Source organism: Comamonas guangdongensis (assembly GCF_041079535.1).
GTDB lineage: Bacteria > Pseudomonadota > Gammaproteobacteria > Burkholderiales > Burkholderiaceae_C > Comamonas > Comamonas guangdongensis.
In genome coordinates, this window is the sequence record NZ_JBFYGN010000014.1 from 1 (window position 1) to 57671 (window position 57671).

Below are 57671 nucleotides of genomic sequence, written 5' to 3' on the forward strand. Positions count from 1 at the left end.
TCTCCCGACAGTCCTACATGTACGTTGGACTGGCGGGAAATATGGAGAGTTCAACACTGAACGCAGACAGAGCCTTTTTTTTTGCCCGCCGCATGGCGGCAGATCGCTGAGCCCATCCTCAGCCGGCCATGCGACCGAGCTGCGTGCCGATGCGGTGGCGCAGGTGCTCGCGCACCCGATTGGCGATCACATTGGCGATCTCCGGGCTCAGTCCCTCGCTGATATGCAGCACCTCGGTGTAGTGCAGATACAGCAGGCCGCGCAGCGTCCGGAATGCGGCCTCGTGCTCGGCGCCGCAGACGCCGGCATCGTTGGCCAGCACACGTTCGATGGCGCCGGGGTCGAGCAGTGCGACCTTGCAGATGGCGGCCTGGCGCACGATCTCCAGGTCGATCTCCTCGAGACGGCTTTCCCACTCATGAGGCAAGAAGCGGTTGGCTGGCATGTAGGCTGTTTCTCCTGTTCACTCCATGGGCATGCGGGCGCTGCATGTCCGACGCCGAGATACTGGCATGTGCGCGCATGCGGCTGCGGGTTTTGCTGGTGAGCTCTTGATGCTGGTCAAACTTCGGTGGTGCAAGAATCGGCGCGGAGACCGAGTCATGCGGCATTGCATCATGATGTCAGTCATGCGGCGCAGCCAGCAATGCCCGTGCAGGCTTCTTGGCTTTTGACCGGGGCCTGCTCCCGTCCTGGCGTCGCAGCGGCAAAGAAAAGGACTTACATGCTCGAGAAAATCGCCTCGCTGCTCCGCTACTTCAAATCGGCCGTGCCGTTCCGCCTGCTGCCCGCGCTGATCGCCACCCTGGTGCTGATCGGCCTGCTGCTGCTGCCCGTGCCCGAGGGCTTGGATGCCAAGGCCTGGCAGCTGGTGGCCATTTTTCTGACCACCATCGTGGCCATCATCCTCAAGGTCATGCCCATAGGCGTGATGGCCTTGATGGCCATCGTCATCGTCTCGCTGTCCCAGGTCACTTCCACCTCCTCCAAGGGGGCGATCACCGATGCGCTGAGCAGCTTCGCGAATCCGCTGATCTGGCTGATCGTGGTGGCCGTTCTCATCTCGCGCGGCCTCAAGAAGACGGGGCTGGGCAGCCGCATCGGCCTGATGTTTATCGCGTTGCTGGGCAAGCGCACCCTAGGCATAGGTTACGGTCTGGCGATCTGCGAGCTGGTGCTCGCGCCGTTCACGCCCAGCAATACGGCGCGCGGCGGCGGCATCGTGCATCCGATCATGAAGTCCATCGCCAATGCCTTCGAATCGGACCCGGCCAAGGGCACGCAGGGCAAGGTCGGCACCTATCTGGCGCTGGTCAACTACCATGCCAATCCCATCACCTCGGCCATGTTTCTGACCGCCACCGCACCCAACCCGCTGGTCGTGGATCTGGTGGCCAAGGCCACGGGCCAGTCCCTGCACCTGAGCTGGACCAGCTGGGCCCTGTACATGCTGCTGCCGGGTTTGCTGTGCCTGCTGCTGATGCCGCTGGCCGTCTATCTGCTGTCGCCACCCGAGCTCAAGGCCACGCCCAATGCCGTGGAATATGCGCGTGCCGAGATGGCCCGCATGGGGCCGTTGTCGGGCAAGGAGCGCGTGATGCTGGGTACCTTCGGCATGATGCTGCTGCTCTGGGCCAATGTGCCGCAGATGCTGTTCGGCCCGGCGTTCACGCTGGATCCGACCGTGGTGGCCTTTCTGGGGCTGTTCACCCTGATCATCACCGGCACCATCGACTGGGATGACGTGCTGTCCGAGAAAAGCGCCTGGGACACCCTGATCTGGTTCGGCGCCCTGGTCATGCTGGCCGAACAGCTCAACAAGCTGGGCGTGGTCGCCTGGTTTGCCGAGGGCATGAAGAACGCCATCGTCGCCAGCGGCCTGGGCTGGCTGTCCGTGGCGGCCATCCTGGTGGGTGTGTTTGTGTTCTCACACTATCTGTTCGCCAGCACCACGGCCCATATCAGCGCCATGATGCTGGCCTTTCTGACCGTGGGAGCGCAACTGATACCTGCCGACTATGTCGTGCCCTTCATGCTGATGATGACGGCGGGCTCGGCCATCATGATGACGCTGACGCACTACGCGACCGGCACCTCGCCCATCATCTTCGGCAGCGGCTATGTCACGCTGGGCGCCTGGTGGCGCGTGGGCGCGGCCATGTGCGTGCTCGAGTTGCTGATCTTCGCCGTGGTCGGCAGCGGCTGGTGGAAGCTGCTGGGCCTGTGGTGAGGGGATGCGCATGAAAACCGCCGTCTTCAGCGCGCGCCGCTACGACCAGTCCCTGCTCACCGAAGCCAATCGCGCGGCCGGCCATGAGCTGCTCTTCATCCAGGACCGGCTCACGGCCGAGACCGCGGCGCTGGCGCGCGGCTGCGCGGCCGTCTGCGTCTTCGTCAACGATTGCGTGGATGCCGAGGTGCTGCAGCGGCTGGCGAACCAGGGCTCACGCCTGGTGGCCACGCGCTCCACGGGCTACAACCATATCGATGCGGCGGCGGCCGGGCGACTGGGCATGGCTGTGGTGCGCGTGAGCGACTATTCGCCGCACTCGGTTGCCGAGTTTGCCGTGGGCCTGCTGCTGGCCGTCAACCGCAAGATCGCGCGCGCCAGCATGCGCACGCGCGAGGGCAATTTCGAGCTCGAAGGCCTGATGGGCTTCGATCTGCACGGCAAGACCGTGGGCGTGATAGGCACGGGCAAGATAGGCAGCCTCTTCGCGCGCATCATGCTTGGCTTCGGCTGCACGGTGCTGGGCCACGACAGGCATCCCGATCCGGCCTTCGAGCAGCTGGGCGGACGCTACGTGCCGGTGCGCGAGCTGCTGGCCGGCTCGGACGTGATCTCGCTGCACTGTCCCTTGACCGAGGAGACGCATCACATCGTCGATGCCGCCTCGCTGTCCCACATAAAGCGCGGCGCCATCCTCGTCAACACCAGCCGCGGCGGCCTGGTGGACACCGGGGCGGCGGTGCAGGCGCTCAAGAGCGGCCAGCTCGGCGGCCTGGCCATCGATGTCTACGAGCAGGAGGCCAGCCTGTTCTTCCAGGACCTGTCGTCCACCATCATCACGGACGACGTGATCCAGCGCCTGGTGTCCTTTCCCAATGTCATCGTCACCGGCCACCAGGCTTTCTTCACCGTGGAGGCCATAGGCCAGATCATGGCGACTACGGTGGACAGCATCACGGATTTCGAGCGCGGCGCGCCGCTGCTCAACCGTGTGCCCGGCAACTGAGCTGGGCGGCCCGGGACTGCAGCAAGGGCTTTTACCGCAGCCTGTGCATGGGTATTGGGCCGAATCATCGGGCGGGCACGGGCGGAATTCGGCAACGCTAGAATGGCGTCCCTTTGCCGATTTACAGCCCACAGCAGGTGGGCATTTTTGTTACCGCCGCCAGTGCTGTGCCACCTCCCATGACGACTGCTTTTTCCCCCGCCACACTGGGCATCGATTTCGGAACCTCCAACTCTGCTGCTGCCTATCGCCTGCCTGGCAAGGCCGCGCGTCTGCTGGCACTGGAAGGCACCGCCACCGGCATGCCCACGGCTCTGTTCTTCAATACCGAGGAGCACAGCACGCATTTCGGCCGCGATGCCATGCAGCAGTATCTGGCGGGTGAAGAGGGGCGTCTGATGCGTTCCCTCAAGAGCCTGCTGGGCAGCAGCCTTTTGCTGGAAAAGACTGCGGTGCATGATCAGTTGGTCAGCTACCAGGACATCATCGCGATCTTCCTCAAGCGGGTGGCCGATCAGGCCCGCCGGGCGCTGGACGGCGCCTTGCCCGAGCGCGTGGTGTTGGGGCGTCCTGTGCATTTCGTGGATGCGTATCCGGAGCGTGACCGCCAGGCGCAGGATGCGCTGGCCGCTGCGGCCAGGACCGCGGGCCTGGGTGAAGTCAGCTTCCAGCTGGAGCCGATTGCCGCGGCACTGGATTACGAACAGCGCCTGAGCGAGGAAAAGCTGGTGCTGGTCGTCGACATCGGCGGCGGCACTTCGGACTTCACGGTAGTGCGTCTGGGGCCGCAGCAGGCCGGCCATGCCGATCGCAGCCAGGATATTCTGGCCACCACGGGCGTGCATATCGGCGGCACGGACTTTGACCATCGCCTGAATGTGACGCAGGTCATGCCGTTGCTGGGCTACAAGCATATAGGCCCCAGCGGCCGCGAGGTGCCCAGCAGCGTGTTCTTCGATCTTTCCACCTGGCATCTGATCCAGTGGCTGTACACGGCCAAATCGCTGGCGTCAGCGCGCAATCTCAAGAACGACTACAGCGACCTGCAACTGCACCAGCGCCTGATGAAGGTGCTGGAATGGCGCGAAGGCCACCGTCTCGCCGATGCGGTGGAGCAGGCCAAGATCGCCGCCTCGCAAAGCCATGCGGCAGCCGGCATCGCCCTGGGCTGGCTAGAAGACGGCTTGCCCGCGGAAATTTCTCCGCAGGTCCTGGAGGAGCAGCTGCAGGCCCTGCTGCAGCAGGTGGTGGAATGCGCCCAGGATTGCGTTCACCAGGCCGGTGTGGATGCGCCGGATGCGATCTATCTGACCGGCGGCTCGTCGGCCCTGCGCACGCTGCGCGATGCCTTGCGCACGGCGTTCCCCGCCACGCCGCAGGTCGAAGGCGATCTGTTTGGCGGCGTGGCCACCGGCCTGGCTTACGCCTGACATCAAAAAGTGAGCTGATAGCGCTTTGTATATAAGCGCTATCGGTCATTTTGATGCTTATTCGTCTTCGGCGGCTCGCTTGAGTTCCAGCGCCCGGTCGTAGAGGGTATTTCGGCTGGCGCCCGTGATCTCGGCGGCCAGCTTCACGGCGGTCTTGGTCGGCAGCTCGGCCAGCAGCAGCTTGAGCACGCGCTCGGCTTTGCCCGATTCCTGCTGCACCGCCACGGGGTGCAGCACGATGGCGAACTCGCCCTTCACGCGCTGCGGCGAGGCCTGCAGCCAGGCGGCCAGCTCGCGGGCCGGCATGGTCGCGATGTCCTCGAACTGCTTGGTGATCTCGCGCGCCAGCGTCACCGGGCGCTCGCCCAGCAGGGCCAGGGCCTGGGCCAGTTCGATGATGCGGTGCGGCGCCTCCAGCAGCACCGTGCAGCGCGGCTCGCCGGCCAGCTTCTGCGCGGCGGCCAGGCGCTCGGCATTCTTGGTGGGCAGAAAACCCGCAAACAGAAAACCGCTTTCGCCCTGGGCCGGGGTGACGGCACCGGCCACACTGATGGCCGAGGTCACGCTGCTGGCGCCGGGCAGCGGAATGCTGCGCAGGCCCTGGGCCTGCAGTGCCGCGCACAGCCGGGCGCCGGGGTCGCTGACGCCGGGCGTGCCCGCGTCGCTGACATAGGCGATGCGCAGGCCCTGCTGCAGGCGTGCAATCACCTGCTGGGCGGCTTCGGCCTCGTTGTGCTGGTGCACGGCCAGTAACTGGCTGCCGGGGCGCTCCAGCCCGTAGCTGCGCAGCAGGCCCTGGGTGTGGCGCGTATCCTCGCAGGCAATGCAGTCCACGAGCTGCAGCACATGCAGGGCGCGCAGGCTGATGTCGGCCAGATTGCCGATGGGCGTGGCCACCACGTACAGGGCTCCCTGCGGATAATGCTGAGAAGCCGCCGCGTCATGCGCGGCAGTCAGTGCAGAGGCGAAAGAGGTAGTCAATGGATTTCCTTGGAAAGCGACCGCAAGGGTCTGCAGTCAGCACCACTGCGCGCGGCCAGCGGGCCGAAGACGCGGCACTGGCCTGTCTGCAGGCGCAGGGCTTGAAGCTTGTTGCGCGCAATTATCGGACCCCGGGCCGCGGCGGCGGCGAAATCGATCTGATCCTGCGCGACCGCGACGGGTCTTTGGTCTTCGTCGAGGTCAGAAGCCGCAATACCGAGCGCTTCGGCGGCGCCGCGGCCAGCATAGGCAGCATCAAGCAGCAGCGCATCGTGCTGGCCGCGCGTCACTATCTGATGCAATTTGCTGCGCCTCCGCCCTGCCGTCTCGATGTGGTGCTGGTGGATACTTCGGGGAGTCCGGCCGCCGTGGAATGGCTTAAGGCGGCCTTCGACGCCATGTAGCGCTCGCTTCGGCAAGGCCGATGCGCAAATAACGCTTAGCTACCAAAGAGATAACAGACGGCAGGTATCATCGGGCCTCCATGCTAGAGCAAAGAATTCAACAGCATTTCATCGACAGTGCCGACCTGAAGTACCAGGCCGCCCAGGCGCTGAGCCAACCCATTGCTTCCGCCGTCCAGGCCATGCTGGCCTGTGTGACCGGCGGCGGCAAGGTCCTGGCCTGCGGCGCCGGGGTGTCGGCCAGCGATGCACAATTGTTCGCCTCCCTGTGCGTGACGGGGTTCGAGCGCGACCGCCCCGAGCTGGCGGCGCTGGCTCTGACTTCCGACGGGGGGCTGCTGGGGACCGTGGGCGCCACGGGCTCGGGCGGCAACGCCACTCAGTATCTGGCGCGCCAGCTGCGCGCTCTGGGCCAGCCCGGCGACTTGCTGCTGCTCATGTCCGTGACCGGCAACGATGTGGCCGTGCAGGAGGCCCTGGAGGCCGCCCATGAGCGCGACATGATGGTCGTGGTGCTGACGGGGCGCACCGGTGGCAATCTGGCCGCCAGGGTGCGCGAGACCGACGTGCTGATTTGCGTGCCCCACGACCGTGCGGCGCGCGTGCGCGAAACCCATACCTTGATCCTGCACTGTCTGGCCGACGGAGTGGATTCCCAATTGCTTGGTGATCAGGAGATGCCTTTATGAAATTGCAGTGGACCCGTGTTGCATGTGCCGCCCTGACCGTGGCGGCCCTGGGTGGTGCTTTGAGTGGCTGCGTGGCCCTGGTGGGCGGCGGTGCCGCCGTGGCCGGCATGTCGGCCGCGGACCGGCGCACCACGGGCACCCAGGTGGAGGACCAGGGCATAGAGCTGCGTGCGGGCAACCGGATCGCTGAGGTCATGGGCGAAAAAGCCCGTGTGGAAGTCACCAGCTACAACCGTCAGGTGCTGCTGACCGGCCAGGCCGGCAACGAGACCGACAAGCAGACCATCGAGAAGCTGGTGCGCGAGCAGGCCACGGTGCGCAAGGTCTACAACGAGATCGAGGTCGTGCCCTTCACCGCCACGCTGGGCCAGCGTTCCAAGGACACCATGATCACCGGCCAGGTCAAGGCCAGCCTGGTGAATGCCAAGGATATTTCGTCCTCGGCGATCAAGGTGGTGACCGAGAGCAATGTGGTCTATCTGATGGGCGTCGTCACCCCGCGCGAATCCAAGCGTGCGGCCGAGATTGCGCGCGGCGTGAATGACGTGACCAAGGTGGTGCGGCTGTTCGAGGTCATCTCCGAAGACGAGCTGGCCGCGATGACGCCCAAGGCGGCGCCGGTGACGGAAGACCGGGCCGGCAGCAACTGAAGCGTGTTCCATGAAAAAAGCCGGACTCTGTCCGGCTTTTTTCATGGGGATGGCGCTCTCAGCGCAGGCGCTGGATCAGGCTGGAGGTATCCCAGCGATTGCCGCCCATGGCCTGCACATCGGCATAGAACTGGTCCACCAGCGCCGTCACGGGCAGGCGGGCACCGTTGCGCTGGGCCTCGGCCAGCACCAGTCCCAGGTCCTTGCGCATCCAGTCCACGGCAAAGCCGAAGTCGAACTTGCCCACGGCCATGGTCTTGCCGCGGTTGTCCATCTGCCAGCTCTGGGCAGCCCCTTTGCCGATCACATCAAGGACTTTTTCCACATCCAGGTCGGCGCGCAGGCCGAAGGCAATCGCTTCGGACAGGGCCTGCACCAGGCCGGCGATGCAGATCTGGTTGACCATCTTGGTCAGCTGGCCGCTGCCGCTTTCGCCCATATAGGTGAAGGCGCGCGAGAAAGCATGAGCCACGGGGGCGGCCTGATCGAAAGCCGCCTGGTCGCCGCCGCACATCACGGTCAGCTGGCCGTTGACGGCCCCGGCCTGGCCGCCCGAGACGGGGGCGTCGACGAAATGCAGGCCGCGCCTGTGCGCCTCGGCGTGCAGCTCGCGCGCCACCTGGGCCGAGGCCGTCGTGTGATCCACCAGAACGGCTCCCTCGTCCATGCCGGCAAATGCACCGTCCTCGCCCAGCACCACGGAGCGCAGATCATCGTCGTTGCCCACGCAGCAGAACACCAGGCTTGCGCCTTGGGCGGCTTCGCGCGGAGTCGCGGCGTGGCGCCCGCCGGGGAATTCCTCGCACCAGGCCTCGGCCTTGGCCGCCGTGCGGTTGTACACCGTGACCTGATGGCCGGCCCTGGCCAGATGCCCCGCCATGGGGTAGCCCATGACGCCCAGACCTAGAAAGGCTACAGGCATGGAAGTGCAGGGCTCGTAGCTGCGGGAGGCGATGGTGGCTGTGCTCATGAAATCCTCGAATGCTGGGTGCGGAACAAGTCAGCCATGTTAGCCCCGGCCACCAGTGACTGCCAGCAAGGGCCGCCCCGCGGCAAAGGCCGTCGTCCCCCTTGGGGGGAGGGCGCGCCAGCGCCTCAGGGGGTTAAACAATCGTCAGGTGCTCGGTGCCGGCCGCCAGGTCCTGCGAACGCGCGCGCTGGCTGTTGAGCTTGATCTGCAGGCGCAGGTCGTTGACCGAGTCGGCATTGCGCAGCGCATCCTCGTAGGTGATCAGATTGGACTCGAACAGATCGAACAGCGCCTGGTCAAAGGTCTGCATGCCGATGTTGCGGCTCTTCTTCATGATCTCCTTGATCTCGGCGACCTCGCCCTTGAAGATCAGGTCCGCGATCAGGGGCGAGTTGAGCATGACCTCGATGGCCGCCACGCGGCCCTTGCTGCCTTGCTTGGGGATCAGGCGCTGCGAAATGATGGCGCGCAGATTCAGCGACACATCCATCAGCAGCTGCGGACGGCGCTCTTCGGGGAAGAAGTTGACGATGCGGTCCAGCGCCTGGTTGGCGCTGTTGGCGTGCAGCGTGGCCAGGCACAGGTGGCCGGTTTCCGAGAAGGCGATCGCATGCTCCATGGTCTCGCGGTCGCGGATCTCGCCCATCAGGATCACGTCGGGCGCCTGGCGCAGAGTGTTCTTGAGCGCGGCTTCCCAGCTGTCGGTGTCCAGTCCCACCTCGCGCTGGGTGATCACGCAGTTCTTGTGCGGGTGCACGAATTCCACCGGGTCTTCCACGGTGATGATGTGACCGAAGGAGTTCTCGTTGCGCCAGTCCACCATGGCCGCCAGCGTGGTGGACTTGCCCGAGCCCGTCGCGCCGACCAGAATGCACAGACCGCGCTTGGTCATGGTGACCTCCTTGAGCACCTGTGGCACGCCCAGGCCGTCAATCGTGGGCAGGGTAGTGGGAATGGTCCGCAGCACCATGCCGACCTTGCCCTGCTGCATGAAGGCGTTGACGCGGAAGCGCCCCACGCCGGCCGGCGAGATGGCGAAGTTGCACTCCTTGGTGTGCTCGAAGTCCGCCACCTGCTTGTCGCTCATGATGGAGCGCGCCAGGGCCAGCGTGTGCAGCTGCGACAGCGGCTGGGGCGAGACCTTGGTGACCTTGCCGTCGATCTTGATGGCGGGCGGAAACTCTGCGGTGATGAACAGGTCGCTGCCGTTGCGGCTGACCATGAGCTTGAGCAGATCGTTGATGAATTTACTGGCCTGATCGCGTTCCATGATCACTCCTTGTCCAGTGGCCAACAGCAAGGGCCACTCTAAAAAACTGGCGCGGCCCGGACGAGAAACACCGAGCAAGGGCCGCCCCGCAGCGAAGGTGTTGTCCCCCTCAGGGGGAAGCGGCAACGCCGCTCAGGGGGAACCTTATCCAGGAAAGTTTTCGGGAATCTTGGCCTTGCTGCGCGCCTCGGCGGCGCTGATGAGGTTGCGGCGCACCAGATCGGTGAGGTTCTGGTCCAGGGTCTGCATGCCCACGTTCTGGCTGGTCTGGATGGTCGAATACATCTGGGCCACTTTGGCCTCGCGGATCAGATTGCGGATGGCGGGCGTGCCCAGCATGATTTCGTGGGCGGCCACGCGGCCCTGGCCGTCCTTGGTCTTGCACAGCGTCTGCGAGATCACGGCCTGCAGCGACTCCGAGAGCATGGCGCGCACCATCTCCTTTTCCTCGGCCGGGAACACGTCGATGATACGGTCTATGGTCTTGGCCGCCGACGAGGTGTGCAGCGTGCCGAACACCAGGTGGCCGGTTTCGGCCGCCGTCATGGCCAGGCGTATGGTTTCCAGGTCGCGCATTTCGCCGACCAGAATCGCGTCCGGGTCTTCGCGCAGCGCGGACTTCAGAGCCGCCGCAAACGACAGCGTCATGGGGCCGACTTCACGCTGGTTGATCAGGCATTTCTTGGATTCGTGCACGAATTCGATAGGGTCTTCCACGGTCAGAATATGGCCGTACTCGGTCTCGTTGAGGTAGTTGACCATGGCCGCCAGCGTGGTCGACTTGCCCGAGCCCGTGGGCCCGGTCACCAGCACCAGGCCGCGCGGCTTCAGGGCCAGCTCGCCGAAGATCTTGGGCGCGTTGAGCTGCTCCAGCGTCAGAATCTTGCTGGGAATGGTACGGAACACGGCGGCCGCGCCGCGGTTCTGGTTGAAGGCGTTGACACGGAAACGGGCCAGGCCCTCGATCTCGAACGAAAAGTCCACCTCCAGAAACTCTTCGTACTGCTTGCGCTGGGCATCGCTCATGATGTCGTAGACCATGGCGTGCACGGTCTTGTGGTCCAGCGGATCGATATTGATGCGGCGCACATCGCCGTGGACGCGAATCATGGGAGGCAGACCTGCCGACAAATGCAAGTCCGAAGCCTTGTTCTTGACACTGAATGCCAGCAATTGCGTGATATCCACGGAGATCCCTCTCTGGTTTGATACTCTGGCGCCAATTATGACGACGATTGAAAACAATCTGGGGCAGATTCATGCCCGCATGGCCGCAGCTTGCGGGCAAGCAAACCGGTCCGTGACATCGGTGCAACTGCTGGCCGTCTCCAAGACCTTTGGCGCCGACGCGGTGCGCGAGGCCGTGCTGGCCGGACAGCGCAGCTTCGGCGAGAACTATATCCAGGAGGCAGTGGAAAAGATCGCCGCCGTGCGCGCCATGGGCCTGCCCGGTGGCGAGGCGCTGCAATGGCATTGCATAGGTCCGATCCAGAGCAACAAGACGCGGCCGGTGGCCGAGAACTTCGACTGGGCCCAGACCGTGGACCGGCTCAAGATCGCCGAGCGGCTGTCGGCCCAGCGCCCGGCTGGCATGGCGCCGCTCAATGTCTGCATACAGGTCAATGTGGACGGCGGCGAGACCAAGTCCGGCGTGCTGCCCGGCGATGCGCTGGCGCTGGCCGAAGCCATTGTGAAGCTGCCCCGGCTGGTGCTGCGCGGCATCATGAGCATTCCCGATGATGCTCCTGGTTTTGAAGCGCAATGCGAAGTCCACAAGAAGGCGGCAGCGGTTTTTGCGCTTATCAAGAGCAGCGGCCTGCCGGGTCTGGCGCAGTTCGACACCCTGTCCATGGGCATGACCGGCGACCTGGAGGCCGCCGTGGTCGCGGGCAGCACCATGGTGCGGGTGGGCAGCGGAGTGTTTGGACGGCGTACTTACAGTACACCAACCCCCTGAGCCGCTACGCGGCTTCCCCCTCTCTCTACGCGCTGTGCGCTAGGGGAGGGGGACGACAGCTTCGCGGCGGGGCGGCCCTTGCTTGCTGTCTCTGGTGTGGGGCCACGCCCGCTGCAAGCCCAGTGACAGAGTCGAAGACCCGTTCTCATTTTTACGGCCGTTTCATCTGGCACTCCGTGGGCAGATCAAGCCGCTGGGCTGAATAGACGGCGTCGGTTCTGAAACCGTAGTTCGTGCCTTCCCAGCCGGTCTTGACCAGTTTGCCGTCCACGGGCGCAATGGTGTTGACCACCTGGGGCAGCAGCAGCTGGTGGTCCTTGCCGCGCATCTTGACGGGGCCGAAGATGGTGTCCATAGGCATGTCTTCCATGGCCTTGGCAATCTTCACGGGCTCGGTGGACTGGGCCTGGGCCATGGCTGCGGCCAGCATGCGCGGCACCAGGTCCATGCGCGGGGCCAGAAAGTCCTGGTTCATCCTGGCCTTGTACTCCCTGGCGCGGGCGTCGGCCTGGGCGCGGTCGGCCATGCCGGGATGCCATTCGGCCGCCCAGGTCACCTGACCGATCCTGGCCTGGGAAATGGAGGTCACGGTGCCTGGAAAGCCGCCGGCGCTGTGGTTGAAGTAGCGCAGGTTGTAGCCCGAGTCTCCGGCGGACTTGAGCAGCAGAGCCAGGTCCTGCCCCCAGTTGCCGGTGATGACCGAATCGGTTCCGACCTCCTTGATCTTGGCCACATAGGGCGCAAAGTCCTTGATGCGGCCCATGGGGTGCAGGGTTTCGCCGACAAACTGGATGTCGGGTCTGGCCTTGGCTACCATGCTGCGGCCATAGTTGGCCCATTGCTTGCCGTGCGCATAGTCCTGGTTGAGCAGAAAGACTTTCCGGATCTCGGGCTGGGTCTTGATGTAGTTGGCGATGGCCTGCATGCGCATGGCCGTGTTGGCGTCGAACATGAAATGCCAGAAGCTGCAGGACTTGCCGGTCAGCTCGGGGTCGATGGAGCTGTGGTTGAGGATCAGCACCTCCTTGCCCGGATTGCGCTGGTTGTAGCGCGCTGCGGCCTGCACCAGCGCCGTAACCACCGATGAGCCCGAGCCCCCCGTCACCACCACGCGCGCGCCCTGGTCGATGGCAGCCTGCAGCGCGCTCTGGCTCTCCTGGGCAGAGAGCTTGCTGTCGAACTGCAGCAGCTGAAACCTGGCGCCGTTATAGAGTCCGCCCTTGGCATTCACGTCATCGACGGCGTAGAGCACATGGTTGCGCATGACTTCGCCCACATTGGCAAACGGGCCGGAGAGCGGGTCTATGAATGCGATCTTGAACGGCTCTGCCGTCTGGGCGGATACGGCGCCGGCACACAGGCCGGCGGCCAGCGCAATGGCAGAGAAGCGAACGGACATGGTTTTGTCTCCAGAGGTGGAATCGCGCCTTGGCCTTTGAGGCTCTCAGCTGGCGCTGTGGCTGGTGGATGAAGCGCTCTTGCGGCGCTTTGGGGGCGAAGAGCTTTCGGGTGCCGGAGCCGTCCTGGCCGCGCGTTTGCGTGCCGGGACAGCCGCAGTGCGCAGGCCCAGCACACGCGAAGCCAGATCGGTGAGCTCCACCACCATCTCGGCCGGGCCCAGCTTGCCGCCAGGCTGATACCAGTTGTAGAGAAATCCGGGCAGGCTGCAGGCCGCCTGGGCGGTGATGCGGGTGTCGCGGAAATCAAAATGCCCGCTGGCACGGCCTTCGTCGAGCAGGGCGCAGAACTGCTTGTAGAACTGCTGGGCCACATTGCGCGAGGCCTTGAGATAGGCGGGGCTGAAGGCCTGCGGCTCGCGATAGGGGAAAAAGCCCGCCGGGTAGTGCGCAATGGTGGCCGCAATCAGGCGCTGCAGGCCGTCGATGGCTTTTTCATGCGCGGGGCGCGGGTCGTCGGCCGCGAAATCCAGCACCGTGAAGCAGGCCTCGGTCGGTGCCCAGCACAGGGTCTCGAAGATCTCCTGCTTGTTGCGGAAGTAGTAGTAGACAAAGGGCTTGGTCACGCCCAGCGCCTGCACGATCTGCTCGATGGTGGTGTTGGCATAGCCATAGCGGTCGAACAGGGCTTCGGCGGCCTTGAGAATGCGCTCGCGCTTTTCGTCGGAGCTGGCTGTGGGCAGGCGCTGGCGACCGCGCGGTGCCACGGGTGCAGCCGGCTTTTTCTCGGTCTTTCTGGACGTGGCGGGCATGAGGGTTTGCGTGTGTCGCATTCGTTATACCGATGGGTAGCATTGTTCTACCTGCAGGTATACATTGACAAGACACCGGGGCGGTCCAGGGCCTAAGGCAATCCCTGAGAAGGCGTGGGACAGCGCCTCGGGTCCCGGTTTTCAGAGACACACAGGAGACAAGCATGGCTGAATCCGCGTCCCTCATCCCCTTGCACGAGGCCTTGCGCCGCAATGCGCGCCAGCATCCCGAGCGCGATGCCTATATCTGGTACGGACAGCACATCAGCTGGCGCCAGATGGATGAGGCCAGCGATGCCGTGGCCGCGCATTTGCAGCAACTGGGCGTGAAGCAAGGCGAGCCGGTCGCGCTGTTCATGAACAACTGCCCGCAGTACATCGTTGCGCACTACGCGGTGCAGAAGATAGGCGCCATCGTCTGCCCCTGCGGGCCGCTGAACAAGGAGCATGAGCTTGAATACCAGCTCAATGACCTGCGGGCGCGCGTCATCATCGCCGCCGATGTGCTGCTGCCCATCGTGGACAAGGTGCGCGCCGACACGGCGCTGCAGCATGTGCTGGCCGTGCGCTACGGCGACTGGCTGCCCGCCAGAACCACGCTGGCGTTGCCACCTGAGCTGCAAGCGCCCGTGCAGCAGCTGCCCGCCAATGTGACGTCCTTCTGGGAGCTCATGCACAGCGGTGCCAGGCCTTCGCAGGTCGAGGTGGGCATGGACGAGGTGGCGCTGATGACCTACACCTCGGGCACCACCGGCCTGCCCAAGGGGGCGATGCTGAGCTTTGGCAACGCGGCCTACAAGACGGCAGGTGCCTCAGAAGCCACGGGCGTCACCGATAGCGATGTGCTGCTGGCCGTGGCGCCGCTCTATCACATCGCCGGCATGTCCATGGGGGTGAACATGCCCGTGCATTCGGGCGCGCCCTGCGTGCTGTTGCATCGCTTCGATCCGCTGGCCGTGGCGCAGGCGCTGGAGCGCTATCGCGTCAGCTGGTGGTACAGCATCGCGCCCATGAACGTGGCGCTGATGCAGGTCCCCGGCGTGGAGAAGATGGATTTCAGCGCGCTGCGCCGCAACACCGTCACCAGCTTCGGCATCACCTATACCGAGGACCTGGCGCAGCAATGGCGCCGGTTTGCACCCAACGCCATCTCCAGCGAGGCGGCCTACGGCCTGTCCGAAACCCACACCATGGATACCTTCATGCCCGGCGATGCCATCCGCTGGGGCACGCATGGCAAGCCCGCGCCGGGCAACGAGATCCGGGTGATAGACCCGGAAACCGGCGCGCCGCTGGCGGCAGGCGAGGTGGGCGAAATCATCATTCGCGGCCCGGGCAACTTCAAGGGCTACTGGAACAAGCCCGAGGCCACGGCCAAGACGCTCAAGGATGGCTGGGTGCATACCGGCGATATGGGCAAGTTCGATGCCGACGGCTATCTGACCTTCATCGGCCGCTTCAAGGAAATGATCAAGGTCTCGGGCTACAGCGTGTTCCCCGAAGAGGTGGAGACGATTCTGATCAAGCACCCGGCCATCGCCCAGGCGGCCGTGATCGGTGTGGCCGATGCCCAGAAAGGCGAGGTCGTGCGTGCCTTTATCGTGCGCAAGCCCGGACAGGCGCTGGAGGCCGATGAGCTGCTGGCCTGGTCCCGGGACAACATGGCCAGCTACAAGGCGCCGCGCGAGCTGCGCTTTATCGATGCCTTGCCGGCCACCGGGGCCGGCAAGGTGCTGCGCCGCCTGCTCAGAGATATCCCCTGAATATCAGGATTGATGGCCGTCCGGCACCGATGCAGCAAGCGCCATGCGCTCCTGAATAGAGAGTCCTATGTTTGACAAAGTACTGATTGCGAACCGCGGGGAGATTGCGCTGCGTATTGTTCGCGCCCTGCAGGAGCTGGGTGTTGCCAGCCTGGCCGTGTATGCGCAGGACGACGCCCAGGCGCCGCATGTGGCGGCCGCCGACGAGGCCGTGGCCCTGGGCGCCAGCGGTCCGGCCGCCTATCTGGACGGCGCGCATCTGCTGCGGATTGCGCGCGAGCACGGCTGCGACGCGCTGCACCCGGGCTACGGCTTTCTGAGCGAGAACGCAGACTTTGCGCGCGCCTGCGCGGCAGCCGGGCTACGCTTTATCGGCCCTACGCCCGAACAGCTGGCGCTGCTGGGCGACAAGGCCAGAGCCCGTGCGCTGGCGCAGCAATGCGGCGTGCCCTTGATGCCCGGCAGCCAGGAGGCCGTGACGCTGGTGCAGGCCCAGGAGTTCCTTGCCCAGCAGCGGGCCGATGGCGCCAGCGGCATCATGATCAAGGCCATAGGCGGCGGCGGCGGGCGCGGCATGCGTGCGGTCACGCAGGAGGGCGAGGTGGCTGCTGCATACGAGCGCTGCCGCGGCGAGGCGCGTGCGGCGTTCGGCGTGGATGGCGTCTATGTGGAGCGGCTGATGACGGGCGCGCGCCATATCGAGGTGCAGATCCTGGGCGATGGCGGCGAATGGCCCGTGGCCCTGGGCGAGCGCGAATGCACGCTGCAGCGGCGCTTCCAGAAACTGGTGGAGATCGCGCCCAGCCCCAGCCTGCCGCAGGCGCTGCGCGAACGCATCACGCGCGACGCGCAGCACATGGCCGGCCGTATCCGCTATGAAAGCCTGGGCACTTTCGAGTTCCTTGTAGACCTGAACTCCGCCGCCTTGCCCTATGTGTTTATCGAGGCCAATCCGCGCCTGCAGGTGGAGCACACCATCACCGAGGAGGTTTTCGGCGTCGACCTGGTCCAGGCCCAGATCCGCATTGCTGCGGGCGAGCATCTGGGCGAGCTGGGGCTCGATGCCAACGTTCCGCTGCAGCCGCGCGGCTATGCGCTGCAGTGGCGCATCAATGCCGAGACGCTGGATGCCCAAGGCCGGGCGCGCCCCGGCAGCGGCCGCATCGGCGCTCTGCGTTGGCCGCAGGGGCCGGGCATACGCATCGATTCCCACGCGCAGCAGGGCGTCAGTCCTTCGCCGCACTACGACACGCTGCTGGCCAAGCTCATAGTCCACAGTCCCGCGCCGCGCTTTGCCGATGCGCTGCGCCGCTCGCAGCGTGCGCTGGCCGAATGCCGCATCCCGGGCCTGGCCACCAATCTGGCGCTGCTGCAAGCGCTGTCCCGGCGCCCCGAGATGAGCGGCCAGAACGTGCATACGCGCTGGCTGGAACAGGTGCTGCCCGAGCTGGTTGATGCTTCCGAAAAGATAGCTTTAAGCGCTGGCTGCGATATGGACTCAGGGGTGAATGCGTCTGGATCGTCCATAGATCAAGCGCAAGCCGCTCCTGAAGATGCTGTGCTGGCGCCCATGCCCGCGCGCGTCGTGCAGTGGAGCGTGGCGGCTGGCGAGACGGTGGCCGCAGGCGCGGAGCTGGGCATTCTCGAAGCCATGAAGATGGAGCATGTGCTGCTGGCGCAGCAGGCCGGTACCGTCCAGGTCCTGCTGGCCGGGGTCGGCGCCTATGTGGTGCAGGACCAGCCGCTGCTGGTGCTCACGCCCGCCGCAGGCGATGCCGCCCAGGCGCGATTGGAGCAGCCGGATCTGGACCCCGGCCATATACGTGCCGATCTGCAGCGCGTGATCGAGCGCCACGCATTCACGCTGGACGCGGCCCGGCCCGAGGCCATGGACAAGCGCCATGCCCAGGGCGGGCGCAGCGCGCGCGAGAACATCGCCGACCTCTGCGATGCAGGCAGCTTCATCGAATACGGCGCGCTGGCGATTGCCGCACAGACGCGCCGCCGCAGCATGGAAGACCTGGTGGCCAACACGCCGGCCGACGGCATGGTGACCGGCATAGGTTCCATCAACGGTCGGCAGTTCGGCGAGGAGAAGGCGCGTGCCGTGGTCATGTCCTACGACGCCACGGTGCTGGCCGGCACCCAGGGGGCGCGCAACCATGCCAAGACCGATCGCATGCTGGGCATTGCGCTGCAGCAGAAGCTGCCCGTGCTGCTGTTTGCCGAAGGCGGCGGCGGGCGCCCCGGCGATACCGACACGCCCGTGGTCGCGGGCCTGCATGTGCATACCTTTGCGGCCTATGCTGCGCTGTCGGGTCAGGTGCCCGTGGTGGGCATTGCGCACGGGCGCTGTTTTGCGGGCAATGCGGCGCTGCTGGGCTGCAGCGACGTCATCATCGCCACGCGCTCCAGCACCATAGGCATGGGCGGGCCGGCCATGATCGAGGGCGGCGGCCTGGGCGTTTTCAAGCCCGAGCAGGTCGGCCCCAGCGGCGTGCAGCATGCCGCTGGCGTGATCGACATCCTGGTCGAGGATGAGGCCGAAGCCGTGGCCGCGGCCAGGCATTACCTCTCCTTCTTCCAGGGCCGCACCACGGACTGGACCGCGCCCGACCAGCGGCTGCTGCGCCAGGTGGTGCCCGAGAACCGCCTGCGCGCCTACGACACGCGCGCGGCCATGGCGCATCTGGTGGACGAGGGCAGCCTGCTCATGCTGCGCACGGGCTTTGGCGCGGGCATACACACGGCGCTGGCGCGCATCGAGGGCCGGTCCGTGGGGCTGATGGCCAACAACCCCGCCCACCTGGGCGGCGCCATCGATGCCGACGCCGCCGACAAGGCCGCGCGCTTTATGCAGCTGTGCAATGCGCACGGCATTGCCATCGTGAGTCTGGTCGACACGCCCGGCTTCATGGTTGGCCCCGAGGTCGAGAAGACGGCCCAGGTGCGCCATGTCAGCCGTCTGTTCGTCACGGCCGCCAAGCTGCGCGTGCCGTACTTCAGCGTGGTGCTGCGCAAGGGCTATGGCCTGGGCGCAATGGGCATGACGGCGGGCAGCTTTCATGCGCCCATCTTCAACGTGGCCTGGCCCACGGGCGAGTTTGGCGCCATGGGCCTGGAAGGCGCGGTGCGCCTGGGTTTTCGCAAGGAGCTCGAGGCCCTGGCCGAAGGCGCCGAGCGCGAGGCGCTGTTCCGCAAGCTGCTGGCCCAGCAGTACGCGCACGGCGAGGCCATGCACATGGCGTCCACGCTGGAGATTGACGCCGTGATCGACCCCGCCGAGACGCGCGCCTGGCTCGCGCATGGGCTGGCGGGCGCGCGGCTGCGCGAGGGCTGCGGCCGGTTTGTCGATACCTGGTAAGGGCCCGGCCGCAGGCGCTGGCTGCTCGCTTTTTGATATGCGAGCCATACGCGCAGCGATAGCGAGGCTCATGCTAAGCTGAAAGTCTCGAACCCACAGTCCGGCGGCTTTGCCGCCGGTATAGATTCTGGCGGCCATGACCGCTGCGACTGGAGATATTTCATGCCCGGACTTTTGCCCGATGTCGATCCCGATGGCCTGCTCGAATTCTCGGTGGTGTACACCGACAGAGCGCTCAACCACATGTCCAAGAAATTCGTAGGCGTGATGCAGGACATTCTGGGCGTGCTCAAGGAGGTCTACCACGCCCATACCGCGGTGCTGGTGCCGGGCAGCGGCACCTTCGGCATGGAGGCCGTGGCGCGCCAGTTCGCCAACCGGGAAAAAGTGCTGATCGTGCGCAACGGCTGGTTCAGCTACCGCTGGACGCAGATCTTCGACGAAGGCGGCCTCGGCGGCGGCTCGGTGGTCTGCAAGGCGCGCCGCCAGGGCAAGGGCAGCCAGGACCCCTGGGCACCTTGCCCGGCCGAAGAGGTGGCCGCGACCATACGCGCCGAAAAGCCCAAGGTGGTGTTTGCGCCGCATGTGGAGACGGCCAGCGGCATTCTGCTGCCCGACGCCTACCTGCGCACCGTGGCCGATGCCGCGCACGAGGTCGGCGCGCTGTTCGTGCTCGACTGCGTGGCCTCGGGCGCCATGTGGGTGGACATGGAAAAGACCGGCGTGGACCTGCTGATCTCGGCGCCGCAAAAAGGCTGGAGCGGCTCGCCCTGCTGCGCCATGGTCATGCTCTCGGCCCGCGCCCGCGAGGCCATCGAGCACACCAAGAGCTCCAGCTTTTCCTGCGACCTCAAGAAATGGATGCAGATCGCCGAGGGCTATGAAAAAGGCCAGCATGCCTACCACACCACCATGCCCACCGATGCGTTGCTGCGCCTGCGCGACGTGATGCTGGAGACGCGCGAATACGGCTTTGCCAAGGTGCGCGAGGAGCAGATGGAGCTGGGCCGCAAGGTGCGCGAGCTGCTGCAGTCGCGCGGCTTCCCCAGCGTGGCGGCCGAGGGCTTCAAGGCGCCCGGCGTGGTGGTCAGCTACACCACCGATCCCGAGATCCAGAGCAGCCGCGCTTTTCTCAAGGTCGGGCTGCAGACCGCTTCCGGCGTGCCGCTGCAATGCGATGAAGGCCCCGATTTCTCGAGCTTCCGCATCGGCCTGTTCGGCCTGGAAAAGTGGCACGATTCGGATCGTTCCGTGGCTCACCTGGCCAAGGCCCTGGACCAGATCGGCGTTGCTCCGGCGGTATGACGGCCTCCCCCCTGAGCGGCTGCGCCGCTTCCCCCTGGGGGACGACGTCTTCGCTGCGGGGCCGCCCTAGGCTCTGGATGCGGCCGCTTCTGAGCACCATGCTGGGGCTGTGTTTGGTCGCCTCGGTCTGTGCCGCACAGGCCCAGCAGATGCCGGTGCTGCCGCGCAAGCCTGCACCCGCGCCGCCGGCCTCGGACCAGCTGTTCCAGGCCAGTCGTTGGCGGCTCGACTATGACGCGGGAGAAGGCGCGCGCTCCTTCGAGGTCGGCCTGCATCCTGGCGGGCTGATGACCAATACCGATCCCCACGACAGGACCAGCGACAACGATGGCTGGGAAGCCCAGGGTCGCTACCTCATACTGCGCTTTAACCACAGCTACGCCGTGTACACGGGCGTGCTGGGCCGGGACGGCCGGTTGCAGGGCCATGCGGTCAACCAGCAGGGCGAGAGCTGGCCCTGGACCGCGTCGCGCGTGCCGCCGTCCGGCCCATCCCGATAACCCCGCCGTCGCGGCCCCGGCTGCGGACGGCTATTTGACAAAGTGAAACCAGCATGAAGAAATTCACATGGGCCCTGGCGGCCGCTGCGGCCCTGATCTCGGGCCTGTCCGCACAGGCGGCGCAGCCGGTGACGACGCCCAGCGGCCTGATCTACGAGAGCATCACCGAGGGCACGGGCGCCAGCCCCAAGGCCACGGACACGGTGAAAGTGCATTACCGCGGCTACTTCCCCGAATCGGGCAAGGAATTCGACAGCTCTTATGCGCGCCAGCAGCCCATAGACTTTCCGCTCAATGGCGTGATTGCCTGCTGGACCGAAGGCCTGCAGAAGATGAAGGTCGGCGGCAAGGCCAAGCTCACCTGCCCGCCTTCCATCGCCTACGGCAGCCGCGGCGCAGGCCGCGTGATTCCGCCCAACGCCACGCTGAATTTCGACGTCGAGCTGTTGGCCGTTCAAGGCCGGTGATCGTTTCAGCAAAATAGCGCTGACCACCATCCGTAGCCTCTGAAACTGGCGCAGCTCAACTCAGAGACACCGAGGAAGGGCCGCCCCGCACCGAAGGTGTCGTCCCCCTCCCATAGCGCGCAGCGCGTAGAGCGAGGGGGAAGCCGCGCTGCGGCTCAGGGGGTGCTTTATGTCACCGCTGTATGCCCAGCCGCTTGGCCAGGCGCTGCAGATTGGCTCGGTCCAGCTGCAGCTCGCGGGCTGCAGCGGCCCAGCTGCCATGGTGGCGTGCGAGGCTGGCGCTGACCAGGCCGTGCTCATAGGCCGCTATGGCCTCGCGCAGGCCTGCAACTGGTGCTTGCGGCGCGGGCAGTTCCACAGCGCCGGGCAAGGCAATGGAGGCCGCCATCGCGCTTGCGGCGCCAGCTTGTTGCACTCCAGCATCCCAGAGATCGTCGGCGCCCAGCGTCACCATGCGCGGGCGCGCGCCGCTGCCGCCCTGGCTCAGGGCCTTGAGCACGGCGCGGCTGATCAGGTGTTCGAGCTCGCGCACATTGCCGGGCCAGCCATGGGTGAGCAGGGCCGACTGGGCCGCGGCATCCAGGCGCAGGCCGCCCAGTTGCAGACGCGAGCGGTTTTCCTCGAGAAAATAGCCGGCCAGCAGCAGCACATCGCTGTCGCGCTCGCGCAGCGACGGCACGGCCAGCGGATAGACATTGAGGCGGTGATAGAAGTCGGCGCGCATGCGCCCGGCGCGCACCTCCTCGGCCAGATCGCGGTTGGTGGCGGCGATCACGCGCACGTCCACATGGTGCTCGCGGTCCGAGCCCAGGCGCTGCAGCTGCCCGCTTTGCAGCACGCGCAGCAGCTTGGCCTGCACGGGCAGCGACAGCTCGCCCACCTCGTCGAGAAACAGCGTGCCCTGGTGGGCCTGCTCGAACTTGCCGCTGCGCTCGGACAGCGCTCCCGTGAAGGCGCCGCGCACATGGCCGAAAAGCTCGCTCTCCACCAGGTTGTCGGGCAGGGCCGCGCAGTTGATGCTGACCAGCGGTTTTTCGCTGCGGCCTGACTGCGCATGCACGGCCTGGGCCACCAGCTCCTTGCCGGTGCCGGTTTCACCGGTGATGAGCACGCTGAGCTCGCTGGCCGCCACCAGGGCTATGTCTCTCTGCAGCTGGCGCATCGCAGGGCTTTGTCCCAGCAGCTCGCGCTGCGGCGCGGCCGCATGGCCGGCCTGCGTGCCGGCTTCGCGCGCCAGCTGGGCCAGCTGGTGCACGCGTTCGGCCGTGGCGACGGTGGCCGCCGCCAGATTGCTGAAGGCCTGCAGCATGGCCAGCGACGCCGGATCGGCAAAGCGGCCGGGCTCCAGCGCGTCCAGCGTCAGCAGGCCCCAGGGCAGGCCGCCCAGCTGCAGCACGCAGCCCATGCAGTCATGCACCTGCAGCGGGCCATGCTGGGCGACCAGCCCGTCATAGGGGTCGGGCAGGGGGCTGTCGGGCGCAAAGCGCATGGCCTGGCCCGCGGCCAGCAGCTGGGCAAAGCGCGGGTGCTCGGCCAGGCGAAAGCGCCGGCCCAGGGTGTCGGGAACCAGCCCGTCTATGGCCATGGGGCGCAGCCATTCGCCCTCCAGGCGCAGCAGCGCCACGGCATCGGCGGGCAGCAGATTGCGCAGCGCGGCCAGCAGGCGGCGCAGGCGCTCGCGCTCGCTCAGGTCCTGGGCCAGGTCGGCGACCAGGGGGATGACGGCATTGAGAATATGGGATGTTGTCATAGCGACAGCAAATTGAGTCAATAAGACTGCTTTTGACGAATGTCATATTGACTCACATCTTGCCAAGCCCTTGTTTTGAAAGGGTCGTGAACCTGGCATGCGATTTGCCTCTTCGAGTTCAAGCCTTGCAGCTGGCAAGGCGGCAACCAGGAGATTCCATGCTTACCGAACGTCAACGCGAGATCGTCAAGGCCACCGTACCGCTGCTCGAGACCGGCGGCGAGGCGCTGATCACGCATTTCTACAAGACCATGCTGGGCGAGTACCCCGAGGTGCGCCCGCTGTTCAACCAGGCCCACCAGCAAAGCGGTGCCCAGCCGCGCGCCCTGGCCCATAGCGTGCTGATGTATGCCAAGAACATCGACCGCCTGGAAAACCTCGGCAATCTGCCGGCCCAGATCATCAACAAGCATGTGGCGCTGCAGGTGCAGGCCGAGCATTACCCCATAGTCGGGGCCTGCCTGCTGCGCGCCATCCGCGAGGTGCTGGGCGCCGAGATCGCTACCGACGAGGTGATAGCTGCCTGGGCCGCGGCCTACCAGCAGCTGGCCGACATCCTGATCGCCGCCGAGCGCAGCGTGTACGAGCAGACCGCCGCGGCCGAAGGCGGCTGGCGCGGCGAGCGTGCGTTCCGGGTCGAGCAGAAGGTGCAGGAAAGCGCCGAGATCACCTCCTTCCATCTGCTGCCTCTCGACGGCGGCAAGGTCATCGCCCATCTGCCGGGCCAGTACATCGGCCTGCACGTGATGGTCGATGGCGTGGAGCAGCGCCGCAACTACTCGCTGTCGGCGGCGGCCAACGGCCGCAGCCTGCGCATCAGCGTCAAGCGCGAGCCCGGCGGCAAGGTGTCCAACTTCCTGCACGACCAGGTCCAGGTCGGCGATACGCTGCAGCTGTTCCCGCCGGCCGGCCACTTCACGCTGCAGGACAGCAGCAAGCCCCTGGTGCTGATCAGCGGCGGCGTCGGCATCACGCCCACGCTGCCCATGCTGCAGGCCGCGCTGCCCACGGGGCGCGAGATCACCTTCATCCACTGCGCGCGCGATCGCGGCGTCCATGCTTTCCGCGAGAAGATCGATGCGCTGGCACAGACCCATGGTCAGCTCACGCGCCGCTATTGCTACGACCAGGCGGCCGCCAGCGATGAGGTCGATGCCCAAGGCCTGCTGAGCACCGACCGACTGGCCGAGTGGCTGCCCGAGTCGCGCGATGCCGATGTCTACTTCCTGGGCCCACGCGGCTTTATGCGCAACGTCAAGCAGTCGCTGCGCGAGCTGGGCGTGCCCGAGGCCCAGGTGCATTACGAGTTCTTCGGTCCGGCCGAAGCGTTGACCATTCCCTGAGCGGCTTTGCCGCTTCCCCCTCTCTCTACGCGCTGCGCGCTAGGGGAGGGGGACGACACCGTCGCTGCGGGACGGCCCTTGCTCGGTGTCCCTCGCTTTGGGGCGCGCCGGTTTTGAGCGCTGTGACCTGCAAACAAATGGATGCTCATTAAAAAAGAGCTTCTTGCGCTTGATATACAAGAGTTTCAAGGTGTTTTTCCATTGAAAATCATATGTAGAAAGTGCAGGCAGCTCTTTTATTTGATAGCTGACTCGTGAACCGTGCGCGGCCCAGGCCGGAGGCAGCGAGCAAGGGCCTAGGCGGCCCCGCCGCCCCGCAGCGAGGCTGCCGTCCCCCTCGGGGGGAAGGCGCAAAGCGCCTCAGGGGGTCAACGGTAATACGCTTCGACCGTGCCCTTGATCTTGATCAGCAGGGGCTTGCCCTTGCGGTCCAGGGTCTTGCCGGCGGGCACCTTGACCCAGCCTTCGCTCACGCAGTATTCCTCCACGTCGAAGCGCTCCTTGCCGTTGAAGCGGATGCCGATGTCGTGCTCGAAGACTGCGGCCACATGGTGGGGGCTGCGCGGGTCGATGGACAGGTGGTCGGGCAGTTCGGGGCGAATGGCGTCGGTCATGGTTTTTCGGGATTGTGGGAATGCAAAGGCCGCCATTTTCGGTGCAATTGCAAAAGCCTGCCCCGGTCTGGACTAAGTGCGGGCAGGAGCGGATCGGGGTCGGCGTTATTGGCGCGCCGGCCGGCCTCGCCTATGCTGGGGCTCATGCTCACGCAAGAACAACGTCTGTCTCTGCAGCAGGCCAAGCGCCTGCCGCTGATTCTGCTGCTGGTGGTGGCCGCCGGGTTTGTCGCCACGGCGCTGGCCGGCTCGCGCTGGGGAATCGCGGGGCAGGAGGTGCCGCTGTGGCTGGTGTGTCTGCGCAGCATCTGCGAGGCCGCCATGGTGGGCGCGCTGGCCGACTGGTTCGCGGTCTCGGCCCTGTTCCGGCATCTGCCGCTGCCGTTGGTGGGGCGGCACACGGCCATCATTCCGCGCAACAAGGACCGCATCGGCCAGAACCTGGCCGTCTTTGTGCGTGACCGATTTCTGGATGCGCCGTCCCTGGTGGCGCTGATCGAGCGCAACAACCCGGCCCAGGCGCTCAGCGACTGGCTGAGCACGCCGGCCAACAGCACGCTGCTGGGCAGGCAGGTGGCGCGGCTGGCGTTGGCCGCGCTGGAGATGGTGCAGGACAGCCAGGTGGAGAAATTCCTCACCCAGTCCCTCAAGGCCTTGCTGGCCCATGTGGACCTCTCGCGCACCGCGGCATCGCTGCTCTCGGGCCTGACGGCGGGAGGTCGCCATCAGGAAGTGCTGGACGATGTGCTGGTGCGCGTCAGCCGCGTGCTGCGCAACGAGCAGACCCATGTGCTGATGGCCCACACCATCGTGGCCTGGCTCAAGCGCGAGCACCCGATCAAGGAAAAAATGCTGCCCACGGACTGGCTGGGCGAGAAGGGGGCCGGCATGATTGCGAGCGCGCTGGACAGCCTGCTGCAGGACATCGTGCACAACCCCGACCACCGCCTGCGCGAAGCCTTCGATGCCTCCATCCAGCGCCTGATCGAAGGCCTGCAGAGCGACCCGGCCTATGGCCAGCGCATGGAAAAGCTGCGCCACTATCTGCTGCACGACGAAAAGCTGGCCGCCTATCTGCGCGAGCTGTGGCTGGGCTGGCGCGCCCGGCTGGAGCGGGACCTGGCCGACGAGCACTCGACCATTGCGCGCCGCACCACGGCCATGGGGCGCTGGCTGGGGCAGTCGCTGGCGCACGACGAGGCGCTGCGCAGTTCCATGAACGAGAGGCTCAAGCGCTGGGCCACGGCGCTGGCGCCCGATGTCTCGCAGTTCATAGGCCAGCATATCGCCGACACCGTCAGGCGCTGGGATGCACAGCAGCTTGCCGCACTGGTCGAGGCGCATATCGGCAAGGACCTGCAGTACATACGCATCAACGGCACGCTGGTGGGCGGCGCCATCGGCCTGCTGCTGTTCGTCATCTCGCATGCGGGCAGCCTGTGGCGCGCTGCGATGCAGGCGCTGGCCTGATTGCTTTTGATTTGATAGCTTGCGGCACAATCGGCAAAGATACGGGAACGCTTTCGAGCCCGGATATCGGCAGCCACAGGTCTGGCATGCCCTGGCTAGCAGAGGTTTATGAATTTGTCGGCTGCTTCTATCAACAGGTGTCGTCTTCAGCGTTTGCGCCGCCTGGCCTGGCTGGCGCTGGCCATGCCCGTGGCGGCGCTGGCCTTCGGCGAGTCCGACGACGAGAAGCCGCCGGTGCCCGCCGATACCTTGATTCCGGTCTGCGTATCGGCCTGGCAGAAGATGTGCGGCCTGATAGACGGCCAGGGGCGCTGGGCCGCGCAGTTCATGGACCGGCAGCTGAAATACCTGGACGAGGGCGTCTGGGCCGTGCTCCACAACGGCTGGACCGAGCAGCTGCTGGATGCCAGGGGCCAGCCCCTGGCACGCCTGCGTGCCAACTCCAGGGTGGAGTTGTTTTCCGGCGGCCTGGCGGTGCTGGAGCGCAGCGGACGCAGCTATCTGAACCGGCGCGGCGAGCCGGTGCTGGCCGGCCCCTATGAGGTGGCAGGGGATTTCCACGAAGGCCTGGCCATGGTCGGGAAGTTCGTGCGTGGCCAGGACGGCGGCCATTACAGCCTGGGCTTTATCGACGCCCAGGGGCGGGAGGTCGTGGCGCAGCGCTACCGCGGTGCCAGCGCTTTCCGCCATGGCCTGGCCGTGGTCGAGCTCGACGGCGAACGCATGGGGGCCATAGACCGCCGGCAGCAGATGCTGGTGCCGGCCGCAAAGCGCCTGTCCCTGGAAGTCGTGGCTCCCGAGCGCCTGCTGTCCAGGGGCTCGGACGAGAGGACGGAGCTCATAGACGGCCGCGGCCGCAGCCTGTTTGGCGCGCAGTCCATACATGCTGCCGGCGAAGGCCTGGCCTTCTTCTCCAATGCGGACCAGCATCTCGGGCTGCTGGACCTGCGCACGGGCCGGCCCGTGGTCAAGGCCTTTGCGGCGGCCAGGGGCGGCGGCTGGCAGGTGCTGCATCCGTTTGCCGAGGGCCGTGCCTGGCTGCAGAGCAGCAGAGAGCTCCGGGGCGCGCCGGGCGAGGAGCCGCGCTGGGAAAGGCGGCTGCGCCTCATCGATGCCCAGGGGCGCACCGTGGCCGAGAGCAGCAGCTGGCAATGGGCGCAGCGTTTTGTGAACGGATCGGCCAGCGTGTTCCAGGGAGAGACGGCGGGGAATCTGCTCGTGGGCCGCGACGGAAAGCCGCTGAGCCTGAGCCTGGGAGCGCTGGCGGCGCGGGCCGGCCAGAGCAGCAGCTCCGCCTGGCCCGAGCGTCCGGGGCCGGTGCATGTCTTTCCCCTGCGGGACGCGCAGTCCACGCCCGGCGAGGACTCCGCCTGGGTCGATAGCCGGGGGCAGACGCTGTTTGTGCTGGCCAGGCTGGATTGCGGCATAGAGCAGCTGCGCAGCCCGCAAGGCCGGCCGCTATGGCCGGTGCAGGATGTGGCCGAGCGCTGCGTGCTGGAGGCCGAGAGCCGCGGCCAGGAGCCCGAGGCGAAATACAGGGCTGCGGCCAGCGCCGAGCGCCTGCGGCAGCTGCGAGCCGAGAACGAGCGGGGCCTGGATCTGGGGCCAGAGGCCGTGCTGCGCCAGGCGGCGGGCCTGCCGCCGAGCTTTTTCCCGTTGCGCCGCGATGGCGCCTATCTGAGCGACAGGCCCGGATGGGTGGACGGGCCCGCGGCCATCGAGCTGCACGCGCCGGGCCTGGCCGGCAGCGCGACACTGCAGCTGCCCGCCGGCTATCGCTATCTGCCGCCGGCGGCCATTGCCGCCATGCGCGAGCAGGACGGCCGGGCCGCAGCCGAGAACGCTGGCGAGCCGGACTGGGGCCTGATCTCTGCGGACAGGGATCCGCAGTGGGCGGTGCGCGTGCTGCTGCTCGGAACCGGGCGCCTCCAGCGGCCGCGGGGCGATGAACTCGATCCGGGCCGGCTGGCGCAGACCATCAGCCGCTACGACCATGGCAGCCCGCTGAGCCCGGCCGCCGAAGGCATGCAGCACACCACGGTCGACTGGCTGGTGGCGCCGCAATGGGATGAAGCCCGCCAGCGCCTGACCTGGGGGCTGAACAAGCTGGTGTTGGGTCGGGCCAAGGGCAGTTCGGCGAGCGGAATTTCGGTGGTGCAGGCCGTGCAGGGCAATTTCAGCCTGGTGCTCAATGTGCCGGCGAACAGAATGCAGGCCGCTCAGGGGATGGAGGTCGCGCAGCGGCTGCAGGCGCTGGCCGATGCCGTGGTCTTTGCGCCCGCAGCTGCGGGTAAAGAGTCCGAGGCCGAGGTGCCGCGTGATCTGGCTTCGCTGATCGCGGGCCACAAGCCCGCCGAAGTGGCCGAGTTCGAAGCCCGGGTCGGGGAGGTGCTGGAGCGCGACTGGCAGCAGCGCGCCGAGCGCCTGCGCCATCTGCTGTGGCGCGCCGCGGCCACCTTGGTGCCCTTGCTGTTGCTGCTGTCGGCCGGAATTTCCCGGCAGCGGTGGCGCAGGCGTGAGGCCCGCGGCCCGCGGCGGCCGACCTAGGCGTCCTGGCCGGGCTGCTGTTCGGGCGTGGGCAGCAGCTGCTTGCCTATCTGCTGCCAGGCCTTGGCCGCATCGGTCTGGCCCGCAAAATGGTGGCAACTGGCCGCGGTCATGGCGATGCGGCCGTCTTCGGGGCTCAGGTCGAAGGCCAGCTCGCACTGGGCCGCGGCATTGGCCCACATCACCAGCGCATTGCTGTTGTCCTCCTTTTGCAGGGCATGGGCCTCGGCCATCCAGGCCTGGGCCAGGCGGAAGGCGGCTTCGGCCTGGTTCATGTCGGCCTTGTGGGCCAGATAGAACTCCTTGCCGGCAGCCTGCCACAGCGAGCGGGCCTGGGCAAAGTCCTGGGTGGCCAGCTTCTGGGCCTGGGCGACCAGCGCATTGCCGGCCTGCAGATGGGACGAGTAATCGGTGGAAGTGCTGTCTTGGGGCATGCGCCATTGTCGCCATGCGGGCCGCGGCCTGCGCGCCGCGCGGCGCAAGCCCCTGCGCGCTCCGGGTCAGAAGCGCAGCTCCAGCAGATGCTGGCCCTTGTCCACATGCATTTGCAGGCTCTGGGTCTGGCCGTCGAGGGTCGTGGCCTGCAGGGTGTAAGCCCCTTCGGGCAGCCTCAGCAGGCAGACCGGGCCGCCGGCCTGGAAGCGGTAGCTGTCCTTGGCACCCTTGATCTCCACCGCGATATCGGCCTGGTACTCGCCGTCCTTGTCGGTGAACAGCAGCGACAGCGGATAGTCGCTGATGGCCGCGCGCATGGCCGTGGACTCATCGAGGCCTATGCCGCCACAGGAATACTGCAGCGCGCCTTGCTCGCGCATGGGCGGTATCTTGGCCGCCTCCATGGGCTGGGCCTGGGCCAGCGAAGCCAGCATGGCCCATAGCGCCGCGGCCAGCAGCGCAGGGGCCGCGCTTTCTCGTGCCTGAAGCATGGTGCCTCCTTTCATGGTGCAAGCCATGCCTCATGGTCGCGCATCGTGTGGCGCCTGGCTGTCGTCTGACGCTGCGCAGCGCTGTGGGCCGGCTCTTTCAGCCTGTTGCCAATGGCGATAGGCGTTAACCGGCGCTGCGCATTGTGAGCCGGATGGAACGCCGGTGTCAGGATGTTGCCTGCATGCCGCCGCTCAAGGGGTGTCTACAGGGATCGTCAGGCCTATGCGCGTGTGCCCGTCGGCCGATTCGGCAAAGCTGTGCCCGCCATGCAGGCGCGCGATGCCCGCCACGATGGCCAGGCCCAGGCCGTGATTGCGGTCGGCCTGGCTGCGCGCCGCATCGCCGCGGTAGAAACGGTCGAACAATCGCGGCAGGTGCTCGGCGGGAATGGGCGGGCCCTGGTTCAGCACGGCCAGCTCCACATCGCCCGCACCCTCGTGGCGGGCGCAGGGATGGTGGGTGATCTGCACGGCAATGGTCGAGCCCGGCGTGGCATAGCGCGTGGCATTGCCCAGCAGATTGGACAGCGCGCGGCGCAGCAGCCGCGCGTCGACCCGGGCCCGGACATCGCCCCGCACGACTACCTGCACGCCGGCTTCCTGCAGCGCAGCTTCGTGGAATTCGATGACCTCGTGCGCCAGCGCCGCCAGGCTGGCCACGGCGCTCAGGCGCGCGCCCTGGCCGCGGTCGGCCTGGGAGAGGAACAGCATGTCGCCCACGATGCCGGCCATGCGCTGCAGGTCCTCGAGGTTGGAGGCCAGCACCTCGCGCAGCTCGGCCTCGCTGCGCGGCTTGCGCAGCGCCAGTTCGCAGCTGCTGATCAGCGTGGTCAGCGGCGTGTTCAGCTCGTGGGCCACGTCGGTGTTGAAGGCCTCCATCTGCCGGTAGGCCACGGACAGGCGCTCCAGCAGCGCGTTGAACTGGGCGATCAGCGGGCGCAGCTCCTGGGGTTGACCGTGATCGTCCAGGCGCCGCTGCAGGTCCTGGGCCGAGAGCCGGCGCGTCTGCTCGGTCAGCAGGCGCAGCGGCGCCAGGCCCAGGCGTACCAGCCAGCTGCCGACCAGGGAGGCCAGCAGGGCGCCGCCCACGGCGGCCAGGCCCAGCGTCCAGGCCAGGCGCTCCAGCAGGGCGTCGTCCGAGCGGCGGTCCAGCAGCAGCTCGGCATGCGCGTCCGGTACGCCAGCCAGCGCCACCGCAAAGCTGCGCCGCAGCGTGCGGGCCTCGCCCGGAGGCAGGCGCAGGCGCTCGTAGGCCACGCGGCCCTGGCCGTCGACGATGCGCAGCGACAGCTCGTCGTGCCCGGTCAGAAAGTCGTCGAGCATATGGTCCAGGCCCTTGTCCGAATGGGCGCTGCGGCCTTCGGTCATCAGGTGCAGCACGGCCTGCTGCTTGTGGTCCAGGGTTTCCTGCTGGCGTTCCTCCAGCGTCATGGCCGCCACCACGTAGACGGCGGCGCAGACCAGGCCCAGGCCCAGCATGGTCTGCAGGGCCAGCCAGAACGACAGGCGCCGGCCCAGATGGGGCACGGCGCCGGAGCCGAAGGCATTCAGCAAGTTCACGGCGCGCGCGACTCCAGCACATAGCCCATGCCGCGCACCGTGTGCAGCAGAGGCGTGTCGAAAGGCTGGTCCAGCTTGAGGCGCAGGCGCCGCACGGCCACCTCGACCACATTGGTTTCGCTGTCGAAATTCATGTCCCAGACCTGGGAAGCGAGTTCGGTGCGCGACAGCACCTCGCCCTGGCGGCGCAGCAACAGGCTCAGCAGGTTGAACTCCTTGGCCGTCAGGTCCAGGCGCTGGCCGGCGCGCGTGGCGCGGCGGCGTATCAGGTCGAGTTCGAGGTCGGCCATGCGCAGCATGGTGGTTTCGGGCGCGGGCAGCGTGGGGCCGCTGCGGCGCAGCAGCACGTGGATGCGCGCCACCAGCTCGGAAAACGCAAAGGGCTTGACCAGATAGTCGTCCGCGCCGCCCTGCAGGCCCTTGACGCGGTCCTCGACCTGACCGCGCGCGGTCAGCATCAGCACCGGGGTCTGCTTGGACTGGCGCAGTGCCGCCAGCATGGCCAGCCCGTCTATGCCGGGCAGCATGCCGTCGAGCACGATGAGGTCGTAGGCCAGCTCGGTGGCCAGATGCAGGCCGTCGATGCCGTTGTGGGCCACATCGACCACAAAGCCTTCCTCGGTCAGGCCTTTGTGCAGGTACTCGGCCAGTTTGATCTCGTCTTCGACGACCAGCAGTTTCATGGGCCGCATTGTGCGCGATGAAAGCCTTCAGCCTCCATGCAGCCAGATGACGAATTTGTCATCTTCCGGTCAGAGAGGCGTCGCACCCGGGTTTTTAGAGTCCACCCCCTGAGCCACTGGGTGGCTTCCCCCTCTCTCGCTTCGCGGGAGGAGGACGATGCCTTCGCGGCGGGGCGGCCCTTGCTCGGCATCCCTGGCCCGACGCGCGCCAGATTCATAGGCTGCTGGCGATTCGTGAGTCGTGGACAGCTGGCATCAACCAGATGGAAAGCCTGGAGTTTTTACATGTCTTATGCCTCGTTGAAATCCACGAGTCCGCTGATCCGGCAGCTGCGCCGCGCCGCGCTGGCCGTGGCGGCGGCCTCCGCATTGGCCGGCACGGCCCAGGCCGCAGCGGATGCAGCGCCTGCGCTGACCCTGCCGCAGGCCCTGGCCCTGGCGCTGGCCCACAACCCCAGCCTGCGCGCGGCGCACCAGGCACTGGCGGCCAGCGAGGGCGCCGTGCTGCAAAGCCAGGCCCGGCCCAACCCCGAGCTCGCCTATTCCCAGGAGGACACGCGCAGCAGCACGCGTTCGGTGACGCTGCAATGGAACCAGACCGTGGAAGTCGGCGGCAAGCGCGCGGCCCGCATGCGCGTGGCCGAGCGCGGCCGCGACGTGGCCCAGGCCGATCTGGCGGCCGCCGAGGCCACGCTGCGTGCCGATGTGCGTGCGGCCTTCTTCGGCCTGCTGGCCGCGCAGCAGCGCGTGAGCCTGGCCGGGCAGACGCTGGAAATCGCCCGCAGCGCACGCGAAGCCGCGGCCAAGCGCGTGGCGGCCGGCAAGATCGCGCCGCTGGAGGAGAGCAAGGCCCGCGTGGCCGAGTCCGGCGCGCAGCTGGAGTTGGCCCAGGCACAGTCGGGCCTGCGCGTGGCGCGCGGACAGATGAAGGCGCTGTGGGGCGAAGCCGTGCGGCCCTTCGGCGAAGCCATGGGCGAAGGCTCGGGCGGCGTCGATGCGCTGCCCGAGATACCGGCGCTGGAGGCGCTGCAGCAGCGCCTGGAGCAGGCCCCGGCCGTGCTGCGCGCGCGCCAGGTCCTGGCGCAAAGCCGGGCCACGGCCGAGCTGGAGCGCGCACGCCGCCTGCCCGACCCCACGCTGAGCCTGGGCGTCAAGCGGGCCACCGAGGTGGGGCGCAACCAGCTGGTGGTCGGCGTCTCGGTACCGCTGCCATTGCTCGACAGCAACCGTGGCAACCAGCTGCAGGCCCTGCGCCTGGCCGACCGGGCCGAGGACGAGCTGCAGGCCACGCGCATCCGGCTGCAGACCCAGCTGTTCGAGGCACGCGAGCAGCTGCTGGCCAGCAACCAGCAGGCCCGTCTGCTGGCCGGCGAGGTGCTGCCCACGGCGCGCACGGCCTATGAGCTGGCCGCGCGCGGCTTTGCCCTGGGCAAATTCGCCTATCTCGATGTGCTCGACGCCCAGCGCACCTGGTCCGAAGCACGCAGCCAGTACCTGGAGCAGCTGCTGGCCACGCAGCGCGCTGCCGCCGACATAGAGCGCCTGCTGGGCGCAGAACCATCCGATCGCACCACACCATGAGCCACACCCCATCTTCCACACCCCGGGCGCCGCGCCGGACTTATGCGGCCATCGCCGCCATCCTCGTGCTGGGCGCGCTGGCGGCCGCGCTGATCCTGCGCAGCGGGCCTCAAAGCGCAGGCAAGACCGAAGAAGCCCATGGCCACAGCGAGGCCGAGGGCCATGCCGACGGCGAGCACCACGGTTCGGTGGCTTCCGCAGCCCATGGGCACGACAAGGAACATGCCGATGACGAACACCATGAAGACGGCAAGGCGCCGGCCAGCGGCAAGCCGGCAAGCCAGGCCGGCCACGACGAGGGCCTGATTGCCATGGATGCCCAGCGCATGCAGACGGCGGGCATCAAGCTGGCCGAGGCCGGCCCGGCCACGGTGCGCTCCATGCTGCAGCTGCCCGGCGAAATCCGCTTCAACGAAGACCGCACGGCCCATGTGGTGCCGCGCGTGGCCGGCGTGGCGGAAAGCGTGGCCGCCAACCTGGGCCAGAACGTCAAGAAAGGCCAGCTGCTGGCCGTGCTCAGCAGCGCCGCCATTTCCGAGCAGCGCAGCGAGCTGCTGGCCGCGGGCAAGCGCCTGGCACTGGCGCGCACCACCTACACGCGCGAAAAGCAGCTGTGGGAGGAGAAGGTCTCGGCCGAGCAGGACTATCTGCAGGCCCAGCAAGTCTTGCGCGAGGCCGAGATCGCGGTCTCCAATGCCCAGCAGAAGCTGGCGGCCAATGGTGCCGGAGTGGGGGCCGGCAGCGGCGGCGGACTCAACCGCTTCGAGCTGCGCGCTCCCTTCGACGGCGTGGTGGTAGAGAAGCACCTGGCCGTGGGCGAGGCCGTGCAGGAAACGACCCAGGTCTTCACCATCTCCGACCTGCGCTCGGTCTGGGCCGAGATGCGCGTGGCAGCTTCCGACCTGCCGGCCGTGCGCGTGGGCGAGAAGGCCACGGTGCGTGCCACGGCCTTCGACTCCTCGGCCACGGGCGAAGTGGCCTATGTGGGCGCGCTGATCGGCCAGGAAACCCGCACGGCATCCGCCCGCATCACGCTGCCCAACCCCGAGGGCGTCTGGCGACCGGGGCTGTTCGTGAATGTGGAAATCACGGCCTCGTCGCAGCAGGCCGCGCTGGCCGTGGCCAGCTCGGCGATCCAGCGCATGGACAAGCAGCAGGCCGTGGTCTTCGTGCCCGTACCGGGAGGCTTCCGCGCCCAGCCCGTGAGCGTGGGCCGCGCCGATGCCCAGACTACCGAGGTGCTCGAAGGCCTGAAGCCGGGCCAGCCCTATGTGGCCGAAGGCAGCTTCGTGCTCAAGGCCGAGCTGGGCAAGGCCAGCGCGGAACACACGCATTGACCTTGACCCCCCTGAGCCGCTTCGCGGCTTCCCCCCAGGGGGACGACGGCCTTTGCTGTGGGGCGGCCCTTGCTGGCCGTCTCGCGTTTGGGCCATGCCTATTTCAGAACGCGTGCGCAAAGCGCGGAAATCGCTACCGCGGCTAGGAAAAAACCATGTTTGAACGCATCATCCGATTCGCCATCGAGCAGCGCTGGCTGGTGCTGCTGGCCGTGCTGGCCATGGCGGGACTGGGCATTTTCAGCTACCAGCGCCTGGCCATCGACGCCGTGCCCGACATCACCAACGTCCAGGTGCAGATCAACACCCAGGCCAGTGGCTATTCGCCGCTGGAGACCGAGCAGCGCGTGACCTATCCCATAGAGACCGTGATGGCCGGCCTGCCCCATCTGGAGCAGACGCGCTCGCTGTCGCGCTACGGCCTGTCCCAGGTCACCGTGGTGTTCAAGGACGGCACGGACATCTATTTCGCGCGCCAGCTCGTGGGCGAGCGCATCCAGCAGGCGCGTGACAGCCTGCCCACGGGCATCACGCCAACGCTGGGGCCGATTTCCACGGGCCTGGGCGAAATCTATCTGTGGACCGTCGAGGCCGAGGAGGGGGCGAAGAAGGCCGACGGCACGGCCTACACGCCCATGGACCTGCGCGAGATCCAGGACTGGGTCATCAAGCCCCAGCTGCGCAACGTGCCCGGCGTGACCGAGATCAACTCCATCGGCGGCTACGCCAAGGAATACCTGGTGGCGCCCAAGCCCGAGCGGCTGGCGGCCTACGGCTTCACGCTGGCCGACATCGTCGCGGCACTGCAGCGCAACAACAGCAATGTGGGGGCGGGCTATATCGAGCGCCAGGGCGAGCAGTACCTGATACGCGCGCCGGGCCAGGTCACGGGCATTGCCGATATCCGCGAGGTCATCGTCGGCTCGGCCCAGGGCCAGCCCATACGCATCCGCGATCTGGCCGAGGTCGGCCTGGGCCGGGAGCTGCGCACGGGCGCGGCCACCGACAACGGCCGCGAGGTGGTGCTGGGCACCGTGTTCATGCTGATCGGCGAGAACAGCCGCAGCGTTTCGCAGGCCGTCGACGCGCGCATGCGCGAAATCAACCGCAGCCTGCCGGCCGGCATCAAGGCCATCACCGTCTACGACCGCACCAACCTTGTGGACAAGGCCATCGCCACGGTCAAGAAGAATCTGCTCGAGGGCGCCACGCTGGTCGTGGTCATCCTGTTCCTGTTTCTCGGCAATCTGCGCGCGGCGCTGATCACGGCGCTCATCATTCCGCTGTCCATGCTGTTCACCTTCACGGGCATGGTGCACTTCAGGGTCAGCGCCAACCTCATGAGCCTGGGAGCGCTGGACTTCGGCATCATCATCGACGGCGCCGTGGTCATCGTGGAGAACTGCGTGCGCCGCCTGGCCCATGCCCAGGCACATGCGCAGAATGTGCGCGGCAGGCTGCTCACGCGCAGCGAACGGCTGCACGAAGTCTTCGCCGCGGCCAAGGAGGCGCGCCGCCCGCTGCTGTTCGGCCAGCTCATCATCATGGTGGTCTATCTGCCCATCTTTGCGCTCACGGGCGTGGAAGGAAAGATGTTCCACCCGATGGCGATCACGGTGGTCATCGCCCTGGCCGGCGCCATGCTGCTGTCCATCACCTTCATTCCCGCCGCCATGGCCCTCTTCATGGGCAACAAGGTGGCCGAGAAGGAAAACCGCCTCATGGGCTGGGCGCGCCGCGCCTATGCGCCCGTGCTGGCGCGCGTCATGGCCGCACCCGCCGTGGTGCTCACGGCGGCCGGCGTGGCCGTGGCGCTTTCCCTGCTGCTGGCCACGCGCCTGGGCAGCGAGTTCGCGCCCAATCTCAACGAGGGCGACTTCGCCATCCAGGCGCTGCGCATTCCCGGCACCAGCCTCACGCAGTCGCTGGAAATGCAGATGCAGATCGAGAGAACGCTCAAAAAGGAGTTCCCCGAGATAGCGCGCGTGTTCGCGCGCACGGGTACGGCGGAAATCGCCTCCGACCCCATGCCGCCCAATATCTCGGACGGCTACATCATGCTCAAGCCCCGTGCCGAGTGGCCCGATCCTTCGCGTTCGCAGGGCGACCTGCTGACGGCCGTGCAGGAGGCTGTGGAGCGCATACCGGGCAATAACTACGAGTTTTCGCAACCCATCCAGCTGCGTTTCAACGAGCTGATATCGGGCGTGCGCAGCGACGTGGCCGTGAAGATCTTCGGCGACGACATGGCCGTGCTGGAGAAGAATGCGCAGGCCGTGGCCGGCATGCTGCAGCAGATTTCGGGCGCCACCGAGGTCAAGGTCGAGCAGACCACGGGCCTGCCCATGCTCACCGTGCACATAGACCGCGAGAAGGCTTCGCGCTACGGCCTGAACATGGGCGACGTGCAGGACACCATCGGCACGGCGCTGGGCGGCAGCGAAGCCGGCACGGTATTCGAGGGCGACAAGCGCTTCGACATCCAGGTGCGCCTGCCCGAGGACCTGCGCAACGACATGGATGCGCTGGGGCGTTTGCCCATTGCCTTGCCGCGCGGCGCCGACGGTCGCATGGGTTTTGTGCCGCTGTCGGCCGTGGCCAGCTTCGAGACGGCTCCCGGTCCCAACCAGGTCAGCCGCGAGGACGGCAAGCGCCGCATCGTCGTCAGCGCCAATGTGCGCGGCCGCGACATGGGCTCCTTCGTGGGCGAAGCCCAGCAGCGGCTGGAGGGGCTGCAGCTGCCTGCGGGCTACTGGACGCGCTGGGGCGGTACCTTCGAGAACCTGGAGTCCGCGCGCCAGCGCCTGCAGATCGTGGTGCCCGTGGCGCTGCTGCTGGTCTTCGTGTTGCTGTTTGCGATGTTCGGCAATGTGCGCGACGGGCTTGTCGTCTTCACGGGCATTCCGTTCGCGCTCACGGGCGGCATTCTGGCGCTGTGGCTGCGCGGCATACCGCTGTCGATTTCGGCGGCCGTGGGCTTCATCGCGCTGTCGGGCGTGGCCGTGCTCAACGGCCTGGTGATGATCGCCTATATCCGCTCGCTGCGCGAAGCGGGGCGCAGCGTGCATGACGCCGTGACCGAGGGCGCGCTCACGCGTCTGCGCCCCGTGCTGATGACGGCGCTGGTGGCATCGCTGGGCTTCGTGCCCATGGCGATTGCCACCGGCACGGGCGCCGAGGTGCAGCGGCCGCTGGCCACGGTGGTGATCGGGGGCATTCTTTCGTCCACCATGCTCACGCTGCTGGTGCTGCCGCTGCTGTACCGGCTGGTGCATCGCAACGATGCTTCGGAGAGCGATGAGCCGGTCGTCGTGCCGCTCGACGGCGAGGCGCCGACAGCCGCATAGTCGCGCGGTGCTGCCCCATCAAAAGCCAGAGCCCGGAACAGGGCTCTGGCTTTTTTTTGCGAGGCGATGAGCGCATGAAACCAAGCCCTGGATGACAGCAATGTCACCGTGCCGTGGGGCTCTCGTCGGGGGTCGCTTTCTACAGTGGAGCCATCTTTCCGGAACGCCCGAAACCGCATCGGAAAGAGAGTCAAGCAAGCACTTTTGAAAGGACCCAGACCATGACGCAAAACCGTTTCTTTCCCAGCTCCCTGATCGCCGGCCTGGCCGCATCGGCGGCCCTGATTCTGCCCGGTGCAGCCATGGCCGACAGCTACTGGCATCCCGCCAACAACGAGGCCGGGGTCAAGACCTATCCCGAGCATTTCCGCAGCAGCAAGACGCGGGGCCAGGTGCGGGCCGAGGCCGAGACGGCGCTGCGTCAGGGTGGAGCCTCGCGCTTCAACAGTGGCGCCTACCCGGCTGATGTGCCGCAGGCCGTCAGCGGCAGGTCGCGCCAGGAGGTGGTGCAGGAGCTGCTCAATGAAACGCCGGCGCAGCGCGAGGCGCGCCAGCGCGCCTTCGGCGGCTGAGCCGGTAATATGGCGCTATTTGACCGAATAGCGCCATGAACCCCTCCGCCAGCCCGCTCGATCCGTTGCCGGAAATCCTCCAGTCCCTGCGCAGCGCATGTCCCACGCTGTGGGCCGGCCGCGGGGCCGGGGCCCGGGCCGGGGGCGCCGTCTCGGCAGCGCAGGTGCAGCAGGCCGTGCAGCGCTTCGAGCGTTTTGCGCCACTGTTGCAGCAGCTCTTCCCCGAGCTGGAAGCATCCCGGGGCCGCATCGAGTCCGAGCTGTTGCCGGTGCCCCATATGCAGCAGGCGCTCGGCCTTCCCGAGGCCATGGGGAGTCTGCTGCTCAAGGCCGATCATGCCCTGCCCGTGGCCGGCTCCATCAAGGCGCGCGGCGGCGTGCACGAGGTGCTGGAATATGCCGAGCGGATTGCGCAGCTGCACGGCCTGCTGAACGCCGGGGACTATGCGCAGCTGGCGTCCGACGAGGCCCGCGCCGTGTTTGCCCGGCATCAGGTGGCCGTGGGCTCCACCGGCAATCTGGGGCTGTCCATCGGCGTCATGGCCTCGGCCCTGGGCTTCCAGGCCGTGGTCCATATGTCGGCCGATGCCAAGGAGTGGAAGAAGCAGCGGCTGCGCGCGCGCGGCGTGCAGGTGGTGGAGCACGCGGGCGACTACGCCCAGGCCGTGGCTGCGGGCCGCGCGCTGGCGCAGCAAGATACTCACTGCCACTTCGTCGACGACGAGAAATCGCTGTCGCTGCTGCTGGGCTATGCGGCGGCCGTGCCCCGTCTGGTGGTCCAGCTTGCGGAGCAGCGGCGCGTGGTGGATGCGGAGCATCCTTTGTTTGTCTACATACCTTGCGGAGTGGGCGGCGCCCCGGGCGGAGTGGCTCTGGGCCTGCAGCAGGCCTTCGGCCCGCATGTGCACTGTTTTTTTGCCGAGCCCGTGCAGTCGCCCTGCTTCATGGTGGAGATGCTGGCCGGCGCCGGAAGCTTGCCCGGCCTGGGCGAGCATCCCTCGGTCTATGAACTGGGCCTGAACAACCGCACCGAGGCCGATGGCCTGGCCGTGCCACGCGCCTCCGAACTGGCGGCCGATGTGGTGCGCGGCTTTCTGGGCGGCGTGTTCACGGTGGCCGATGAAACCCTGTTCCGCCATCTGTGCCTGCTGCATGACAGCGAGGGCCTGGACATCGAGCCTTCGGCCGCGGCAGGCTTTGGCGGCCCGCGTGCCCTGCTGGAAACCGCGGCCGGGCAGGACTATCTGCAGCGTCAGAATCTGCTGCCGCATATGGCCGGGGCCACGCATATCGTATGGACCACGGGCGGCCTGTTCGTGCCGCCCGAGGAATATGCGCGGTTTCTAGAGCGGGGCCGCAGCCTAGCGCGGGGCGGCTGAGGCTGCGGGCGCCGTGCCCGCTTCGCTCATCAGCATCAGCAGGCTGCGGTTGAAGTCTTCCACCACCAGCAGCCGGCCCGCATGGTCTACGGCCATGCCCGTGGGGCGGCCACGTGGGCGCAGGCCCGCTTTCTCGTCCCAGCCGCTGAGCCAGTCTATGGGCTTGCCCGAGGGCAGGCCCTTGGCGTCGCGCGCAAAGCCCACGATGCGCTGCCCGCCGGCGCCCGGCCCGTGCCAGGCTACCAGTAGCTGGCCGCCATAGGCGCTGGCGCTGCCCGTGGCCAGCATGTGCAGCGGTGCCACATGGGCGGGCCAGAGCATGAACGGCGCCTCGGTCTTGCTGCAGTCATAGCGCTTCTCATAGCCCTGGGCATTCTGCTGCCGGCCTATGCAGTAAGGCCAGCCATAGTCGGCGCCGGCGCGTAGCTGGTTCAGCTCTTCGGGCGGTTGCTTGGAGTCCCGGTAGTCGATATTGTTTTCGCCCTGCCAGAGCGTGCCTGCGGCAGGGCCGTCGGGCATGGCGGCGAGGGCCATGGAGTTGCGCAGGCCCGTCGCAAAAAGCTTGAATTCCTTGACGGGCAGGGGACCGGCCTGCAGCGTCATGCGCCAGACCGCGGCCCGCGGCATGGCGCCGCCGCGCTCGGGGCAGGGGACGGGCTGCTTCTGGTCCTCGCCGCGGCAGGAATCGCTGAACGAGCCCAGGTTGACGTAGAGGCTGCCGTCGGGGGCGAAGGCCAGCTCCTTGAGCAGGTGGGCACCGTCGGCGGGCAGATTGCCGGCCAGTACTTCCGGCCTGGGCGGCTGGCCCGGGGCCGGCACCGCCGCGCGCCAGATGCGGTCGGCCTCGCCGATATAGATCCTGCCGTCGGGACCGCGCACCATTCCCGAGGGGTAGTTGAGCTTGTCCAGCAGGACCTGCGCCTGCACGGCCTTGGCCGTGGTGTTGGCATTGGCGGGGGTGGCCGCGTCCGGCGGCAGGCGCAGCTCGATCAGCTTGCCCTGCTGCGGCATCCAGCCGCCCATGTCCAGCACCCAGAGGCGGCCCGGCGCGATTTCCAACACGCGGCGCGGAAAGCGCAGGCCATGGGCCTCGTCGGCCACCAGCCCCACGCAGGTTCCGGCCGGGCTGCCTATGGCCAGGCGCGGGTAGCCCGCGCATTTGCCCGTTGACGTATAGCCGCGCGCCTGCACAGGCTGGCTGGCGGCCAGCGTCAGCAGCAGGGCCATGAGCGGGCCCAAGGTCCTGCCTGCGGTGGGCAGCGGTTTCTTCAGCGCCATCAGCATCTCCGTGAGCGATCCGGGACCTGCATCTTGCCATGGCGCGGACCGGCGCTAGGCGCGGCGCAGCAGGGCCAGCGGCAGCAGGGCCAGCGCCATCAGCGCCGCGCACAGCGACAGCGGCAGCCCATAGCCCTGGCTGCTGTCCACCAGATAGCCGAACAGTGTCGGCCCCATCGCGGCACCCAGGCCGGAGATCAGATTGCCGAGGCCGAGCAGGCTGCCGAAATTCTGCCGGCCCGCAAACTCCATCAGCAGCGTGGGCGACATCTGGTTGACCAGGTTGAAGGTCATGCCCCAGCCCAGGACAAAGCCTGTCAGCGCCGTCATGCCCCAGCCCGCCTCGGTGGCCTGCAGCAGCGCGAGCACGCCGATGCTGCCGACGACGACGCCCAGCGACAGCGTGCGCCTGACTCCCTGGCGCGTGCTGAGCGCGCCAAACAGCAGGCTGCCGCCGATGGTGGCCGCGGCGATCGCGCCATAGACGAGGGCCGCTTCGGCGGCGGAGTAGCCTATGGACACCAGATAGGGCACCAGCCCCATCAGCACGCTGAGTCCGCTGAGGGTGATGAGCAGGAACATCGCTATCCACAGCCAGTACTGCGGCAGGCGCAGCACGGCGCCTATGCCTGGCTCCTGCGCTTGCGCCTTGGCCGCCGGTGCGGCGTGGGCGGGCAGGCGCACCAGCCACCACAGCAAGGGAATGCAGACCGCAAAGATCATCACCGCTCCGGCCTCCATGGTGGTGCGCAGTCCCATCTGGGCGAGCATCTGGGTCAGCAGCACCGGCAGCACGGTGCCGCCGGCGCCGACCACGGCCAGCAGCACGCCAAAGGCCAGCCCCTGGCGCGGCACGGGAAACCAGTGCGAGACGAGGATGAAGGCCGGCACATAGGTCGAGCCGCCAACCCCTATGCCGCAGCAGGCAATGGTCAGGGTGAACATGTCCAGGCTGCTGCTTTGCGAAGCCGCCAGATAGGCGAGGCCGGTGACCAGGCCGCTGCACACCATCACCGGCCGTGGCGGCACGCGATCCAGCAGCCAGCCTGCGGCCGGCATGGCCAGCGTCATGGTCACCATGAACACCGTGGCCAGGCGCGCGGCCTGCTCATGGTTGCAGTGGAAGGTCTCCATGATCGGCAGGGTGAAGATGCTGAAGGCATTGAGCGTCAGGCCGAAGCTGATGCTCATCGTCACGCCCAGGCCCAGCACCAGCGTCCATGCGCTACGTGTGTCGAAGTTGTCGGAATTGCTCATGATTGCTCGTTCCTGGCGGCTAGGCTGGCTCAGCAGGCAGCCGCCTTGGCCAGGATCAGGTCTGCGGCCTTCTCCGCGATCGCGATGATGGTGGCGTTGGGGTCTCCGGTGGTGATGCGCGGCATCACCGAGCCGTCGACCACGCGCAGATTGCTTGTCCCGTGCACCTCGAGTCTGTCGTTGACCACGGCCAGTTCGTCATGTCCCATGCGGCAGCTGCCCACGGCTTCGTAATTGACCTCGCAGGTACGGCGCAGAAAAGCGTCTATGGCCGCGTCCTCGTCGATCTCGGCGCGCGGCAATACCTCCCGGCCGTGATAGGGCCGATAGGCCTCGCCAGCGAGAATCCGGCGAGAGATGCGTATGCCGCGGCGCAGCGCCTCGACATCGCGCGGGTCGCTCAGATAGTTGGCATCGATCACGGGTTGGGCCATGGGGTCGGCCGAGCGCAGGCTCAGCCGACCGCGGCTTTCGGGGCGGGTGAGGATGATGAGATTCGTGATGCCATGCGATTTGCTCTCTTTTTCATCGGCCACCAGCAGGGCCGGAATGAAGTAGAACTTGAGGTCGAGTTCCTCATGCCCCGGAGTGCCCGAGCGCAGATAGGCGACCGCATCGATGGAGTTGCTGCCCAGCGGCCCCTTTCGCGCCAGCGCGTAGCTCAGGCCGGCCTGGGCCATGGCCAGCGGACTGCTGAAGTATTTGTAATAGGTGATGGGTTGCGGGCAGCTCATGGCCACCTGGGTGCCGATATGGTCGTGCAGATTGGCGCCCACGCCTTTCAGGTTCAGAACCGGGGAGATGCCCAGGGCCTGCAGCTCGTCCGCGGCGCCTATGCCGGACAGCATCAGCAATTGCGCGGACTGGAAGGTGCCGGCGCTGCTGATCACTTCGCTGCGCGCGTAGGCGCGCTGCAGCTCGCCTCCCTGAAGGTACTCGACGCCTATGGCACGTCGGCCCTTGAACAGGATGCGGGTGGTATGCGCCTCGGTGAGCACCTGTAGATTGCGGCGTTTTTGCGCCGGCCGCAGATAGGTGACGGCCGTGCTCATGCGCCGTCCCTTGTAGATCGTGTGCTCGCCGGGGCCGAAGCCTTCGGCGACCGCGCCGTTGTGGTCGTCGTTATAGGGGTAGCCGGCATCTTGGGCGGCCTTGATCCAGGCCCGGGTGGCGGGGTTGTTCAGACCCATGCGGGTGACGCGCAGAGGGCCGTCGCCGCCGTGGTAGGCATCGGCGCCGTGCAGATTGCCTTCGGCACGGCGGTAGTAGGGCAGCATCTCCCGGTACGACCAGCCCTGGTTGCCGGCCGCTGCCCAGCCGTTGAGGATTTCGGCCGCGCCGCGGCTGTAGCACATGCCGTTGATCGAGCTGCTGCCTCCGAGCACCTTGCCGCGGGCATCGTGGAGCACGCGGTTTTCCAGGTGTTTTTGCGGCGCCGTCTGATAGTTCCAGCTGAATTTGCCGGTCTGGAGCAGGGCCAGAAAACCGCCGGGAACGTGGATCAGCGGGCTTTTGTCCCGCTTGCCGGCTTCGAGCAGAAGCACCCGGTGACGCGGGTCGGCGGACAGGCGGTTGGCCAGCACGCAGCCGGCCGAGCCGGCGCCGATGATGATGAAGTCGAATTGATGGGCATCTGACATGACAAGTTTCTTCCTGGACTGGTCCCATCCGGTTTTCCGTGCCCAAAGAAGCGGATCGGCAAAAAGGATTTACGTAGCCGTTCATGCAAGCCCGAATGCAGGCTTGCCCTTCAGGTCTTCAATGGGCGGGGCGTGCCGGCGGCTTGCTGCAGCAAGCTGTGTGGTTGGGCTGGAGCGCCAATGGCCAGCCGCCGGAAGCAAGGCGCTGCTTCCGGCGGCTGTGGATCGGCGATGGGTTTAGAACATGTACTTCACGGTCAGCGACAGCTGGTCGCGATCCACCATGGAGCGGTCCTTCTTGGTGTCCAGCGAGGCGCTGCCCAGATAGCCCACATAGGCCACCGTGAGCGACAGGTTGTTGTTCTTGGTGAAGGTGGCGCCGACGCTGTAGCGGCGGTCGCCCTGGCCGCCACCAAAAGTACCGACCAGAGAGCGGCCGCGCAGCTGATGCGAATAGCTGAGGGGGATGCTCAGATCCCAGCCTTCGGCGATGCCCGGGTAGCCCAGAATCCAGGTTCCCGCGAAGGCCAGGCTGTTGCGGGTCTTGAAGAACAGCTCATTGAAGCCATAGCCGTCGCTGATGCTGTTGACCTTGACCCCGGACAGTTCGACCAGGAGCTGCATATCGGGGGCCAGCGGCGTGCGGCCGACGTTGTAGAAGCCGCCGACGTTCAGCTGCGTGACATTGCCGCGCACGTAAGCTGGCGTATCGGGCACATCGCGCATGTTGACCATCAAGGGAGTGCCTTGCCGGTAGCTCAACTCGCCATAGGCGGAGACCTTGCCGAACGTGGTGCTGACCGTGCCGGCCAGCATCTTGACGTTATCGAAGTAGCGCACGTTGTAGCCGCTGAAGTCCGGCGCGAAAATCAGGGCCGGCGAGCGGTCGTTGTAGTTGAGGTAGTACAGGCCGACCTCGGTTTCGCTGGTCAGGCGGTAGCGTCCACCAATGCCCCATTGGCCGGTTTTCTTCGGGCGCTGGTCGCGGGTTCGCGGCAGGCCGTCGCAGACGCCGGCGCTGTAGGTGCCCAGGCAGCTGCCGCCGGGGCCTAGCAGATCGTCGGTGCTCTGGAAGGAGCCCACGGCCGGCAGAATGGTTTCGTGGAAGCCGAACTGCCAGTGGCCCAGCAGCGTGAAGTCGGGAGACAGCTGCAATGAGGCCGAGATCTGGTCCTCGGGCAGGATGGCCTCCTTCACCTCGGTGCCGGGAATGTCGCTCTTGGCGCCGTCAAACGGGCCCTGTGCGCCGGAGATATTGGCGAAGTAATTGGCTTCGCCCCAGTTCACGACCTGGCGGCCGACACGCAGATCCAGCTTCTTCGCATCGCCCAGATTCACCGTCGTGAAGGCATAGGTGTCGAGCAGGCGCGAATAGCCGCCCTGCATATGCCTGGCCGTCGAGGTGAAGCGGTCATAGGGCGGCGGGGTGTTGGGGATGGTGCTGCCGTTGTAGTCGGTACGGCTGTGGTAGACCTGATCGTAGAACGTCGATCCGGTCAGAACCATGCCGGTGTCGCCCTTGGCCAGCTTGCTCTCGAACAGCGCCGAGACGCGATTGGCGATGAGCGCGCCTTTCTTGAAATTGTTGTTGCCGTCATTGCCGGTGAAATTGCTGGCGTCGCTGGCCAGCAAGGGATTGGGGCTCTTGGTGCGTACCCCGAGCGCGTAGGTGGTGCCGAGGCTCCAGTCGAATTTCAGGCCGTCACCGAGATCGACGGTTTCGCCGGCCTGTGCGGCAGGCAGGGACAGGAGCAGAAGTACGGCGCAGGCCAGCGAGGTCCGGATGTATGGGTGCTTCATGGAATGGGCTTCCAGCGGGTAGTTCTTTTTATTTGCCGGCACTGCGCGCTGCAGCCGGGGTGAACATGGATTCGTTCACGTCGCCCTTGTTCAGGACCGGGCCTTTTTCCCGTTCCTGGAAAAGGTTGTAGGCCAGGTAGGAGCCCGCGTTGAGGTCGTGATAGAAGGAGGTGCCCGAATACCATGCCTTGACGTCGAAGGCGTAGTAGTAGTTGATGAAGGCGTGCTGCCAGAGCTCGCCACGGCTGTCGTAGATATCGGTGGCCACGGCCTGGCCGGTGTCCTCGTCGAGGAACATCACCCGTTTGCTGAACAGATGGCGGTAGCCTTCCTTGAGCGTGCCTTCGGTGACCCAGACGCGGCGCAGCTCATAGCGCAGGTAGTCGGGATTGGGGTGCTCCGGGGTCAGCAGGCTGGCGTACTTCACGCTGGGCTGGTGGATCTTGTACGCATTGGCGGGTATGAACATCTCCTTGCGGCCCACCAGCTTCCAGTTGTAGCGCTCGGGCGAGCCGTTGAACAAGCGGTCCGAGTCAATCGTCATGCGGCCGCCGGTGCCGGTCATGGGCTGGTCGAAACCGAACTCCGGCACCTGGCGTACGCGGCGGGTGCCTGGGTCGTAGGCCCAGGTCAGCCGCTTTTCGTCACCGAAATTGGTAGGTTCGACCGCCACCGTGACGCCACCCCGGTCGCGCTCGGGCAGCAGGTATTTGGTGAGGTTGTAGGCCATGGGGCCTTCTGCCGGCTTGCCCAGCAGATCCGGGACGTTGTAGCGGTCCAGATCGGTGCTCTCGGTGCGGCCGTAGTTGATGGTGCCGTTGGACAGTACGTTGGCGCTGTCCCGAGTCACGTAGGCCGTGTATTCGCGGGTGTTCAGCAGATTGTTCCAGATCAGCTCCAGCCCGTTCTTGGGGATTGGGAAGTTGAGGGCACCGAGACGGCCCTTGATGGAGAGTCCGTTTTCCGCGACCTCGGCGTCCAGCGCGTTCTTCTTGGTGACTGCGCAGACTTCGTCGGTGTAGCGGAAATCGCGGTGTCCCTGGTAGACGGGAATGCGGTAGGTCTTCGCATATTTCTTCAGCATGGACTGCTGGCCGGGGCTCAGCTTGTCCAGATACTGGCCCATATTGTCCGCAGTGATCTGGAACAGCGGCTTCTCGTTGGCATAGATGTCCACGGGGTGCTTGCCGCTGTGAGGCTGGAAGGCAACGCCAGGTGGCGCGCCCAGCCATTTGCCGGTGAACTCGGGAATCGTGCCTTCCTTGTTGCCGGCCTTGATGGCTCCCGAGCAGGTCAGGTCCTTGCCCAGGCGTTCGGCTTCGCTGGCCGGCACCTTGGCATGTGCCAATCCCGCGGCCAGCAGGCCCGCGGCCAGGGCCAGCGGGGCTGTCTTCATCAATTCGCTCATATGGTCTCCTCCGTCTATATGTCGTCCGTGCTATTGCGCAAAAGATCGGGCTGGGGCAGTCCGGGCAAGCCCCGGCATGCGTCTGGCCTGGGTCACATGCTAGGAATGGAGGCCTGTGCGCAGCTAGTACCAGGTGGTACCGACGAGGTCCGATCGCGCGCTTTGGCGGCGCAAAAAAAAGCCAGCCTTGGGAAAGGACTGGCTCCAAGCAGAGACATGGTGGGCCGCATGCCCGGCGGGGCAGGCGGCAGTCAGGACGGCAGCGCGTCGCCGGGCACTAGGCCGGGATGACGGCGATGGAGGAGATTTCGATCAGCTGTTCGGAAGCGCCCAGTTCCGCGACGCCAATGATGCTGAACGCATGCGCTGGGAAGGGCATGCCGTCCAGGGCCTGGGCCATGGCCTCGAAGAACTGGCCGCTGCGCGCACCGCAGAGCCCTTTGATATAGACCGTGCTGCTGACGACATCGGCGGGGCTGCCGCCCGCGGCATTGACGGCGGCAGCAACATTTTTCAGCGTGGCCGTGGCTTGCGCCTTGAAGTCGTCGCCACCTAGCAGTTCGAAACTGGGGTTGAACGGCGCTTGGCCGGCGAGATAGACGGTGCTGCCGCTCTGGGCGCGCACCACCTGGCTGAGACCTTCAAAGCTCAGCAATTCCTTGGGGTTGAGGTGTTCCAGGCGTGGGGTGTTGGCTGCCATAGGTTTTCACGGAGAGAGGGGAATCGGAGCGCCCGGCTTGATTGCAGGCGCGCGGTGGAAATCGGGCGATCAGAACCATTGCTGCGCAGGTAATCGGTGTTCAGGCCGACATGGCATGGATGCAAGAAACTCATCACCTGACGGATGCTAGGCAGGGCACAGATGGGTCGCCAGTCCCATGTGGTACTGCCGGTGCTGCATACAAGTCCGGATAGACGGTGCGGCGGCCGCGGCCTATGCTGCGGCACGGCTTCAGTCTGGAAAAAGTTGCGAGATACCGGCGCAGCGGCCGCGTTGATATCGTTCCGGCGGTGCCTCTCTGACTTGAAGGCACCGTGTTCATTGCCTGGTTTGCTATTGGTTTTGATTACTATGTTGACCGAGACCTCTTCCCAGTCCCTAGGCTCCGCCGCCCACAGTCCCCTGCCCGTGCAAGGCGGGCGGCCCGACTGGTCGCAGCTGTGGTCCGGCATGGTGCAAGGCCAGCCTTCGGCGTCCGCCCCCCCGGGTGATCTGCTGCATCTGCTCTACCAGAGCATCCAGGACGCTCTGCCCTGGCAGCGTTTTGCCGAGGGCCTGCGCGGGCTGCTGGGGGCGCGCAATGTGGTCATCACGCTGCACCATATGCAGCAGACCGGATGCGACAGCTATGTGATGGCCGGCATTGCCGACGACCCCATAGACTGGCAGGCCGTGGAGGAGGAGTACCGCGCGAACTTCATGGCCCTGGATCCGCTGCGCCTGGACCGCATGGCGCCGGGGCAGGTGGAGCGCTTGACCCTGCATCTGACCCACTCCCATTTTGCGGAGAAGCTGGGCTTCACCGACAGCATGCGCCTGTGCGTGGCCGAGCCGCAAGGCATGCGCTGTTGGGTGGATATGGTGCGCTGCGATGCGGCTCAGCCCTTGTTCAGCGCTGCCGACATGGCGCTGCTGCGGGCGCTGGTGCCGCATATGGAAACCGCGCTCGGCCTGTTTGCGCGCCTGCAGCGTCACGAAACCGAGCGTTTTGTGTACGAGAGCATGCTCGATCATTTCGGGCTGGGCTGCGTGCTGCTCAACGGCGCGGGCGAGGTGTTGCATATGAACCCCGTCGCCACCCAGCTGGTGCAGCGCGTGCCGGGGCTGGGCGTGGTGGAGCGCAGGCTCAGGCTTAGGAACCGCGCGGTGCAGCGGCTGCTGGATCAGGCGATAGAGAAGATGGTGCTGGCGCGCGAGCAAGGGCAGGAAGAGGTGAACGGGGAGATCCTGCGCATGGGACAGGTGGAGGATCACCTGCTGGGCCTCCTCGTGCAGTCGGCACCCGTGCGCCACTATTACCGGGGGCAGGAAACGCCGTGCGCCATCGTCTATCTGTCGGAGATCCATACGCCGCTGCAGGCACTGCAGCCAGCCAAGTCGCATTCGGTCCAGCGCATCTGCAGCCTGTTCGACCTGACCCGGCAGGAGGCCACGCTGTCGCTGCTGCTGGCCTGCGGCCACACCATTGCGGAAGCCGCGCAGAAAATGCAGATCGGCGAGAGCGCGGCGCGCAACTACTCCAAGAAGGTCTACGGCAAGCTGGCCATCTCCAGCCAGGCGGATCTGGTGCGCGTGATGCTGCGCAGCCTGTTGTTTCTGCGCTAGCCCAAACCATGCACCGGCAGTGCCACCTGGTACTAGAGCGCCGGGGCCGGCCTTTCTAGACTTCCCGTCACGCCCGAAAAGTGGCGTTGATCCAGGGAGGTTCTTTTGCAAGCGCGTCAATTTCCGGCGAATGGCGTAAGCCGCCAAGCTTATCAATCCGGCACCGTGCCCATAGCCTGCAGCGGCTGGGCCCTGCATGCGCCGGCACCTCGCCATGCGGCCCTGGAACAGGATGTGGAAACCGATGTGGCCGTCATCGGCGCCGGCCTGGCGGGCAGTTCGCTGGCCTTGCATCTGCAAAAACTGGGCATCAATGTGGCCTTGATTGAGGCGCGCCAGCCTGCGGACGGCGCCTCGGGGCGCAACGCCGGCCATGTCCAGCCTTTCCTCGACAAGCTGCAGGCGCTCAAGAGCTGGCCGGGGGGCGGTCAGCCCTTTGTTGAATACTTCGTCCAGCAGCGCAACATCGTCTACGAAATGTGCAGCCGGTATGGCATCGATGGCGATGCCCACCCGGGCGGCATGGTGGAGGTCGCAGCCCGGCCGGTCGCCGCACTGCAGGCCAAGGCCAGGGAATGGGCCGGCCGTGGCTATGCCGTGGCCGAGGTGGGGCGCGAGAGCTTGCAGGAGCTGCTGGGTACCTCGCGCTACGGCTATGGCCTGCACTGGCAGGAGGGCGGCTCCGTCAACCCCTTTATGTTCACCAGTGGCATGGTGCGCGTGGCGCAGATGCTGGGGGCGCAGGTCTATGGCGACAGCCCGGTGCTGGACTGCCGGCGTGAGGGGGAAAGGTGGCGGGCGGTGACGGCACGCGGCAGCGTGCGCGCGCACCGGGTGGTGATCTGTACCAATGCCCATGCCGGCAATCCTTTCTTCCCGGAGCTGGGGCGGACCCAATATCCTCTGGTCGCCTGCGCGCTGGCGACCAAACCCTTGCCGCAGTCGGTGCTGGACAGCCTGAATCCCGCACGCGTGGCGCTGACCCAGGTACCCACGGGGCTGTACCCCATGGTGGTGGACGGACGACGCCGCCTGGTGACGGCCACCATCCCGCATGTGGGGCGCGAGGACGATGCGCGCGTGTATTTCGACTATTTCCGGTCCTATCTGCACAAGACCTTTCCGCAGACCAGGGAGCTGAACATCGAGCTGGAAAGCTACTGGACCGGCTATACCTCCAGTTCGTCACAGGCCTATCACGAGGATTACGCCAAGATCTACGAGGTGGCGGACGGGGTGACGGCGCTCATGAACCTGGGCACCTGGGGCAATGTCATGGGTCCGCTGCTGGGACGCCATCTGGCGCAGGTGATGGCCAGCGAACGCTGGCAGGATCTGCTGCTGCCCTTGGAAAAGCCGCGGGAGGTGGCCAACCCGCAGTGGTTCGGCTTCAAGATACGCCGCATCATGGTGCCCATGGCCCGCATCGCGGACCGCTTGAACCTGGCGTGAAGCAGCGGGCCCTGCGCGGCCCGCCCGCCATCGGCTGCGGGCGTGGCTGTCTTGGCGCCGGACCTAGAAGCGCGGCAGGTCCGGGTGTGCGATCTGTCCGCCGCGCACCAGCATCTTGCCGTATTCGGCGCAGCGGTTGAGCGTGGGAATCACCTTGCCGGGGTTGAGTAGTGACAGCGGATCGAAGGCCGCCTTGAGCGCGAACATCTGCTGGTTTTCGGCCGTGCTGAACTGGGTGCACATGGAGTTGAGCTTTTCCACGCCCACGCCATGCTCGCCGGTCACCGTGCCGCCCATGGCCACGCTGGTTTCGAGGATGTCGGCGCCGAACAGCTCGCAGCGGTGCAGCTCGTCGGCGTCGTTGGCATCGAACAGTATCAGCGGGTGCAGATTGCCGTCGCCCGCATGGAAGACGTTGGCGCAGCGCAATCCGTATTTCTTTTCCATTTCCTGGATGGCCAGCAGGATGTCGGCCAGGCGCTTGCGCGGAATGGTCGAGTCCATGCACATATAGTCGGGACTGATGCGGCCGCTGGCCGGAAAGGCGTTCTTGCGCCCGCTCCAGAAGCGCAGCCGCTCCTCCTCGCTGGCGCTGACCGTGATGGCCGTGGCGCCCGCGCTGCGCAGCACCTCGCTCATGCGGCCGATCTCCTCCTCGACCTCCTCGGGCGTGCCGTCGGATTCGCAGAGCAGAATGGCTTCGGCCGTGAGGTCGTAGCCGGCCTTGACGAAATCCTCGACGGCGGCCGTCATGGGCTTGTCCATCATCTCCAGCCCCGCGGGGATGATGCCGGCCGCGATCACGGCGGCCACGGCATCGCCGGCCTTGCGCACATCGTCGAAGCTGGCCATGATGCAGCGCGCCAGCTGGGGCTTGGGGATGAGCTTGACCGTGACCTCGGTGGCCACGGCCAGCATGCCTTCGCTGCCTATCATCACGGCCAGCAGGTCCAGGCCCGGCACGTCCAGGGCCTCGGAGCCGAACTCCACGGGCTGGCCCTCGATCGTGAAACCCTTGATCCTGAGCACGTTGTGCACCGTCAGGCCGTACTTGAGGCAGTGCACGCCGCCCGAGTTCTCTGCCACGTTGCCGCCGATGGTGCAGGCGATCTGGCTGCTGGGGTCGGGCGCGTAGTACAGGCCGTAGGGGGCCGCGGCCTCGCTGATGGCGAGGTTGCGCACGCCGCACTGCACCAGGGCCGTGCGGCTGTAGGCATCGACCTTGAGAATCTTGTTGAACTTGGCCAGCGACAGGGTCACGCCCATGGGGTGGGGCATGGCGCCGCCCGACAGGCCCGTGCCCGCACCGCGCGCGATCACGGGCGCCTGGATCTCGTGGCAGGCCTTGAGCACGGCCTGCACCTGCTCGTAGGTCTCGGGCAGGCAGACCACCAGCGGGCGCTGGCGGTAGGCGGTCAGGCCGTCGCACTCATAGGGCGTGGTGTCCTCGCTCTGGTAGAGCAGCGCGTGCTCGGGCACATGGGGGCGCAGCGCGGCCAGCACCTGGGCCTGGCGGCGCGCGCGCTCGGTCGGAACCGGCTGGTGGCGGGCGGCATCGGCGGCGGCCGATGGATCGGGAAGAGAGCTGGCAAGCGTCATGCCCCGACTGTAGAGGATGGGCGTCGGCCGCGGTGTGAGTTTTCTTGCAGCCGCCTGTGAAAAGCGTTGCAGCAGCCCGCTTTCGAGTATTAAAACAGTAGCTTTCAGCGCTTGCTGTGCAATGGTTGGAGGCTGATTTGATGCTCAGTCTATGAAATGACCCTGCTGGTTCAGCATGGCCAGCCCCACGTAGCTGGAGCCGTGGTGGCGGCCGCTGGCAAAGCGTATGTTCATGGGGCCGTAATGCATCTCGCCCAGGCTGTCGAGCGCCGTGGCCAGCGAGGCGCGCGTCAGGCCGCTGCCGGCCTTGCGCAGGCCGTCCACCAGGGTGCGCACGTTGAGGTAGACCTCCATGCCCATGTACGAGGCGCTCTGTTTGCCCGCAGTGCCCAGCAGCTGCTGGTAGTCCTTGGACACGGCCAGGGCCGTGCGCCAGGGACTGGGCACCAGGGTGGTGAAGATCACGCCGCGCGTGTGCTCGCCCAGGCCCTTGACCACGCCCTGATGGGCCTGGGCGGCCAGGTTGTAGAACGGCACGCCCACCTGGGCCTGGCGTGCCGCGGTGATCAGGCTCACGGTGGCCGGTGCGCCGGCCAGCACGATCACGCCCTGCAGCTGCGACCTTTGGGTCAGCTGGGCGGCTGCGGCGGCGGCATTGCCGCCCGAGGGTTCCAGCGCGATCTCGGCCAGCGGCTGCAGGCTGTGCGAGCCCAGCACGGCACGCGCCGTCTCCAGGCTGTTCTGGCCGAAGCTGTCCTGCTGGTAGGCGATGGCGATGCGGTTCTGGCCCAGGGTCTGCATCTGCTGCACCATGGCCGAGATTTCGCTCAGGGTGCTGGCCCGCAGCAGATAGCTGTAGCGGCCCTGCGGCTGGCGCACGGGGCCGGTTCCGGCCAGGGCGCCGACCAGCGGGATCTGGGCTTCCTGCAGCAACGGCTGCATGGCGCCGCAGCTGGCCGAGCCCCAGCAGCTGAGCAGGGCCACGGCGCCGTCCTGGATCAGCTGGCGCGCATTGCCGGCCGCGCGCTGCGGCTCGTAGCCGTCGTCCAGCACCTGGAGCTGCAGCGGCCGACCGCCTATGCCGCCCTGGCGGTTGACGGCATCCACATAGGCCTGCATGACGGAGCGCCCTTCCTTGCCCGCATCGGCCTGGACCCCGGACAGCGGCAGGCTGGCGCCGATGAGTATCGGACGCTCCTCGGCCTGCAGCGGCGTGAGCCCGGCGGCCCACAATGCCAGGGCCAGAGCCCCGACGTGACCCGATCGCTTGTGCATATATATCCCCCCCCCCCTCGTTGGAATCGGCCCATGATGGCCAGAGCCGCGGAGGCGATGAAGAGGGCAAGCGCTGCAGTGTCCCTGCGGCGCGACGTTACATAGTTTTGACCGGCATGCATGCAGCGGCCTTGATGCCGCGCAGCCGGCGGCGGCTGTTTACAGGGCGGCAGGGCCGACGGGCGATTCGCCCTGCTGCAGCAGCCAAAGGTGCTTGCGGGCCCGGGTCATGGCGACGTAGAGCATATTGCGTCTTGGGTCGGCCGCATTGCGCGAGAAGTGTCCGGGATCGACGAAGGGGACGGCCACGTATTCGTACTCATGGCCCTTGCAGCGCTCCACCGTGAGCAGCTGCAGGCTGGCTTGCTCGCGGCGCTGGTGCTGGGCGATGCTGGAGCTGACCATGAGGCTCAGTCGCCCCAGGAATTCATCGACGGACAGTCCGGCGCAGATGCGCGACAGCGCTTGCAGGCTTGCCAGGCAGCGGTGCAGCTCGTCCTGGCTGATGGGCGCCTGGGCAAAGAACTGCCGCAGCAGAGGGTGGGCGCAGAGCCGGCCGGCGTCGGCGCACAGCTCGGCGGGCAGGGCCAGCAACTGGGCGCAGGGGGAGTCTGATGCGATGGAGGCCGTGAAAAAGCGACGCATGGCTTGCTGCTGGCCCTGCAGCTCGGCGGCAATGGCCTTGCTGTCGGCCTCGGGCGGAGTCTCGCCCAGCGCTTCCATGTCGAACAGGCCGTTGGCCAGCAGATCACCGTCGGGCCGGCTGCCGCGGCGCACATAGCGCATCAGGCCCTCGACAGCGCTGCTCAGAATGCCTTGCGAGAGCAGCGCGCCGCCGCTGCAGCCCTGCATGGCCCACATGATGGCCAGCACCAGGGCGATCTCGCGGCGCTGGTAGAAGCGCTGCAGGCCTTGGCAGCCGTAATGCACGCCTTCATGGGCAAATAGCCATTCCAGCAGCACCGAGTCCTCGGGCGAGCGCAGTATGACGCGCAAGGTGGCGGGCGGGCCGTCGGGCCGGCACGGCTGCAGGCTCACGAAGCGGTGGATGTCCAGCAACTGCCGGGCGCAGTCCTCGTGGTCCGCATAGCGGCGCGGCTCGAAACGCGACGCGGCGTTGGGGTAGTGGGCTTCGAACGCGACGCCGAAGAGCCGGTTCAGGCCTGCGCAGATCGCGGGGCCGAAGCGGTAGGTGGTGCGCAGCTCGGCCTGGCCCGTGCCCTCGGGCAGCTCCTGCAGCACGCGCTGGGCGCTGTCGCCGAAGACCGAGGAGGCGCCCGGCAGAATATGCTGGTTGAAGTCGCCCGCGCCTATGAAGCTGCCATTGCCGCGCGCCAGATGGCGCAGCACCAGCAGCGCCGCCTCGTCCAGGTCCTGGAGCTCGTCAAACAGCACGGCATCGAAGCGGCCCTGCAGCGGGGGGAAGTCCGTGCCGAAGTCCAGCGTGGCCAGCTGGCAGGCGAGCGCATAGGTGCAGTCGCCCGGCGCATAGAACAGCGGCTCCTGCGTCGGACCTTCGCGCAGCCGCTCGTATTTGCACAGCAGCCGGTAAAGCCCGTAGTCCAGCTCGTGGTCGCGGCAGAACTGCAGGGCGTCCAGCCCGGAGCTCTCCACGGCTTGCGCCAGCATGCGCTGCTTGGCCCGGGCCTCGAAAGTGCTGAAGGCGTTGATGTCCAGAGGGCGGGCCGGATAGTCAGCGAGCTCGGGGGGCTCGAGTTCCGCGTGCCGCTGCAGCTCCTGCAGCAGCGCCTCATGCGCCTGCTGGACGAGCAGATTCTTCTCCAGCGCCGAGGCCAGCATGGGCACGGGGTCGCCCTGCTCACCGAGCACCTGGGCGCAGAGCTGCTCCAGGGTCAGGATGTGCAGCTCCTCGGGCAGCACGCTCGTGAACTCGGCCAGGCGCGCCCGGATGGCCTTGAGCCCCGCTTCCGAGTAGGCCAGCATCAGGATGTTGCGTGCGCCCCGGCTGCGGATCAGGTCGGCGGCCTTGATCGCCAGCGTGGTGGTCTTGCCCGTGCCCGCCAGCGCATGGATCAGCAGCGAGTTCGCAGCGCTGTTGAGCGCCTGGTTCTGGTCTATGCCCGGATAGCTCTTGGGCCGCAGATGCATGGCGGGACTCCTGAAGGGGATCAGCTCATGGACTTGTGCAGCCAGTCGGCAAAGGCCGCGCATTCCCAGCGGTCCATGATGCCGGTCTTCCAGCACAGATAGTGGGCGTGGGGGCTGGGCGCATCGGTCTCGAACAGGCGCACCAGCGTGCCGTTCTCCAGCCAGGGTGCGCCCAGCTTGTGGCGCACCAGCGCAATGCCCATGCTGGCCGAGGCCGCGTCGCACATCAGGCCGATATCGTTGAACTGCGAGCCCTCGTTGGGCTCGGCCATGTCCAGGCCCGTGGCGGCAAACCAGGTGCGCCAGGGCTCCAGCGGGCTGCGCAGCAGCGGCATGCCCTCGAGGTCTTCGGGCCGTTCGAAAGGGCCGTGCTCGCGCACGAAGCTGGGCGAGGCCAGCGGCGTGACCATGTCGCGCGCCAGCTCGATATGCTCGACATCGGCATAGTGGCCGGCGCCGAAGCGCACCATGAGGTCGGCATCCTCGCCGATCACGTCGAGCAGCGGAATCGAGACCTGCAGCGCGATGTCGATCTCGGGGTAGGCCTCGGTGAACTGGCGCAGCCGCGGGATCAGGATCACGCGCGCAAAGGTCGGCGTCACGGCCAGTTTCAGCCGCCTGCGTCCCGGTGCGGCCGAGGCCCCGGGAAAGCGCTGCAGCGCGCCCAGTCCTTCACGCACATGGGCCAGATAGGCGCTGCCGTCCGTGGTCAGCGAGAAATCGGCGCGGCCGAACAGCCGCGTGCCCAGGATCTGCTCCAGCTGCTTGACGCGGTGGCTCACGGCGCTGGGCGTGACGCACAGCTCCTCGGCGGTCTGCGTGACCGAGCGCAGGCGCGCCAGGGCCTCGAAGGTGAGCAGGCACTGGATGGGCGGAATGCGCCGTGCCGTGACGCTGGTCCAGGCGCTGGCGCCGCTCGTCATGCCGACCTGTCCCAAGCCCGGCGCAATCAGCGAAACACCACGGTCTTGTGACCGTTGAGAATCACGCGGCGCTCGCTATGCCATTTCACGGCGCGCGCCAGCACCTGGCTTTCGGTGTCGCGGCCGCGGGCCGTGAGGTCTTCCACGGTGTCGGTGTGGTCGGCGCGGGCCACGTCCTGCTCGATGATCGGGCCTTCGTCGAGATCGGCCGTCACATAGTGGGCGGTGGCGCCGATCAGCTTCACGCCGCGGTCATGCGCCTGGTAATAGGGCTTGGCACCCTTGAAGCTGGGCAGGAAG

Annotated in this window: 46 protein-coding genes (1 of these 46 running past the window's edge); 22 read left to right on the forward strand and 24 right to left on the reverse strand. The window is 66.7% G+C overall.

The features are described 5' to 3' along the window. Positions 1 to 118 precede the first annotated feature (118 nt). A complete protein-coding gene (locus AB6724_RS13085; RefSeq protein ID WP_283486197.1) occupies positions 119 to 445 on the reverse strand; it encodes a hypothetical protein in 327 nt (108 codons plus the stop codon). 279 nt (positions 446 to 724) lie between these two features. On the opposite strand from AB6724_RS13085, the gene AB6724_RS13090 reads away from it, so the two are divergent. From AB6724_RS13090 to AB6724_RS13100, 3 genes are all read left to right on the forward strand, one after another. Beyond that, a complete protein-coding gene (locus AB6724_RS13090) occupies positions 725 to 2230 on the forward strand; it encodes a DASS family sodium-coupled anion symporter (protein WP_369338966.1) in 1506 nt (501 codons plus the stop codon). Positions 2231 to 2240: 10 nt separating this feature from the next. After that, positions 2241 to 3236: a 2-hydroxyacid dehydrogenase gene (locus tag AB6724_RS13095; protein WP_369338967.1), complete on the forward strand. Its 996-nt coding sequence runs from the start codon at positions 2241 to 2243 to the stop codon at positions 3234 to 3236. Between the two features lie 179 nt (positions 3237 to 3415). Next, entirely contained in the window at positions 3416 to 4666 is a 1251-nt protein-coding gene (locus AB6724_RS13100) for an Hsp70 family protein (RefSeq protein ID WP_369338968.1), read from the forward strand. 57 nt (positions 4667 to 4723) lie between these two features. Here the strand turns inward: AB6724_RS13100 and rsmI are convergent, their stop codons facing one another. Beyond that, complete coding sequence (rsmI, locus tag AB6724_RS13105; RefSeq protein WP_369338969.1) at positions 4724 to 5647, reverse strand: 16S rRNA (cytidine(1402)-2'-O)-methyltransferase; 924 nt, start codon at positions 5645 to 5647, stop codon at positions 4724 to 4726. Between rsmI and AB6724_RS13110 the strand changes: the two genes are divergently transcribed. The 3 genes from AB6724_RS13110 (at position 5647) to AB6724_RS13120 (ending at position 7390) form a co-directional block, all read left to right on the forward strand. Continuing rightward, complete coding sequence (locus AB6724_RS13110) at positions 5647 to 6051, forward strand: YraN family protein (RefSeq protein WP_369338970.1); 405 nt, start codon at positions 5647 to 5649, stop codon at positions 6049 to 6051. The two genes, rsmI and AB6724_RS13110, sit on opposite strands and share 1 nt — an antisense overlap. An 80-nt stretch (positions 6052 to 6131) precedes the next feature. Further along, the gene (locus tag AB6724_RS13115) at positions 6132 to 6740 is read left to right on the forward strand and encodes an SIS domain-containing protein (protein WP_369338971.1); all 609 of its coding nucleotides are present in this window, start codon (positions 6132 to 6134) and stop codon (positions 6738 to 6740) included. Then, a complete protein-coding gene (locus AB6724_RS13120) occupies positions 6737 to 7390 on the forward strand; it encodes a BON domain-containing protein (protein WP_369338972.1) in 654 nt (217 codons plus the stop codon). The genes AB6724_RS13115 and AB6724_RS13120 overlap by 4 nt, the downstream gene beginning before the upstream one ends. Positions 7391 to 7448: 58 nt before the next feature. On the opposite strand, the gene AB6724_RS13125 is transcribed toward AB6724_RS13120, so the two are convergent. The 3 genes from AB6724_RS13125 to AB6724_RS13135 form a co-directional block, all read right to left on the reverse strand. After that, complete coding sequence (locus AB6724_RS13125; protein ID WP_369338973.1) at positions 7449 to 8360, reverse strand: NAD(P)-dependent oxidoreductase; 912 nt, start codon at positions 8358 to 8360, stop codon at positions 7449 to 7451. Positions 8361 to 8493: 133 nt separating this feature from the next. Further along, positions 8494 to 9630, reverse strand: coding sequence for a PilT/PilU family type 4a pilus ATPase (locus AB6724_RS13130; protein ID WP_369338974.1), 1137 nt, complete (start codon positions 9628 to 9630; stop codon positions 8494 to 8496). A 144-nt stretch (positions 9631 to 9774) separates the two neighbouring features. Further along, a complete protein-coding gene (locus tag AB6724_RS13135; RefSeq protein ID WP_369338975.1) occupies positions 9775 to 10818 on the reverse strand; it encodes a type IV pilus twitching motility protein PilT in 1044 nt (347 codons plus the stop codon). A gap of 37 nt (positions 10819 to 10855) precedes the next feature. Between AB6724_RS13135 and AB6724_RS13140 the strand changes: the two genes are divergently transcribed. Continuing rightward, a complete protein-coding gene (locus AB6724_RS13140; protein WP_369338976.1) occupies positions 10856 to 11587 on the forward strand; it encodes a YggS family pyridoxal phosphate-dependent enzyme in 732 nt (243 codons plus the stop codon). Positions 11588 to 11738: 151 nt separating this feature from the next. On the opposite strand, the gene AB6724_RS13145 is transcribed toward AB6724_RS13140, so the two are convergent. Both AB6724_RS13145 and AB6724_RS13150 read right to left on the reverse strand, forming a co-directional pair. Further along, a complete protein-coding gene (locus AB6724_RS13145) occupies positions 11739 to 12986 on the reverse strand; it encodes a branched-chain amino acid ABC transporter substrate-binding protein (protein ID WP_369338977.1) in 1248 nt (415 codons plus the stop codon). Positions 12987 to 13031: 45 nt separating this feature from the next. Beyond that, positions 13032 to 13796: a TetR/AcrR family transcriptional regulator gene (locus AB6724_RS13150; protein ID WP_369338978.1), complete on the reverse strand. Its 765-nt coding sequence runs from the start codon at positions 13794 to 13796 to the stop codon at positions 13032 to 13034. Positions 13797 to 13960: 164 nt separating this feature from the next. On the opposite strand from AB6724_RS13150, the gene AB6724_RS13155 reads away from it, so the two are divergent. The 5 genes from AB6724_RS13155 to AB6724_RS13175 all read left to right on the forward strand — a co-directional run bounded on the left by AB6724_RS13155 (position 13961) and on the right by AB6724_RS13175 (position 21195). Further along, a complete protein-coding gene (locus AB6724_RS13155; protein WP_369338979.1) occupies positions 13961 to 15559 on the forward strand; it encodes an AMP-binding protein in 1599 nt (532 codons plus the stop codon). A gap of 67 nt (positions 15560 to 15626) precedes the next feature. Continuing rightward, positions 15627 to 18923, forward strand: coding sequence for an acetyl-CoA carboxylase family protein (locus AB6724_RS13160; RefSeq protein ID WP_369338980.1), 3297 nt, complete (start codon positions 15627 to 15629; stop codon positions 18921 to 18923). Between the two features lie 162 nt (positions 18924 to 19085). Beyond that, positions 19086 to 20228, forward strand: a complete 1143-nt coding sequence (locus AB6724_RS13165; protein WP_369338981.1) for an aminotransferase class V-fold PLP-dependent enzyme — start codon at positions 19086 to 19088, stop codon at positions 20226 to 20228. 98 nt (positions 20229 to 20326) lie between these two features. Continuing rightward, positions 20327 to 20728 carry a hypothetical protein gene (locus AB6724_RS13170; protein WP_369338982.1) on the forward strand — a complete coding sequence of 134 codons (402 nt, stop codon included), beginning with the start codon at positions 20327 to 20329 and terminating at the stop codon, positions 20726 to 20728. A 53-nt stretch (positions 20729 to 20781) separates the two neighbouring features. Beyond that, positions 20782 to 21195 carry an FKBP-type peptidyl-prolyl cis-trans isomerase gene (locus tag AB6724_RS13175; RefSeq protein ID WP_369338983.1) on the forward strand — a complete coding sequence of 138 codons (414 nt, stop codon included), beginning with the start codon at positions 20782 to 20784 and terminating at the stop codon, positions 21193 to 21195. A gap of 172 nt (positions 21196 to 21367) precedes the next feature. Here AB6724_RS13175 and norR read toward each other — a convergent pair whose 3' ends face one another. Further along, positions 21368 to 22945 carry a nitric oxide reductase transcriptional regulator NorR gene (norR, locus tag AB6724_RS13180; protein ID WP_369338984.1) on the reverse strand — a complete coding sequence of 526 codons (1578 nt, stop codon included), beginning with the start codon at positions 22943 to 22945 and terminating at the stop codon, positions 21368 to 21370. Between the two features lie 158 nt (positions 22946 to 23103). Between norR and hmpA the strand changes: the two genes are divergently transcribed. After that, complete coding sequence (gene hmpA / locus AB6724_RS13185) at positions 23104 to 24288, forward strand: NO-inducible flavohemoprotein (RefSeq protein ID WP_369338985.1); 1185 nt, start codon at positions 23104 to 23106, stop codon at positions 24286 to 24288. A gap of 368 nt (positions 24289 to 24656) precedes the next feature. Here hmpA and AB6724_RS13190 read toward each other — a convergent pair whose 3' ends face one another. Next, a complete protein-coding gene (locus AB6724_RS13190; protein ID WP_369338986.1) occupies positions 24657 to 24902 on the reverse strand; it encodes a DUF3297 family protein in 246 nt (81 codons plus the stop codon). Positions 24903 to 25046: 144 nt separating this feature from the next. Here AB6724_RS13190 and AB6724_RS13195 point away from each other — a divergent pair, with 144 nt between their 5' ends. Both AB6724_RS13195 and AB6724_RS13200 read left to right on the forward strand, forming a co-directional pair. Further along, a complete protein-coding gene (locus AB6724_RS13195; protein ID WP_369338987.1) occupies positions 25047 to 26372 on the forward strand; it encodes a DUF445 domain-containing protein in 1326 nt (441 codons plus the stop codon). A gap of 108 nt (positions 26373 to 26480) precedes the next feature. Then, positions 26481 to 28919, forward strand: coding sequence for a WG repeat-containing protein (locus AB6724_RS13200; protein ID WP_369338988.1), 2439 nt, complete (start codon positions 26481 to 26483; stop codon positions 28917 to 28919). On the opposite strand, the gene AB6724_RS13205 is transcribed toward AB6724_RS13200, so the two are convergent. The 4 genes from AB6724_RS13205 to AB6724_RS13220 form a co-directional block, all read right to left on the reverse strand. Then, positions 28916 to 29353, reverse strand: a complete 438-nt coding sequence (locus AB6724_RS13205; protein ID WP_369338989.1) for a hypothetical protein — start codon at positions 29351 to 29353, stop codon at positions 28916 to 28918. The genes AB6724_RS13200 and AB6724_RS13205 overlap by 4 nt on opposite strands. Before the next feature lie 66 nt (positions 29354 to 29419). After that, entirely contained in the window at positions 29420 to 29845 is a 426-nt protein-coding gene (locus AB6724_RS13210) for a hypothetical protein (RefSeq protein ID WP_369338990.1), read from the reverse strand. A 192-nt stretch (positions 29846 to 30037) separates the two neighbouring features. Continuing rightward, a complete protein-coding gene (locus AB6724_RS13215; RefSeq protein ID WP_369338991.1) occupies positions 30038 to 31405 on the reverse strand; it encodes a heavy metal sensor histidine kinase in 1368 nt (455 codons plus the stop codon). Then, positions 31402 to 32088 carry a heavy metal response regulator transcription factor gene (locus tag AB6724_RS13220; protein ID WP_369338992.1) on the reverse strand — a complete coding sequence of 229 codons (687 nt, stop codon included), beginning with the start codon at positions 32086 to 32088 and terminating at the stop codon, positions 31402 to 31404. The genes AB6724_RS13215 and AB6724_RS13220 overlap by 4 nt, the downstream gene beginning before the upstream one ends. 285 nt (positions 32089 to 32373) lie before the next feature. On the opposite strand from AB6724_RS13220, the gene AB6724_RS13225 reads away from it, so the two are divergent. The 5 genes from AB6724_RS13225 (at position 32374) to dsdA (ending at position 40304) form a co-directional block, all read left to right on the forward strand. Then, a complete protein-coding gene (locus AB6724_RS13225; RefSeq protein ID WP_369338993.1) occupies positions 32374 to 33669 on the forward strand; it encodes a TolC family protein in 1296 nt (431 codons plus the stop codon). Then, positions 33666 to 35006, forward strand: coding sequence for an efflux RND transporter periplasmic adaptor subunit (locus AB6724_RS13230; RefSeq protein ID WP_369338994.1), 1341 nt, complete (start codon positions 33666 to 33668; stop codon positions 35004 to 35006). The genes AB6724_RS13225 and AB6724_RS13230 overlap by 4 nt, the downstream gene beginning before the upstream one ends. Positions 35007 to 35161: 155 nt before the next feature. Next, positions 35162 to 38353 (forward strand): CusA/CzcA family heavy metal efflux RND transporter, encoded by a 3192-nt coding sequence (locus tag AB6724_RS13235; RefSeq protein ID WP_369338995.1) that lies wholly within the window; start codon positions 35162 to 35164, stop codon positions 38351 to 38353. Positions 38354 to 38574: 221 nt separating this feature from the next. Next, positions 38575 to 38925, forward strand: a complete 351-nt coding sequence (locus AB6724_RS13240) for a DUF4148 domain-containing protein (protein ID WP_369338996.1) — start codon at positions 38575 to 38577, stop codon at positions 38923 to 38925. Between the two features lie 35 nt (positions 38926 to 38960). After that, positions 38961 to 40304 (forward strand): D-serine ammonia-lyase, encoded by a 1344-nt coding sequence (dsdA, locus tag AB6724_RS13245; protein ID WP_369338997.1) that lies wholly within the window; start codon positions 38961 to 38963, stop codon positions 40302 to 40304. Here dsdA and AB6724_RS13250 read toward each other — a convergent pair. The 6 genes from AB6724_RS13250 to AB6724_RS13275 form a co-directional block, all read right to left on the reverse strand. Continuing rightward, positions 40287 to 41582 (reverse strand): PQQ-dependent sugar dehydrogenase, encoded by a 1296-nt coding sequence (locus AB6724_RS13250; RefSeq protein ID WP_369338998.1) that lies wholly within the window; start codon positions 41580 to 41582, stop codon positions 40287 to 40289. The genes dsdA and AB6724_RS13250 overlap by 18 nt on opposite strands. A 54-nt stretch (positions 41583 to 41636) precedes the next feature. After that, positions 41637 to 42839: an MFS transporter gene (locus AB6724_RS13255; protein ID WP_369338999.1), complete on the reverse strand. Its 1203-nt coding sequence runs from the start codon at positions 42837 to 42839 to the stop codon at positions 41637 to 41639. A 29-nt stretch (positions 42840 to 42868) separates the two neighbouring features. Further along, positions 42869 to 44479, reverse strand: a complete 1611-nt coding sequence (locus tag AB6724_RS13260) for a GMC family oxidoreductase (RefSeq protein ID WP_369339000.1) — start codon at positions 44477 to 44479, stop codon at positions 42869 to 42871. A 237-nt stretch (positions 44480 to 44716) separates the two neighbouring features. Then, positions 44717 to 46279: a DUF1302 domain-containing protein gene (locus tag AB6724_RS13265; protein WP_369339001.1), complete on the reverse strand. Its 1563-nt coding sequence runs from the start codon at positions 46277 to 46279 to the stop codon at positions 44717 to 44719. A gap of 28 nt (positions 46280 to 46307) precedes the next feature. Further along, a complete protein-coding gene (locus tag AB6724_RS13270; RefSeq protein ID WP_369339002.1) occupies positions 46308 to 47687 on the reverse strand; it encodes a DUF1329 domain-containing protein in 1380 nt (459 codons plus the stop codon). Between the two features lie 277 nt (positions 47688 to 47964). Beyond that, positions 47965 to 48387 carry a RidA family protein gene (locus tag AB6724_RS13275; protein ID WP_369339003.1) on the reverse strand — a complete coding sequence of 141 codons (423 nt, stop codon included), beginning with the start codon at positions 48385 to 48387 and terminating at the stop codon, positions 47965 to 47967. Between the two features lie 372 nt (positions 48388 to 48759). On the opposite strand from AB6724_RS13275, the gene AB6724_RS13280 reads away from it, so the two are divergent. Together AB6724_RS13280 and AB6724_RS13285 are read left to right on the forward strand one after the other, a co-directional pair. Then, on the forward strand, positions 48760 to 50013 hold the full coding sequence (locus AB6724_RS13280) for a helix-turn-helix transcriptional regulator (protein ID WP_369339004.1): 1254 nt from the start codon (positions 48760 to 48762) through the stop codon (positions 50011 to 50013). A 165-nt stretch (positions 50014 to 50178) separates the two neighbouring features. After that, complete coding sequence (locus AB6724_RS13285) at positions 50179 to 51465, forward strand: NAD(P)/FAD-dependent oxidoreductase (RefSeq protein WP_369339005.1); 1287 nt, start codon at positions 50179 to 50181, stop codon at positions 51463 to 51465. Positions 51466 to 51528: 63 nt separating this feature from the next. Here AB6724_RS13285 and AB6724_RS13290 read toward each other — a convergent pair whose 3' ends face one another. The 5 genes from AB6724_RS13290 to purU all read right to left on the reverse strand — a co-directional run. After that, entirely contained in the window at positions 51529 to 53064 is a 1536-nt protein-coding gene (locus AB6724_RS13290; RefSeq protein ID WP_369339006.1) for an FAD-linked oxidase C-terminal domain-containing protein, read from the reverse strand. Between the two features lie 144 nt (positions 53065 to 53208). Continuing rightward, positions 53209 to 54339 (reverse strand): ABC transporter substrate-binding protein, encoded by a 1131-nt coding sequence (locus AB6724_RS13295; RefSeq protein ID WP_369339007.1) that lies wholly within the window; start codon positions 54337 to 54339, stop codon positions 53209 to 53211. A gap of 159 nt (positions 54340 to 54498) precedes the next feature. Beyond that, positions 54499 to 56448 (reverse strand): UvrD-helicase domain-containing protein, encoded by a 1950-nt coding sequence (locus AB6724_RS13300; RefSeq protein WP_369339008.1) that lies wholly within the window; start codon positions 56446 to 56448, stop codon positions 54499 to 54501. A gap of 20 nt (positions 56449 to 56468) precedes the next feature. Then, entirely contained in the window at positions 56469 to 57371 is a 903-nt protein-coding gene (locus AB6724_RS13305) for a LysR substrate-binding domain-containing protein (protein ID WP_369339009.1), read from the reverse strand. 26 nt (positions 57372 to 57397) lie between these two features. Continuing rightward, positions 57398 to 57671, reverse strand: the final stretch of a protein-coding gene (purU, locus tag AB6724_RS13310; RefSeq protein WP_369339010.1) for a formyltetrahydrofolate deformylase. The gene runs 575 nt beyond the window's last position; 274 of the gene's 849 nt are visible here — the last part of the coding sequence; the start codon falls outside the window, past its right edge — the gene reads right to left on this strand; it ends in the stop codon at positions 57398 to 57400.

Coding starts and splice junctions, on each gene's coding strand:
- AB6724_RS13085 (WP_283486197.1), bottom strand. CDS start 445: ATGCCAGCCAACCGCTTCTTGCCTCATGAGTGGGAAAGCCGTCTCGAG.
- AB6724_RS13090 (WP_369338966.1), top strand. CDS start 725: ATGCTCGAGAAAATCGCCTCGCTGCTCCGCTACTTCAAATCGGCCGTG.
- AB6724_RS13095 (WP_369338967.1), top strand. CDS start 2,241: ATGAAAACCGCCGTCTTCAGCGCGCGCCGCTACGACCAGTCCCTGCTC.
- AB6724_RS13100 (WP_369338968.1), top strand. CDS start 3,416: ATGACGACTGCTTTTTCCCCCGCCACACTGGGCATCGATTTCGGAACC.
- AB6724_RS13110 (WP_369338970.1), top strand. CDS start 5,647: ATGGATTTCCTTGGAAAGCGACCGCAAGGGTCTGCAGTCAGCACCACT.
- AB6724_RS13115 (WP_369338971.1), top strand. CDS start 6,132: ATGCTAGAGCAAAGAATTCAACAGCATTTCATCGACAGTGCCGACCTG.
- AB6724_RS13120 (WP_369338972.1), top strand. CDS start 6,737: ATGAAATTGCAGTGGACCCGTGTTGCATGTGCCGCCCTGACCGTGGCG.
- AB6724_RS13125 (WP_369338973.1), bottom strand. CDS start 8,360: ATGAGCACAGCCACCATCGCCTCCCGCAGCTACGAGCCCTGCACTTCC.
- AB6724_RS13130 (WP_369338974.1), bottom strand. CDS start 9,630: ATGGAACGCGATCAGGCCAGTAAATTCATCAACGATCTGCTCAAGCTC.
- AB6724_RS13140 (WP_369338976.1), top strand. CDS start 10,856: ATGACGACGATTGAAAACAATCTGGGGCAGATTCATGCCCGCATGGCC.
- AB6724_RS13145 (WP_369338977.1), bottom strand. CDS start 12,986: ATGTCCGTTCGCTTCTCTGCCATTGCGCTGGCCGCCGGCCTGTGTGCC.
- AB6724_RS13150 (WP_369338978.1), bottom strand. CDS start 13,796: ATGCCCGCCACGTCCAGAAAGACCGAGAAAAAGCCGGCTGCACCCGTG.
- AB6724_RS13155 (WP_369338979.1), top strand. CDS start 13,961: ATGGCTGAATCCGCGTCCCTCATCCCCTTGCACGAGGCCTTGCGCCGC.
- AB6724_RS13160 (WP_369338980.1), top strand. CDS start 15,627: ATGTTTGACAAAGTACTGATTGCGAACCGCGGGGAGATTGCGCTGCGT.
- AB6724_RS13165 (WP_369338981.1), top strand. CDS start 19,086: ATGCCCGGACTTTTGCCCGATGTCGATCCCGATGGCCTGCTCGAATTC.
- AB6724_RS13170 (WP_369338982.1), top strand. CDS start 20,327: ATGCTGGGGCTGTGTTTGGTCGCCTCGGTCTGTGCCGCACAGGCCCAG.
- AB6724_RS13175 (WP_369338983.1), top strand. CDS start 20,782: ATGAAGAAATTCACATGGGCCCTGGCGGCCGCTGCGGCCCTGATCTCG.
- norR (WP_369338984.1), bottom strand. CDS start 22,945: ATGACAACATCCCATATTCTCAATGCCGTCATCCCCCTGGTCGCCGAC.
- hmpA (WP_369338985.1), top strand. CDS start 23,104: ATGCTTACCGAACGTCAACGCGAGATCGTCAAGGCCACCGTACCGCTG.
- AB6724_RS13190 (WP_369338986.1), bottom strand. CDS start 24,902: ATGACCGACGCCATTCGCCCCGAACTGCCCGACCACCTGTCCATCGAC.
- AB6724_RS13195 (WP_369338987.1), top strand. CDS start 25,047: ATGCTCACGCAAGAACAACGTCTGTCTCTGCAGCAGGCCAAGCGCCTG.
- AB6724_RS13200 (WP_369338988.1), top strand. CDS start 26,481: ATGAATTTGTCGGCTGCTTCTATCAACAGGTGTCGTCTTCAGCGTTTG.
- AB6724_RS13205 (WP_369338989.1), bottom strand. CDS start 29,353: ATGCCCCAAGACAGCACTTCCACCGATTACTCGTCCCATCTGCAGGCC.
- AB6724_RS13210 (WP_369338990.1), bottom strand. CDS start 29,845: ATGCTTCAGGCACGAGAAAGCGCGGCCCCTGCGCTGCTGGCCGCGGCG.
- AB6724_RS13220 (WP_369338992.1), bottom strand. CDS start 32,088: ATGAAACTGCTGGTCGTCGAAGACGAGATCAAACTGGCCGAGTACCTG.
- AB6724_RS13225 (WP_369338993.1), top strand. CDS start 32,374: ATGTCTTATGCCTCGTTGAAATCCACGAGTCCGCTGATCCGGCAGCTG.
- AB6724_RS13230 (WP_369338994.1), top strand. CDS start 33,666: ATGAGCCACACCCCATCTTCCACACCCCGGGCGCCGCGCCGGACTTAT.
- AB6724_RS13235 (WP_369338995.1), top strand. CDS start 35,162: ATGTTTGAACGCATCATCCGATTCGCCATCGAGCAGCGCTGGCTGGTG.
- AB6724_RS13240 (WP_369338996.1), top strand. CDS start 38,575: ATGACGCAAAACCGTTTCTTTCCCAGCTCCCTGATCGCCGGCCTGGCC.
- dsdA (WP_369338997.1), top strand. CDS start 38,961: ATGAACCCCTCCGCCAGCCCGCTCGATCCGTTGCCGGAAATCCTCCAG.
- AB6724_RS13250 (WP_369338998.1), bottom strand. CDS start 41,582: ATGGCGCTGAAGAAACCGCTGCCCACCGCAGGCAGGACCTTGGGCCCG.
- AB6724_RS13255 (WP_369338999.1), bottom strand. CDS start 42,839: ATGAGCAATTCCGACAACTTCGACACACGTAGCGCATGGACGCTGGTG.
- AB6724_RS13260 (WP_369339000.1), bottom strand. CDS start 44,479: ATGTCAGATGCCCATCAATTCGACTTCATCATCATCGGCGCCGGCTCG.
- AB6724_RS13265 (WP_369339001.1), bottom strand. CDS start 46,279: ATGAAGCACCCATACATCCGGACCTCGCTGGCCTGCGCCGTACTTCTG.
- AB6724_RS13270 (WP_369339002.1), bottom strand. CDS start 47,687: ATGAGCGAATTGATGAAGACAGCCCCGCTGGCCCTGGCCGCGGGCCTG.
- AB6724_RS13275 (WP_369339003.1), bottom strand. CDS start 48,387: ATGGCAGCCAACACCCCACGCCTGGAACACCTCAACCCCAAGGAATTG.
- AB6724_RS13280 (WP_369339004.1), top strand. CDS start 48,760: ATGTTGACCGAGACCTCTTCCCAGTCCCTAGGCTCCGCCGCCCACAGT.
- AB6724_RS13290 (WP_369339006.1), bottom strand. CDS start 53,064: ATGACGCTTGCCAGCTCTCTTCCCGATCCATCGGCCGCCGCCGATGCC.
- AB6724_RS13295 (WP_369339007.1), bottom strand. CDS start 54,339: ATGCACAAGCGATCGGGTCACGTCGGGGCTCTGGCCCTGGCATTGTGG.
- AB6724_RS13300 (WP_369339008.1), bottom strand. CDS start 56,448: ATGCATCTGCGGCCCAAGAGCTATCCGGGCATAGACCAGAACCAGGCG.
- AB6724_RS13305 (WP_369339009.1), bottom strand. CDS start 57,371: ATGACGAGCGGCGCCAGCGCCTGGACCAGCGTCACGGCACGGCGCATT.